49 protein-coding genes (2 of these 49 running past the window's edge) are annotated in these 57,671 nt (G+C 69.6%); 18 read left to right on the top strand and 31 right to left on the bottom strand.

Going from position 1 to position 57,671, the window contains the following annotated elements:
• The 5 genes from FVE25_RS31625 to sppA form a co-directional block, all read left to right on the top strand.
• On the top strand, positions 1 to 129 hold the 3' portion of the coding sequence (locus FVE25_RS31625; protein WP_157250776.1) for a hypothetical protein. 525 nt of this gene lie to the left of the window's left edge; the window shows 129 of its 654 coding nt (coding positions 526–654); its start codon lies off the left edge, out of view; its stop codon occupies positions 127 to 129.
• 1 nt (position 130) lies between these two features.
• Complete coding sequence (locus FVE25_RS31620; RefSeq protein ID WP_157250775.1) at positions 131 to 1,282, top strand: copper amine oxidase; 1,152 nt, start codon at positions 131 to 133, stop codon at positions 1,280 to 1,282.
• Positions 1,283 to 1,356: 74 nt separating this feature from the next.
• Positions 1,357 to 3,516 carry a 1,4-alpha-glucan branching protein GlgB gene (glgB, locus tag FVE25_RS31615; RefSeq protein ID WP_157250774.1) on the top strand — a complete coding sequence of 720 codons (2,160 nt, stop codon included), beginning with the start codon at positions 1,357 to 1,359 and terminating at the stop codon, positions 3,514 to 3,516.
• 174 nt (positions 3,517 to 3,690) lie between these two features.
• On the top strand, positions 3,691 to 5,502 hold the full coding sequence (locus FVE25_RS31610) for a S8 family peptidase (protein WP_157250773.1): 1,812 nt from the start codon (positions 3,691 to 3,693) through the stop codon (positions 5,500 to 5,502).
• A 38-nt stretch (positions 5,503 to 5,540) separates the two neighbouring features.
• A complete protein-coding gene (sppA, locus tag FVE25_RS31605; RefSeq protein ID WP_157250772.1) occupies positions 5,541 to 7,241 on the top strand; it encodes a signal peptide peptidase SppA in 1,701 nt (566 codons plus the stop codon).
• Positions 7,242 to 7,273: 32 nt separating this feature from the next.
• Here sppA and FVE25_RS31600 read toward each other — a convergent pair whose 3' ends face one another.
• The 6 genes from FVE25_RS31600 to FVE25_RS31575 form a co-directional block, all read right to left on the bottom strand.
• Complete coding sequence (locus FVE25_RS31600) at positions 7,274 to 8,629, bottom strand: sensor histidine kinase (RefSeq protein WP_157250771.1); 1,356 nt, start codon at positions 8,627 to 8,629, stop codon at positions 7,274 to 7,276.
• A gap of 191 nt (positions 8,630 to 8,820) precedes the next feature.
• Positions 8,821 to 9,297 (bottom strand): flavin reductase family protein, encoded by a 477-nt coding sequence (locus FVE25_RS31595; protein ID WP_246267716.1) that lies wholly within the window; start codon positions 9,295 to 9,297, stop codon positions 8,821 to 8,823.
• Between the two features lie 2 nt (positions 9,298 to 9,299).
• Positions 9,300 to 10,232 carry an ABC transporter substrate-binding protein gene (locus FVE25_RS31590; protein WP_157250770.1) on the bottom strand — a complete coding sequence of 311 codons (933 nt, stop codon included), beginning with the start codon at positions 10,230 to 10,232 and terminating at the stop codon, positions 9,300 to 9,302.
• 37 nt (positions 10,233 to 10,269) lie between these two features.
• Positions 10,270 to 10,941: an ABC transporter permease gene (locus FVE25_RS31585; RefSeq protein WP_157250769.1), complete on the bottom strand. Its 672-nt coding sequence runs from the start codon at positions 10,939 to 10,941 to the stop codon at positions 10,270 to 10,272.
• The gene (locus tag FVE25_RS31580; RefSeq protein WP_157250768.1) at positions 10,938 to 11,612 is read right to left on the bottom strand and encodes an ABC transporter permease; all 675 of its coding nucleotides are present in this window, start codon (positions 11,610 to 11,612) and stop codon (positions 10,938 to 10,940) included. The genes FVE25_RS31585 and FVE25_RS31580 overlap by 4 nt, the downstream gene beginning before the upstream one ends.
• Positions 11,605 to 12,666 carry an ABC transporter ATP-binding protein gene (locus FVE25_RS31575; RefSeq protein WP_157250767.1) on the bottom strand — a complete coding sequence of 354 codons (1,062 nt, stop codon included), beginning with the start codon at positions 12,664 to 12,666 and terminating at the stop codon, positions 11,605 to 11,607. Before FVE25_RS31575 ends, FVE25_RS31580 begins: the two co-directional genes overlap by 8 nt.
• Positions 12,667 to 12,906: 240 nt before the next feature.
• Here FVE25_RS31575 and FVE25_RS31570 point away from each other — a divergent pair, with 240 nt between their 5' ends.
• On the top strand, positions 12,907 to 14,493 hold the full coding sequence (locus tag FVE25_RS31570) for a sigma-70 family RNA polymerase sigma factor (protein WP_157250766.1): 1,587 nt from the start codon (positions 12,907 to 12,909) through the stop codon (positions 14,491 to 14,493).
• Positions 14,494 to 14,518: 25 nt separating this feature from the next.
• Here the strand turns inward: FVE25_RS31570 and FVE25_RS31565 are convergent, their stop codons facing one another.
• The 6 genes from FVE25_RS31565 to FVE25_RS31540 form a co-directional block, all read right to left on the bottom strand.
• Positions 14,519 to 15,676: a lipid-transfer protein gene (locus FVE25_RS31565; protein ID WP_157250765.1), complete on the bottom strand. Its 1,158-nt coding sequence runs from the start codon at positions 15,674 to 15,676 to the stop codon at positions 14,519 to 14,521.
• A gap of 198 nt (positions 15,677 to 15,874) precedes the next feature.
• The gene (locus FVE25_RS31560; protein WP_246267714.1) at positions 15,875 to 16,285 is read right to left on the bottom strand and encodes a MaoC/PaaZ C-terminal domain-containing protein; all 411 of its coding nucleotides are present in this window, start codon (positions 16,283 to 16,285) and stop codon (positions 15,875 to 15,877) included.
• Positions 16,282 to 17,316, bottom strand: coding sequence for a bifunctional MaoC family dehydratase N-terminal/OB-fold nucleic acid binding domain-containing protein (locus tag FVE25_RS31555; protein ID WP_157250764.1), 1,035 nt, complete (start codon positions 17,314 to 17,316; stop codon positions 16,282 to 16,284). The genes FVE25_RS31560 and FVE25_RS31555 overlap by 4 nt, the downstream gene beginning before the upstream one ends.
• Positions 17,313 to 18,467, bottom strand: coding sequence for an acyl-CoA dehydrogenase family protein (locus tag FVE25_RS31550; protein WP_157250763.1), 1,155 nt, complete (start codon positions 18,465 to 18,467; stop codon positions 17,313 to 17,315). Before FVE25_RS31550 ends, FVE25_RS31555 begins: the two co-directional genes overlap by 4 nt.
• Positions 18,467 to 19,435 carry an acyl-CoA dehydrogenase family protein gene (locus tag FVE25_RS31545; protein ID WP_157250762.1) on the bottom strand — a complete coding sequence of 323 codons (969 nt, stop codon included), beginning with the start codon at positions 19,433 to 19,435 and terminating at the stop codon, positions 18,467 to 18,469. Before FVE25_RS31545 ends, FVE25_RS31550 begins: the two co-directional genes overlap by 1 nt.
• Positions 19,435 to 21,045 carry an AMP-binding protein gene (locus tag FVE25_RS31540; protein ID WP_157250761.1) on the bottom strand — a complete coding sequence of 537 codons (1,611 nt, stop codon included), beginning with the start codon at positions 21,043 to 21,045 and terminating at the stop codon, positions 19,435 to 19,437. Before FVE25_RS31540 ends, FVE25_RS31545 begins: the two co-directional genes overlap by 1 nt.
• A gap of 244 nt (positions 21,046 to 21,289) precedes the next feature.
• Here FVE25_RS31540 and FVE25_RS31535 point away from each other — a divergent pair, with 244 nt between their 5' ends.
• From FVE25_RS31535 to FVE25_RS31500, 8 genes are all read left to right on the top strand, one after another.
• On the top strand, positions 21,290 to 21,886 hold the full coding sequence (locus FVE25_RS31535) for a TetR family transcriptional regulator (RefSeq protein WP_157250760.1): 597 nt from the start codon (positions 21,290 to 21,292) through the stop codon (positions 21,884 to 21,886).
• A gap of 402 nt (positions 21,887 to 22,288) precedes the next feature.
• Positions 22,289 to 22,813, top strand: coding sequence for a TetR/AcrR family transcriptional regulator (locus FVE25_RS31530; protein WP_157250759.1), 525 nt, complete (start codon positions 22,289 to 22,291; stop codon positions 22,811 to 22,813).
• The gene (locus FVE25_RS31525) at positions 22,813 to 23,745 is read left to right on the top strand and encodes an NADP-dependent oxidoreductase (RefSeq protein WP_157250981.1); all 933 of its coding nucleotides are present in this window, start codon (positions 22,813 to 22,815) and stop codon (positions 23,743 to 23,745) included. Before FVE25_RS31530 ends, FVE25_RS31525 begins: the two co-directional genes overlap by 1 nt.
• A 103-nt stretch (positions 23,746 to 23,848) precedes the next feature.
• Positions 23,849 to 24,820, top strand: a complete 972-nt coding sequence (locus FVE25_RS31520; protein WP_157250758.1) for a sigma-70 family RNA polymerase sigma factor — start codon at positions 23,849 to 23,851, stop codon at positions 24,818 to 24,820.
• 47 nt (positions 24,821 to 24,867) lie between these two features.
• Entirely contained in the window at positions 24,868 to 25,983 is a 1,116-nt protein-coding gene (locus tag FVE25_RS31515) for a steroid 3-ketoacyl-CoA thiolase (protein ID WP_157250757.1), read from the top strand.
• 37 nt (positions 25,984 to 26,020) lie between these two features.
• Positions 26,021 to 27,025 carry an MBL fold metallo-hydrolase gene (locus FVE25_RS31510; RefSeq protein WP_157250756.1) on the top strand — a complete coding sequence of 335 codons (1,005 nt, stop codon included), beginning with the start codon at positions 26,021 to 26,023 and terminating at the stop codon, positions 27,023 to 27,025.
• A gap of 25 nt (positions 27,026 to 27,050) precedes the next feature.
• Positions 27,051 to 27,725 carry a FadR/GntR family transcriptional regulator gene (locus FVE25_RS31505; RefSeq protein WP_157250755.1) on the top strand — a complete coding sequence of 225 codons (675 nt, stop codon included), beginning with the start codon at positions 27,051 to 27,053 and terminating at the stop codon, positions 27,723 to 27,725.
• Between the two features lie 17 nt (positions 27,726 to 27,742).
• The gene (locus tag FVE25_RS31500) at positions 27,743 to 28,717 is read left to right on the top strand and encodes a DNA polymerase ligase N-terminal domain-containing protein (RefSeq protein ID WP_157250754.1); all 975 of its coding nucleotides are present in this window, start codon (positions 27,743 to 27,745) and stop codon (positions 28,715 to 28,717) included.
• Here the strand turns inward: FVE25_RS31500 and FVE25_RS31495 are convergent.
• Together FVE25_RS31495 and gad are read right to left on the bottom strand one after the other, a co-directional pair.
• On the bottom strand, positions 28,672 to 30,165 hold the full coding sequence (locus FVE25_RS31495) for an amino acid permease (protein ID WP_157250753.1): 1,494 nt from the start codon (positions 30,163 to 30,165) through the stop codon (positions 28,672 to 28,674). The genes FVE25_RS31500 and FVE25_RS31495 overlap by 46 nt on opposite strands.
• The gene (gad, locus tag FVE25_RS31490) at positions 30,162 to 31,532 is read right to left on the bottom strand and encodes a glutamate decarboxylase (protein WP_157250752.1); all 1,371 of its coding nucleotides are present in this window, start codon (positions 31,530 to 31,532) and stop codon (positions 30,162 to 30,164) included. Before gad ends, FVE25_RS31495 begins: the two co-directional genes overlap by 4 nt.
• Before the next feature lie 66 nt (positions 31,533 to 31,598).
• Here gad and FVE25_RS31485 point away from each other — a divergent pair, with 66 nt between their 5' ends.
• Positions 31,599 to 32,036, top strand: a complete 438-nt coding sequence (locus FVE25_RS31485; RefSeq protein ID WP_219825722.1) for a GNAT family N-acetyltransferase — start codon at positions 31,599 to 31,601, stop codon at positions 32,034 to 32,036.
• Here FVE25_RS31485 and FVE25_RS31480 read toward each other — a convergent pair.
• From FVE25_RS31480 to FVE25_RS31435, 10 genes are all read right to left on the bottom strand, one after another.
• On the bottom strand, positions 32,019 to 32,924 hold the full coding sequence (locus FVE25_RS31480; RefSeq protein WP_219825721.1) for an aldo/keto reductase: 906 nt from the start codon (positions 32,922 to 32,924) through the stop codon (positions 32,019 to 32,021). The two genes, FVE25_RS31485 and FVE25_RS31480, sit on opposite strands and share 18 nt — an antisense overlap.
• Positions 32,921 to 33,226, bottom strand: a complete 306-nt coding sequence (locus FVE25_RS31475) for an L-rhamnose mutarotase (RefSeq protein WP_157250750.1) — start codon at positions 33,224 to 33,226, stop codon at positions 32,921 to 32,923. Before FVE25_RS31475 ends, FVE25_RS31480 begins: the two co-directional genes overlap by 4 nt.
• On the bottom strand, positions 33,226 to 34,206 hold the full coding sequence (locus FVE25_RS31470) for an ABC transporter permease (RefSeq protein ID WP_157250749.1): 981 nt from the start codon (positions 34,204 to 34,206) through the stop codon (positions 33,226 to 33,228). The genes FVE25_RS31475 and FVE25_RS31470 overlap by 1 nt, the downstream gene beginning before the upstream one ends.
• A 5-nt stretch (positions 34,207 to 34,211) precedes the next feature.
• Positions 34,212 to 35,684 carry a sugar ABC transporter ATP-binding protein gene (locus FVE25_RS31465; RefSeq protein WP_157250748.1) on the bottom strand — a complete coding sequence of 491 codons (1,473 nt, stop codon included), beginning with the start codon at positions 35,682 to 35,684 and terminating at the stop codon, positions 34,212 to 34,214.
• The gene (locus tag FVE25_RS31460) at positions 35,684 to 36,703 is read right to left on the bottom strand and encodes a sugar ABC transporter substrate-binding protein (protein WP_157250747.1); all 1,020 of its coding nucleotides are present in this window, start codon (positions 36,701 to 36,703) and stop codon (positions 35,684 to 35,686) included. Before FVE25_RS31460 ends, FVE25_RS31465 begins: the two co-directional genes overlap by 1 nt.
• 108 nt (positions 36,704 to 36,811) lie before the next feature.
• The gene (locus FVE25_RS31455) at positions 36,812 to 37,546 is read right to left on the bottom strand and encodes an SDR family NAD(P)-dependent oxidoreductase (RefSeq protein WP_246267707.1); all 735 of its coding nucleotides are present in this window, start codon (positions 37,544 to 37,546) and stop codon (positions 36,812 to 36,814) included.
• A complete protein-coding gene (locus tag FVE25_RS31450; RefSeq protein WP_246267706.1) occupies positions 37,543 to 38,751 on the bottom strand; it encodes an enolase C-terminal domain-like protein in 1,209 nt (402 codons plus the stop codon). The genes FVE25_RS31455 and FVE25_RS31450 overlap by 4 nt, the downstream gene beginning before the upstream one ends.
• 83 nt (positions 38,752 to 38,834) lie before the next feature.
• Positions 38,835 to 39,632 (bottom strand): fumarylacetoacetate hydrolase family protein, encoded by a 798-nt coding sequence (locus FVE25_RS31445; protein WP_281367934.1) that lies wholly within the window; start codon positions 39,630 to 39,632, stop codon positions 38,835 to 38,837.
• A 469-nt stretch (positions 39,633 to 40,101) separates the two neighbouring features.
• Complete coding sequence (locus FVE25_RS31440) at positions 40,102 to 40,545, bottom strand: hypothetical protein (protein ID WP_157250743.1); 444 nt, start codon at positions 40,543 to 40,545, stop codon at positions 40,102 to 40,104.
• A 114-nt stretch (positions 40,546 to 40,659) separates the two neighbouring features.
• A complete protein-coding gene (locus FVE25_RS31435; RefSeq protein ID WP_157250742.1) occupies positions 40,660 to 47,901 on the bottom strand; it encodes a LamG-like jellyroll fold domain-containing protein in 7,242 nt (2,413 codons plus the stop codon).
• A 539-nt stretch (positions 47,902 to 48,440) separates the two neighbouring features.
• On the opposite strand from FVE25_RS31435, the gene FVE25_RS31430 reads away from it, so the two are divergent.
• On the top strand, positions 48,441 to 49,625 hold the full coding sequence (locus tag FVE25_RS31430; protein WP_157250741.1) for a cytochrome P450: 1,185 nt from the start codon (positions 48,441 to 48,443) through the stop codon (positions 49,623 to 49,625).
• 139 nt (positions 49,626 to 49,764) lie between these two features.
• Here FVE25_RS31430 and FVE25_RS31425 read toward each other — a convergent pair whose 3' ends face one another.
• On the bottom strand, positions 49,765 to 50,580 hold the full coding sequence (locus tag FVE25_RS31425) for an SDR family NAD(P)-dependent oxidoreductase (protein ID WP_157250740.1): 816 nt from the start codon (positions 50,578 to 50,580) through the stop codon (positions 49,765 to 49,767).
• Positions 50,581 to 50,587: 7 nt separating this feature from the next.
• Complete coding sequence (locus FVE25_RS31420; protein WP_157250739.1) at positions 50,588 to 51,973, bottom strand: MFS transporter; 1,386 nt, start codon at positions 51,971 to 51,973, stop codon at positions 50,588 to 50,590.
• 285 nt (positions 51,974 to 52,258) lie between these two features.
• Between FVE25_RS31420 and FVE25_RS31410 the strand changes: the two genes are divergently transcribed.
• Positions 52,259 to 53,242, top strand: a complete 984-nt coding sequence (locus tag FVE25_RS31410) for a LysR family transcriptional regulator (RefSeq protein ID WP_219825720.1) — start codon at positions 52,259 to 52,261, stop codon at positions 53,240 to 53,242.
• Here the strand turns inward: FVE25_RS31410 and FVE25_RS31405 are convergent.
• Positions 53,203 to 53,883, bottom strand: coding sequence for an SDR family NAD(P)-dependent oxidoreductase (locus FVE25_RS31405; RefSeq protein WP_157250737.1), 681 nt, complete (start codon positions 53,881 to 53,883; stop codon positions 53,203 to 53,205). The genes FVE25_RS31410 and FVE25_RS31405 overlap by 40 nt on opposite strands.
• A gap of 163 nt (positions 53,884 to 54,046) precedes the next feature.
• Between FVE25_RS31405 and FVE25_RS31400 the strand changes: the two genes are divergently transcribed.
• Positions 54,047 to 54,880 carry a DUF559 domain-containing protein gene (locus FVE25_RS31400; protein ID WP_157250736.1) on the top strand — a complete coding sequence of 278 codons (834 nt, stop codon included), beginning with the start codon at positions 54,047 to 54,049 and terminating at the stop codon, positions 54,878 to 54,880.
• Positions 54,881 to 55,585: 705 nt separating this feature from the next.
• Here FVE25_RS31400 and FVE25_RS31395 read toward each other — a convergent pair.
• The 4 genes from FVE25_RS31395 to FVE25_RS31380 all read right to left on the bottom strand — a co-directional run.
• Complete coding sequence (locus FVE25_RS31395) at positions 55,586 to 55,996, bottom strand: cupin domain-containing protein (protein ID WP_157250735.1); 411 nt, start codon at positions 55,994 to 55,996, stop codon at positions 55,586 to 55,588.
• A 24-nt stretch (positions 55,997 to 56,020) separates the two neighbouring features.
• Positions 56,021 to 56,776, bottom strand: a complete 756-nt coding sequence (locus FVE25_RS31390; protein ID WP_157250734.1) for an SDR family oxidoreductase — start codon at positions 56,774 to 56,776, stop codon at positions 56,021 to 56,023.
• Positions 56,777 to 56,851: 75 nt separating this feature from the next.
• Positions 56,852 to 57,343 (bottom strand): Ohr family peroxiredoxin, encoded by a 492-nt coding sequence (locus FVE25_RS31385; protein WP_157250733.1) that lies wholly within the window; start codon positions 57,341 to 57,343, stop codon positions 56,852 to 56,854.
• Positions 57,344 to 57,358: 15 nt separating this feature from the next.
• Positions 57,359 to 57,671 carry the end of a sigma factor gene (locus FVE25_RS31380; protein ID WP_157250732.1) on the bottom strand. It continues 404 nt past the right edge of the window, so the window shows 313 of its 717 coding nt (coding positions 405–717); the start codon falls outside the window, past its right edge; the stop codon is at positions 57,359 to 57,361.

The raw sequence follows: 57,671 nt of genomic DNA, 5'->3' as shown, positions 1-57,671 counted from the left end.
CCGGGCGGGCCGTGCGCGACCCACCGCTGCGTGCGGCTGTTCGTGCGGCTGCCCGACGGCAAGCACCTCGACACCAGCCGCATCGTCATCGACCTGTCCGCCAAGAAGGTTCACACCCTGGAGTGGTGACTTGTTCCTGCAACTCGCTCTGGCGGCCTTCGTGGCCGCGGCCGGTTCCGTCACACCCCTTTCAGCCGGTACGGCTCCCGCGGAGCGGCCCTGCGGCGCGCCGTACCTGATCGAGGAGACGTTGCCCAACGGCGCGCGCTGGCAGCTGTGCTGGGAGATGCGCACGATCGAGGGGCTGACCCTCAACCGGGTCGCGTACACGCCCAAGGGCTCCTCCCCGGTCAGCGTGTTGCGGAGCGCGGCGCTGGCGCAGATTCACGTGCCCTACGACTCGGGCGAGCCGCGCTATCACGACATCGGCTCGCTGGGCGAGGCGGCGATCCCGCTGACCGACGCCGACTGCCCGGACGGCGAGCGGCGCAAGGAGGTGGTCTGCGTGATGACCCGGCCGCGCGGGCACGCCTACCTCAAGGACGGCTTCGGCGATCCCCAGCAGCGCAGGTCCAAGCAGGGGCGGGAGCTGGTGGTGCTCTCGGCCTACCAGGTGGGCTGGTACACCTACCTCGCCGAGTTCGTCTTCGGTGACGACGGCTCGATCACGCCGCGGGTGGGCGCGACGGGCTCGCTGGCGGGCGTGACGACCGCGCCCCAGCACGGCTGGCCGATCGGCGTGGGCAACGCGCACTTCGAGGAGTCGCACAGCCACAACGTGTTCTGGCGGATGGACTTCGACATCCAGGGTGCCTCCCGGGATGTCGTGGAACAGTACGACTTCGCCGGCAACAGGACGAAGAAGCGCTCACTGGTGCGCACCGCGCTGACCCGTGAGACCAAGGCGGTCAACGAGCGGATGCGCTGGTGGCGGGTGGTGGATCCGCAGGTGCGCAACGCCGATCGGCACCCGGTGAGCTGGGAGATCAACAACTCCGACAGCTCGGAGTACCGAGGCCCGCAGGACGAGGCGTTCACCCGGGCCGACCTGTACGTGACGCAGTACCGCGCCTGCGAGCGGCTGGCGACCTACAACGTGGCGCCCGGGTGCAAGCAGTCGGTGGACCAGTACGCGGGCGACGAGCAGGTGAAGGACCCGGTCGTCTGGGTGAACGTGGGCTTCCACCACGTGGCCAGGGACGAGGACGCCGATCCGATGCCGGTCCACTGGCAGGGTTTCCGGGTCATTCCACGGGATGTCACGGCGGCCAACCCCAACTGAAGGTGATTGGCGTGGTGAAATCGGGCAGGGGCTGAGGCAGACGGCCGATGTAGGGCACTGTGGGGAGCATGCCGATGAGGACAGAGCTCGACCGCCTCGCGGGTGGGGCACACCACGATCCGCATTCGATTCTGGGCGCGCATCCCGGAGGTGGTGGCGTCGCCTTCCGCACGTTGCGGCCCCTGGCCGAGCGGGTGGAGGTGGTCCTCGACGACGGCTCCGCCCACGCCATGGCGCACGTGGCGCACGGGGTGTTCGAGGTCGTGCTCCCCGGGCTGGACAAGGTGCCCTCGTACACCCTGCGCATCCGGTACGGCGGGGCCGTGCCGTACGAGGTGAAGGACCCGTACCGGCACTGGCCGACGCTGGGCGAGATCGACCTGCACCTGATCGGCGAGGGCCGCCACGAGCGGCTGTGGGAGGCGCTCGGCGCGCGGGTGCTGACCCACGAGGACGTCGAGGGGACCGCGTTCGCCGTCTGGGCGCCCAACGCGCGGGGCATCCGGGTGGCCGGCGACTTCAACCACTGGGACGGCGCCGCCTATCCGATGCGCTCGCTGGGGCGGTCCGGGGTCTGGGAGTTGTTCATTCCGGGAGTCGGCGCGGGTGAACGGTACAAGTTCCAGATCCTGGGCGCCGACGGGGTGTGGCGCGACAAGGCGGATCCGATGGCCAGGCGCACCGAGACGCCGCCGCAGACCGCCTCGGTGGTGGAGCAGTCGGCCTACACCTGGGGCGACGACGACTGGCTGGCGGCCCGGCGGGAGTCACCGGCGCAGCAGCGGCCGATGAGCATCTACGAGGTGCATCTGGGCTCGTGGCGGCCGGGGCTGGGGTATCGGGAGCTGGCCGAGCAGCTCACGGACTATGTCAGCGAGATGGGCTTCACCCACGTGGAGTTCATGCCGGTGGCCGAGCATCCCTTCGGCGGTTCCTGGGGCTACCAGGTGACCTCCTACTACGCGCCGACGGCGCGGTTCGGGCGGCCGGACGACTTCCGGCATCTCGTGGACCGGCTGCACCAGGCGGGCATCGGGGTGCTGCTGGACTGGGTGCCGGCGCACTTCCCGATGGACGACTGGGCGCTGGCCCGCTTCGACGGCACCCCGCTCTACGAGCACGCCGACCCGGCCCGTGGCGAGCATCCCGACTGGGGCACCTACGTCTTCGACTTCGGCCGCTCGGAGGTGCGCAACTTCCTGGTGGCCAACGCGACCTACTGGCTCAAGGAGTTCCACATCGACGGCCTGCGCGTGGACGCGGTGGCCTCGATGCTCTACCTGGACTACTCCCGGCGCGAGGGCGAGTGGACGCCCAACGTGTACGGCGGGCGGGAGAACCTCGACGCGGTGGAGTTCCTGAAGGAGATGAACGCGGTCGCCTACCGGGAGGCGCCGGGCATCTCCACGGTGGCCGAGGAGTCGACCGCCTGGCCGGGGGTCTCGCGGCCGGTGCACCTGGGCGGGCTGGGGTTCGGCTTCAAGTGGAACATGGGCTGGATGCACGACACCCTCGCCTATCTCCGGCATGAGCCGATTTTCCGGCAGTACCACCACCATCAGATGACCTTCTCCCTCATGTACGCCTACAGCGAGAACTTCGTGCTGCCGCTGTCCCATGACGAGGTCGTGCACGGCAAGGGGTCGCTGCTGGGCAAGATGCCGGGCGACGAATGGCAGCGCTTCGCGCAGTTGCGGGCACTGCTGGCGTTCATGTGGGCGCATCCGGGCAAGCAACTGCTGTTCATGGGCGGGGAGTTCGGGCAGGGCTCGGAGTGGTCGGAGGAGCGCGGGCTCGACTGGTGGGTGCTGGAGTTCGACGGGCACCAGGGCGTGCAGCGGCTGGTGCGCGATCTGAACCGCGTCTACCGGGAGACTCCGGCGCTGTGGGAGCAGGACTGCACGCCCGAGGGCTTCCGGTGGATCGACGCCGACGACGCCCCGGGCAACACGTTCTCGTTCGTGCGCTACGCGGCCGACGGGTCGGCGCTGGCGTGCGTGGTCAACTTCAGCGGGGCGCCGCACGAGGAGTACCAGCTCGGCCTGCCGTACGGCGGGGCATGGGAGGAGATCGTCAACACCGACGCCTACGACTACGCGGGCAGCGGCGTCGGCAACCTGGGCGAGGTGGAGGCGACGGAGGAGTCGTGGCACGGGCTGCCGTTCTCGGCGGTGTTGCGGGTGCCGCCGCTGGGCGCGGTGTGGCTCCTTAAGAGAAGTTCAAGCGAGGCTTAAATGGATCATCCGGGCATTGCCCTCGTGAGGCGATGATCCTTACGCTTCCCCCCAGCAATCTGAGGCCCCCTCAGCCCCCTGCCAGGCTAGGGGGCCTCAGATTGCGTCAGCCTCTGTGCTTGAGCGGCAAATCACCATAAAATCCGCTCCGAGATCATCCCTCTCGGAGGACGAGTGCGACTTCGACGACTGATCGCGGCCGCGGCCGCGGCCGCGATCGCCGCCATGCTCCCGGCCACCCCCGCCTTCGCCGACGACCCACCGGCCGTGGACAAGCTCGAAGAGGGGTTATCCGCGGGCGCCGGCGCCGTGCGCGCCATCGTCGAACTCGCCGACCCGGCCCAGAACGCCCCCATCGCCGGGGCCGCCGTCGCGCAGGACATGCAGGTGATGCTTCAGCCGACGACCCAGCCGTTCGTCGTCGTCAACGGCACTCCGGAGGAACTGGCCGAGCTGGCGGCCGACCCGCGGGTCACCTCCGTGCGCCGTGACCGCGCCTACCCGCCCACGCTGGCCTCCAGCCTCAAGCAGATCGGCGCCGACCAGGCCCACGCCCAGGGCTTCACCGGCAAGGGTCAGGCGGTCGCCGTTCTGGACACCGGCGTCGACATCGACCACCCGTTCCTGCAGAACCGGGTCGTGGCCGAAGCCTGCTTCTCCGCCGTGGACGCCGGGGTGGAGTCGCTCTGCCCCAACGGCCAGCCCGCCCAGATCGGCACCGGCAGCGCCGACGCCGAGGGCCCCAAGTGCCTGGCGGACGGCGTCAACCTCTGCGACCACGGTACCCACGTGGCCGGCATCGCCGCGGGCAGCGGCGGCGTGGCGCCGGGCGCCGGGATCATCGCGGTGCAGGTGTTCAGCCGGGTCAACGACCCCGAGACGTGCGGCGACATCACCTCGTCCTGCCTGCTGGCCTACGAGTCGTCGCTCCTGCTGGCCATGGAGCACGTCGCGAACCTGACCTCCGCCCACTCCATCGCCGCCGTCAACCTGAGCCTCGGCGGCTGGCCGAACGTCAGCGCCTGCGACGACAGCGAGGAAGGTCTCGCCTTCAAGCCCAGGGTGGACGCGCTGCTGGCCAAGGGCGTGGCGACCGTGGTGGCCGCGGGCAACGAGTCCTATGACGGCGCCTCCTACCCGGCCTGCGTCAGCACGACGGTGGCCGTCGGCGCCAACGACGACGGCGATCGCATCGCGGACTTCTCCAACCGGGGCTCGATGGTGGACCTGTTCGCGCCGGGGGTGGACATCGAGTCCTCGGTGCCGGACGACCAGACGGCCACGCACTCCGGGACCTCCATGGCCGCGCCGCATGTCGCCGGGGCGCTGGCCGTACTGAAGGCGCAGTCGCCGCAGACGCCGATGCCCGAGCTGATCGAGAAGCTCAGGACCTCCGGCCGCCCCTACTCCTACGACGGGATCACCACGCCCCGCCTCGACCTGCTCGGGGCGCTGACCGGCGCGGCGCCCGGCGGCCCGATCGAGCAGAACCCGGGCGGCGGCGACCCCGATCCCGGCGACGGCGGTGACGACGGCGAGGGCGGCGGTCCCGACCCGGGTCCGAGCGGTCCCACCCCGGCGCCGCAGCCCGAGCAGCCCAACCCGACGCCGCGCCCGCTGCCGACGGTCACCGTGACGGTGACGGTCACGGCCAAGGTGCCCGCCCCCGTCTGCAAGCGTGGTACGGCAGGCGCCAAGCTGTCCGCCAAGCAGTGGGCGGTGGAGATTCACCGGGGCAGCGGCACGATGCCCGACGCCACGCTCATCTGCTACCTGCAGATGGTCGGCAAGGCCAGCAAGGTCTTCCCCGAGGTGACCAGGGCCTCGACGCTGGGCACCGCCTACCGGGTGCTCAGGGACACCTCGAGCGCACGGGCCAAGAAGGACTCCGCGCTGCTGCGCGCCTGGCTGAACTGGGCGAACGGCTCGCGGACGCTGGCGGTGACACTGGCGGCGGAGAAAGCGCGGCTGCGTGTCAAGAAGTGACCGCACTGGGAAGCGATATGTCACTTAGGGTGTGATTTATGGACCCAGGCAAGGCTATCTTCGAGACCGTTGACAAGCTTCGCCAGCGCCGCACCGCCCCGCTGGTGCTGGAACTGGACCTCACCGAAGGGCTCACCGAGGGCCCGCCGGCGGATCCGCTCTCGGCCGTGCTGTCCATGCGCAAGCCTCGCCTGGCCGACATCCTGGCCGGGCTCAAGCGCGCCAGGCAGGACTCCCGGGTCAAGGCGCTCGTCGTCAAGATCGGCGGCCAGCCGCTCGGGCTCGGCATGGTGCAGGAGCTGCGCCAGGCCGTCATCCACTTCCGCACCTCCGGGAAGCTGACCGTCGCCTTCTCCGAGACGTTCGGCGAGTTCGGCAACGGCACCGTCCCCTACTACCTCGCCTCCGCCTTCGAGCGGGTCTACCTGCAGCCCAGCGGCGACGTCGGGCTCACCGGAATCGCCCTGGAGCAGCGCTTCATCAAGAACGCCCTGGGCAAGGCGGGCATCGCCTACGAAGGCGGGCAGCGGCACGAGTACAAGACCGCGGCCAACATGTTCACCCAGGACCACATGACCGAGCCGCACCGCGAGTCGCTCACCCGCATCGCCGAGTCGGTCGTCGAGCAGGTCGTCGCCGGCATCGCCGACGGGCGGCGGCTCGACACCGAGAAGGTGCGCGAGCTGCTCGACCGGGGGCCGTTCATCGGGGCCGAAGCGGTCGAGGCCGGGCTCGTGGACCGGCTCGCCTACCGCGACGAGGTCTACGACGAGGTCAAGAAGGCCGCCGGTGGCGAGTCGATCCTGTTGTTCGTCTCCCGGTATGCCAGGACGTCGGCCGTACGGAAGCTGCCGCAGCCCGGGGCCGACACGGTCGCGCTCGTGCACGGCAGCGGGCCCATCAGGATGGGCCGCAGCGGACGCAGCCCGCTCGGCGGTGGCGGCGGCGCCATGGGCTCGGACACGATCGCCGCGTCCCTGCGCGCGGCGCGCAGGGACGAGCACGTCAAGGCCGTGGTGTTCCGCGTGGACAGCCCCGGCGGCTCCTACGTGGCCTCCGACACGATCTGGCGCGAGGTCGCGCTGACCCGCAAGACCAAGCCGGTGATCGTCTCGATGGGGGACGTGGCCGCGTCCGGCGGCTACTTCGTCGCGATGGGCGCCGACGTCATCGTCGCCCAGCCCGGGACGCTGACGGGCTCGATCGGCGTCTTCGGCGGCAAGCCCGTGCTGGCGGAACTGCTGGAGAAGATCGGGGTCACCTCCGAGCAGATCGCCGAGGGAGCCAACGCCGGGATGTTCTCGACCAGCCGCGCCTTCTCCCCGGGCCAGTGGGACCGGGTCAACGCCTGGCTGGACCGGATCTACGATGACTTCGTGGGCAAGGTCGCCGAAGGGCGCAACCTCACCCGCGAACGGGCCCACGAGCTCGCCCGCGGCCGCGTCTGGACCGGCGCCGACGCCCGCGAGAGCGGGCTGGTCGACGAGCTCGGCGGGCTGGAGGACGCGCTGACGCTGGCCCGCAGGCGCGCCGGGCTGGCCGCCGACGCGCCCGTGCGCACCTACCCGCGGCTCAACCCGCTGGAGCGCCTGCGCGGGCCCGACTCCAGCGAAGATCGGGCGGCGGCGCTGGCCAGGGTACGCCTGGAAGCCTGGGGCCCGCTGGCCCGGCTGTCCGCCGAGCTCGGCCTCCCGCTCCAGGGGCCGCTGGCACTGCCCGCCTGGTATCAGATCCGCTGACGTACGGCGGGCCGCCTTCACTGGAGGCGGCGTCAGGCGGTCAGGCGGGGTTGCACCTCGTGCCGGCTCGCGGTCATCGCCGAGCGGGTCATGAGCGGCAGCCGGAGGACGAAGGTGGCACGGTCCTCGACCAGGAGCGTGCCGCCGTGCCGCCGGGCGATCTCGCGGGCGATCGGCAGCCCGAGGCCGCTGCCGCCCGGGTCTCTGACCCGGCCTTCGGCGAGGCGGGTGAAGCGCTGGAAGACCCGCTCTCTGTCCTCGGGGGCCAGGCCGGCGCCGTCGTCGGTGACCGCCAGCACGGCCTGCTCGCCGTCGGCCCCGACCCGCACGCTGACAGCGCTGTCGGCATGCCTGAGCGCGTTGTCCAGCAGGTTGACCAGGACGCGGGCGAGCTGCAGCCGGTCGCCTTCCACGACGACGCCGGCGGCCAGCTCGGTCAGCACGGTCTTGGCCGGGTGGCGGCGGGTGAGTTCGTCGGTGACCAGCGCGGCCAGGTCAACGGGCTCCGGGCGGGGTTCCATGCCGGCGTCGAGCCTGGCGACGGCCAGCAGGTCCTCGACCAGGAGTTGCAGCCGGTCGGCGGCACGGTCCACGGCTTCGAGCGCGGCGTGGGCGGCGCCGTCGGTCTCCATCAGCGCCAGGTCCACCTCGGCGCGCAGGCCCGTGATGGGGTTGCGCAGTTCGTGGGAGGCGTCGGCGACGAAGCTGCGCTGCTGGCTGAGGGCGCCGTCCAGGCGGTCGAGCGTCTGGTTCACCGTGGTCACCAGGGCGGCGATCTCGTCCTGCCGGCCGGTTTCCGGGACCCGGCGGTGCGGGTCGGTGGCGGTGATCTCGCTGAGCTCGGCTCTGATCGCCTCGACCGGCTTGAGCGCCCGCGACACCAGGACCCAGGTGAGGATCAGCACGGCGGCGACGCCCACCAGCGCGGCGGCGCTCAGCGCGAGCAGGCCGGGCACGTCGTGGAAGAACCCGGGTTTGGGCGTGGCCACGTAGACGGTGGCCGACGTGCCCTTGATGTCGGTGAACGTGAAGCCCACGGTGAGAAGCTCCTGACCGTCGTGCCGGACGACGCCGTCCCATCGGACGTCGCCCGCCGGTGGCCGCTGCCGGGTGATGGGGCCTTGCCCGGCCAGGTCGGGGGTGGACGCGAGGACCCGCCCGTCGTCGGCGACGATCTGGACGCACTGGCCGTTCACCTTGGGAATCGGGTTGGGCAGGACTCCCTCGACGGCCAGCAGGGCCATGCGGCGGGAGGCGGTGGCCAGTTGTGCGTTGAGTCCTTCGAGGTCGGTGCGATATCCCTGGGCAGCCAGACCGACACACAGCACCAGTCCGAGAAATGCGGAAACCAGCCCTGCGAGGACGCAACTGCGCGCGCGTAGGCTCACGCGTTTTCCCCCTTCGTGGCGTACACGAATGGAACGCCCGACACGGGGTAAAACTTCCGGATATTTCGTCGTTTAGGCAGGTCAGCGGGTACGGCGGAGCATCAAAGGCCCCACGGAAGCGTGCAATCCGCACGCGGGTAAAACCTCTTGGGAACGGCCATTCTTGAAATTCCTGTGACCAGAGTGAAAACTCAGACCGGCCGGTAGCGCCCGCGCAGCCGTACCAGAGGATCGAGGGCGGCCGTGACGTAATCCACGGCCAGCACGCTCGCCACGAACAACGTGTGGTCTCCCGCCGGCACCACCTGGGCGGTCTCCAGCTCCAGCGCCGCCACTCCCCCGCCCACGATCAGCGCCGAGGTGCGCGGCCCGCGGTGGTGGGGCACGCCGGCCACCAGGTGGCGGGCCGAGGGCCGCCCGGCGGCGGCGAAGCGGCTGGCGACGGCGGACTGGCCGGCGGAGAGCAGGGAGGCGGCCCAGAGGTCCTGGCGCAGCAGCACCTCGGCCAGGTAGCCGCGGCTGGCCAGGGAGACGAGGATCTGCGGGGGGTGCGCCGAGACGGACATCAGCGCGGACACCGTGGCCCCGAGGTCGTCGCGGTCGTCACGCACGGTGACGACCGCGACGCCGGCGGCCAGTTGGGCCATCGCCTCGGTGAACTCGCTCAACCTCAGCCGAGCCCGTTGGCGGTCAGCCACTCCTTGGCCACGACCGCGGGCTCATCCTTGTTGACCGAGATCTTCGTCATCATCTCCACCAGCGACTGCGTGGTGAGCTTGGCGGAGACGGCGTCGAGGGTGGTCTTGATGGTGTCGTTCGCGCCCGCCTTGAACAGCAGCGGGGTGACGTTCTGGGCGGGGAAGATGTTCTTCGGGTCCGCCAGCGGCACGAGCTTGTTGGCGATGATCTTCGGGTCGGTGGTGAAGACGTTGCCGGCCTGGATGGTGCCGTCCTTGATGGCGTCCGCGGTGGTGGGGCCGGTGGGCTTCCACTCCTTGAACTCCAGGCCGTACACCTCCTTGAAGCGGGCCTCCCAGCGCTTCTTGAACTCCGGCGGGCCGCCCACGACGAAGGTCTTGGACACCTTGGCCAGGTCCTCGATGGACTTCAGGGAGTCCTTCGTGGCGTTCGCCTCGCTCACCGACAGGCTGTCCTTGTCCTCGGCGGGCGAGGAGGTGAGGATCTCCAGGGTGTCGGGGAGCTTCTCCTTCAGCGCCGCGTCCACGTCCGCCGTGGTGGTGGCGGTGGTCTTCGGGTCGATGAAGGCCAGCAGGTTGCCGTTGTACTCGGGCACGATCGTCAGGCCACCGCTCTTGACCTGGTCGTAGACGACCTCGCGGCTGCCGATGCGGGGCTTCTCCTCAACCTGGACGCCCTTGGCCTCCAGCGCCTGGGCGTAAATGGAGCCGAGCAGCACGCTCTCGTCGAAGTCGAACGAGCCGATGACGGCCTTGCCGCCGCCGGCGCCACCCGTGGTCGCGGCACCGCTGGGCTGCGCGCTCGCGGTGTTCAGCGGGTTGCCTCCGGAGCCGGAGGATCCGCAAGCGGCCAGCGCCAGGCTGGCCGTCAGCAGCACCGCGGCGGTGCCGAACATGCGTTTCATCAGTATTTCCCTTCTTAGCGGGAGGTTAGGTAGGAGACTAGCGAACTCGAACTCGCTGACTAACCCCCGGAGAGACGCTCACCCGCTGGATGAAGGTGAACGCCAGCTGCACCACTAGGGCGAACAGCACAATCAATACGGAACCACCGACCACGCTCGCGTAATCCTTGGTGGCGAACCCGTCGATGACGAAGCGGCCCAGGCCGCCCAGGCCGACGTAGGCGGCGACGGTCGTGGTGGCCACCACCTGGATGGCCGACAGCCGCAGGCCCAGCAGGATCAGCGGCAGCGCCACCGGCACCAGCACGCGCCCGAGCACCTGCCCGCCGCGCAGTCCCATGCCGTAGGCGGCGTCGCGGAGCTCGGGATCGACGCCTCTGACCCCTTCGAAGGTGTTGACCAGGATCGGCGGGATGGCCAGCAACACCAGCGGGATGATCACCGGCAGGATCGAGGCGGTGCCCAGCAGCAGCACGAACAGCACGAGCATGCCCAGCGTCGGCAGCGCCCTGGCCAGGTTGGCCGAGATCACCACGACCACGCCGCCCCGGCCGGTGTGCCCGATCAGCAGGCCCAGCGGGATGGCGATGACGATCGCGAGCACCAGGGCCAGCAGGGAGTACTCCAGATGCTCCAGCAGCCGCATCGGGATGCCGCCCGGCCCGCTCCAGTTGGCCGGGTCGCCGAAGAAGTCCGTCAGCCAGTTCACGAGGCCCTCCTCGCCCGCACCCACGGCGTGAGCAGGCGCTGCGCCAGCACCAGCAGCCCGTCGGCGACCAGCGCCAGCAGCACGATGCCCACGATGCCCACGATGACCGGCGGCAGGAACGGGTTCTGGTAGGCCCGGGTGAACAACATGCCGAGCCCGCCCTGGCCGATCAGCGCGCCCACGCTGACCAGCGAGATGCTGGACACGGCGACGACCCGCAGCCCGGCCAGCACGACCGGGGTGGCGATGGGCAGTTCGACCTGCACCAGCCGCCGCACCGGCGTGAATCCCATCGCGACGGCCGACTGCCGCACGTGATCGGGAACGGCGGCCAGCCCGTCCACCACCGAGGGGATCAGCACGGCCATGGCGTAGAAGGTCAGCGGGATGATCACCGTGGTCTGCGACAGCCCGGTCACCGAGATCAGCAGCATGAACAGCGGCAGGGACGGCAGCGCGTAGATGACGTTCATCAACCCGGACGTCGGCTGATACAGCCACCGATACCGCACGCAGGCCAGCCCCAGCGGCAACGACAACGCCAGCGCCACCACGATCGGCACCAGCGACATCACCAGGTGGTCGCCGAGCAGGTTGCTGATGCTGCCCACGCGCCCGGTGTCCCAGTTGCGGGCGAACCACTCCCAGAGTGTCGGGGGCCCGTCAGACATCGGCGACCTCCGCGAGCGCCTCGTCCATCGCCTCCCGCGTGGCGACGCCGACCACCTTCCCGTCCTCGTCCACGGCCACCGCGCACCCGGAGGGCGACAGCAGGGCCGCGTCGAGCGCCGAGCGCATCGAGGCCGTGCCGTACGCGAAGGTTCCGTACGGCTCCCGCTCCTCCGGCCGCCGGGGCGTGACCCAGGCCACGGGCCGGTTGTCCGGCGTGACGATCAGCAGCCACGGCTCCTCGGACCCGGCCACCGGCCGGCCTTCCTGGATCGTGAGGTCGTTGCGCAGCCGCAGCCCCGCCGCCGGGATGAACTGCAGCCGCCGGATCCCCCGGTCGTGCCCCAGGAACTCGCGGACGAAGTCGTCGGCAGGCTCCGACAGCAGCGTCTTGGGATCGGCCAGCTGCGCCAGCCGTCCGCCCACCCGCAGGACGGCGACGCGGTCGCCGAGCTTGATCGCCTCGTCGATGTCGTGGGTGACGAACACGATGGTCTTGTTCAGCTCCGACTGGAGCTTGAGCAGCTCGTCCTGCAGGCTCGTGCGCACGATCGGGTCGACGGCGCTGAACGGCTCGTCCATGAGCAGCACGGGCGGATCGGCGGCCAAGGCCCTGGCCACGCCGACGCGCTGCTGCTGCCCGCCCGAGAGCTGGAACGGGTACCGCTGGGCCATCGACTCATCGAGGCCCACGACGTCCAGCAGCTCCATGGCGCGGTCGCGGGCCTTGTTCTTGTCCCAGCCGAGCAGGAAGGGGACCGTGGCGATGTTGTCCACGATCTTCCGGTGCGGGAAGAGCCCGGCCTGCTGGATGACGTACCCGATGCCGCGCCGCAACGTGGGCGGGTCGATCGTCTGTACGGCGGTGCCGTCCAGCAGGATCTGCCCCTCGGTCGCGTCGATCATGCGATTGATCATCCGCAGCGAGGTGGTCTTGCCGCACCCCGACGGCCCGACGAACACCGTGATCTGACCCGTCGGCGCCTCGAGGCTGAGGTCGTCCACGGCGACGGTTCCGTCTGGATAGCGCTTGGTGACTGAGTCGAACGTGATCACGCGTGACCTTCCGTTCGTGGCAGGACCGCAGCCCCCCTGCCACGTCCGCCGCATGATCTCTTGCGACCCTCACACTACGGCGATGGGACCGGTTCTGTCCCATCGGGCTCGGCTTAAACGGTTCACCTACCAGGGAGAATTCATATCAAATGCCGATCTAATAGTGCGCGGCACTGGTAAAACTTGGCATGATTGCCAACACGTCCTCCCTCCCGCATGTCCACCAGAGGATCCGGCCCAGTGACCCAGCCGCTCACCGATCAGCGCGCTCGCACCACCCTGATCGCCGAGCTCTACGACCGTCACGCCACCGGGCTGTTCGCGTACTGCGCGGACCAGCTCGGCGACCCAGGCGCCGCCGGGTACACGCTCGTCGCGGTGCTCTCCAGCGTGCCCGCGCAGCCGCCACCCCGCGCCGCCCTCTACGCCTTCGCCCGGCGCGAGATCCAGCGGCGCGACGTCGTGTACTCCCCGCCGCTCGTCGACCCGCTTACCGACCCCGCCTCCGCGCTGGTCGAGCGCGCCCTGCGCGAACTCCGCCCCCACCAGCGCGAGGTCCTCCTGCTGGTCGAGGTCTGCGGCCTCACTCGGGCCGAGCTGGCCTGGGTCCTGGAAGTCGCGCAGGACACCGCAGAAGAACTGGCCATGAGCGCCGCCCACTGCTTCCGCCGGTCGCTCTCCACCGCCCTGGCCTCGGTGGGCTCCCGCCTGCCCGCGCCTGTCGCCGACGTCTGCGGCGCCCTGGCGGTCGCACCGCTGCGCGACATCCTGTGCCGCCTCCCGTGGCCCGCGCCGCCCGCCTCGCTGCGGGTGCACGTCGCCGGCTCCCGTACGGCTACCGCCGCGCCGCTGTTCGTCAAGCCCCTCTGGCCGGCGCCGCCCCGGTGGCCGCAGCCCCTGGCCGACACGGACCCTCGCACGGCCACCGGCATCTTCCCCACCGACCTCCTGACCCCACCGTCAGGCCGGGCTCCCCACGACGCGACCACGGCCCCCATGCCCCGCCTCCGCGACGGCGCCCTGCCCACCTTCCCCGCGTTCCCGCCCCCCGGCCCCGCGTCCTCCGTCGCCTCCGAGGGCGCCGACTTCTCCGTCGGGGAAGAGGGCCTGCCTCCCCGGCCCAGGGTGCGGGACGGGCTGCCGCCCAGGAGCGGCTCCATGTTGTCGGCCCCGACGCCCGCCGACGTGCTGGACGACCCGCCCACCGACGTGCTGCCGCCCCTCGATCTGCCCGCGCCCGGCGACGTGCTGGTCCACAGCTCCCGGCAGGACCAGCCACCCGCATCCGGGCCGGGCGCGGCGCGACCCGGGCAGGACGAGCCCTTCTCCGCCTTCCTGCCCTACACCAGGCCGCCCCGCAAGCCCGCCGACGAGCCCGTCTACCGGCTGCCCATGCCCGCCGACATCCTGGCCGCCGGCGACCCCGACCTCGACCCGGCCGAACCGGACCACCCAGACCCGGACACCTGGGACGCCGGCGCCGCCTACCACGAACTGACCCGCCCCGCATCCGCGCCCGTCCAGCCCTCCGCACCCGGCCATGCCCACCCCGCACCCGGCCTGCCCGCCTCCGCACCCGGCCGGTTCCCTTCCGCCACCGGCCTGACCGGCGCCGCGCCGGAAACCCCCGCCGAAGACGCCCTCAAGGCCCCGGCCAAGCGGACGCCTGCAGGATCCCGGCAGACGGCTCGCGCCACGAAGAAGCGCCCCAGGAAGCGCAAGCAACGCAAACCCCGCGACTGGGTGTGGGAGCTGGCCGGGTTCGTCATCTGCGTGCTCATCGCCATGCTGGTCTTCTTCGCGGTCCCCGGCATCGGTTCCCCCTGACCTCTGCCAAAGGGGGGCGAGCGGGTCAGCCCGCCGACAGGATGAGGCCGCTCGTGGGCACCCCGGTGCCTGCGGTGACCAGGACGTTCGCGACGTCCTTCACCTGGTTGACCGAGGTCCCCCTGACCTGCCGGACCGCCTCGGCGATGCCGTTCATCCCGTGGATGTACGCCTCCCCGAGCTGCCCTCCATGCGGGTTCACCGGCAACCGACCATCCAGCTCGATCCCGGCGTCCCGCACGAACCCGGCCGCCTCCCCCCGTCCGCAGAACCCCAGCTCCTCCAGCTGCGTCAGCACGAACGGCGTGAAGTGGTCATACAGAATGGCCGTCTGAACATCCCCCGGCCTCAGCCCGGACCGCTCCCACAGCCGCCGCCCGACCACCCCCATCTCCGGCAACCCGGTCATGTCATCCCGGTAGTAGCTGGTCATCATCATCTGCCCGGCCCCCGACCCCTGGGCCGCCGCCGCGATCACCGCCGGCGAGCGCCGCAGGTCCCGCGCCCGCTCCTCGGACGTCACCACCAGCGCCACCGCCCCGTCGCTCTCCTGGCAGCAGTCCAGCAAGTGCAGCGGCTCCACGATCCACTTGGACGCCTGATGGTCGGCCAGCGTGATCGGCCGCCCGTGGAACCAGGCGGCCGGGTTGGTGGCCGCGTGCCGCCGCATCGCGACGGCGACCCTGCCGAAGTCCTCGGAGGTGGCGCCGTAGACGTGCATGTACCGGCGGGCGAACATGGCAACCCACGCCGCCGGCGTCATCAGTCCGTACGGCACGTGCCAGCTCATCTCCAGCCCCTGCGAGGACGGCTCCCCGCCCAGCCGGGCGTCCGGCTGCCCGAAGCGCCGGCCGGAGCGTTCGTTGAAGGCCCGGTAGCAGACGACCGTCCGCGCCATCCCCGTGGCCACGGCCATGGCGGCGTGCATGACCGTGCCGCAGGCCGCGCCGCCGCCGTAGTGGACCCGGGAGAAGAAGTCCAGGTCGCCGATCCCCACCTCGCGGGCGACGGCGATCTCCTGGTTGCTGTCCTGGGTGTAGGTCACCATGCCGTCCACGTCGGCCGGGGAGAGGCCGGCGTCGTCCAGGGCGGCGAACACGGCCTCAGCGGCCAGCCGCAGCTCCGACCGGCCCGATTCCTTGCTGAATTCGGTGGCGCCGATCCCGGCGATGGCAGCGTTCACGACAGACCCCTTAGGTGGTGAAGGCGGGCCGTGGCGGCGGGCACCACGTCCGACGTGAGAAGCGATCCCCCCGACCGGCGCCCGCCCGCGTCGGCGGGTGGTGGTGGGGCGGCTCCGCCGTAATCGTGGGGCCGGGAGGGATACGCACGGCGAGAGGACCGTGCGGGAGGTTCAGCAGGACGGTCGGACCAGAGGCCGTCAGGTGGGGAGGGTGATGGTTACGGCGCCGGTTGCGTGGTTGCCCAGGGAGACCTGGCCGCGGACGTCCACCGTGAACGTGTCGTCCTCGCGGGCGATCACCGAGCCGGACAGCGTGAGCAGGTCGCCCGCGTAGGCCGGAACCCCCAGCTTCACGTTGATCTTGCGGACCAGCGCCTCGGGGCCGGCCCAGTCGGTGACGAAGCGTTCGACCAGGCCCATGGTGGTCAGGATGTTGAGGAAGATGTCCTGGGATCCCTGGGCGCGGGCGAGTTCGACGTCGTGGTGGACGGGGGTGAAGTCCATGGTGGCGATCGCGCTCGAGATCACCAGGGTAGGGGTGAGGCTGATGGCCAGTTCGGGCAGGGATGTCCCGACCTTGATCTCCTCACCGGTCAACGTCCGCATCATGACTCCCGTGGCGTCCACATCGGAAGGGTCAGTTCGTCATCCATTGCGCGATACGTTGTCCGCACCGTCATACCGATACCCACCGATTCAACCGGACAGTCCACAATGTTACCCACAATTCGCACACCTTCCCGGAGTTCCACGACGGCTACGACATATGGTGTGTCGCGTCCTGGAACCGGAGGATTGTGGTGGACGACGTAGCTGTAAACGGTTCCGTCGCCGCTGACGACCGCGTAGCTCCTGTTCGTGGAACGGCAGGCGGGGCAGACCGGGCCCGGGGGGTGGCGGAGTTCGCCGCAGTCGGCGCAGCTTTGGATGCGCAATTCACGCTGGTGGACGCCATCCCAAAAGAACTGGGTGTCCCGGTTGATGGCCGGTTTCAGGGGATAGGACTTCTTCGGTGCTTTCTTGGGTGCTGGGCGAAATTTCAGGATCCGGAAGAGCATCTCTGCCACCGGCTCATCGAACTGGTCGTACCACGTGACATTCCATGTGGCGAAATATCCTTCGCCGAGCGCGGTTTTCTTGGGCCCCGCCAGACTCGTGAACCGCGTGGCCGGGGTCAGCAGGTCGCCCAGGCGGGCATAGCGGTGATACGTCTGCTCGCAGTTGGTCGCCACCACGCCCGTGAACCCCTGGGAGTCCAGCTCGGCCAGCACCTCGTCCACCGGCGACCGATCCCGCCCGTCCCTCCTGACGCCGCCCATCGTCCACACCTGCGCCATGGCCGGAGGTGCCACCCCTTTGTCGAGATAAAGCGGGTTCCGATCACCCATGGCGTCCAGCCAGTGCCGGATCATCGCCTCGTTGACCGGATCGGCGGCAGGCAGCCCACGCAGCTCCCCGGCCGCGATCTGCCGCTCGGCCAACGCCCGAAGACGCTCGCCGGACGCGTCGGGCTCGCCGGGTGCGTGCCGGTCGGGTGCGTGCCGATCGGGCGCGTGCCGGTCGGGTGCGTGCCGATCGGGCGCGTGCCGATCGGGCGCGTGCCGGTCGGGTTGGCCGGGCGTGTGCTGGTCGGGGGTCATCGGGGCGGCCTCGGGAGGCTCAGGCCCAGCATCGCGATCAGTTCCCGCTGCACCTCGTTGACCCCGCCCCCGAACGTCAGCACCACGGCCCCCTTCACCCCATGGTCCAGCCGATCGAGCAGCTCGGCCGTCTCCGGGTCGGCGGGGTCGCCGAAGCGCGCCAGGATGTCGCCGACGATCCGCCCGATCTCCTGCATCCGCTCCGACCCGTAGATCTTGGTGGCGGACGCGTCGGGCGCCCCCAGCCAGCCGAGGTCCATGTTGGCCGCGACCTGCCAGTTCAGCAGCTCGTTCGTCCGGAAATATGCCCACACGCGGCCCAGTGCCCGTCGCACGTCAGGGTGCGTGTCGTTGCCGGTCCTGCGGGCCCAGGCCAGGAACCGGTCATACGTCTGCCCGAGGTTCCCGGCCGGGCCCAGCGTCACGCGCTCGTGGTTGAGCTGGTTGACGATGAGGTCCCAGCCCTTGTCCACCTCGCCCACGACCATGTCCACCGGCACCCGTACGTCCTGGTAATACGTGGCGTTCGTGTGGTGCCGGCCGTCCATGGTGACGATCGGCGTCCACGAGAACCCGGGGTCCTCCGTGGCGGCGATCATCATGGTGATGCCCTTGTGCTTCTTGGCCTGGGGGTTCGTCCGCGCCGCCAGCCAGATGTACTGGGCGTAGTGGGCGCCCGAGGTGAACACCTTCTGCCCGTTGACCACGTAGTGGTCGCCGTCGAGCACCGCCGTGGTCCGCAGCGAGGCCAGGTCCGTGCCCGCCTCCGGCTCGCTGTAGCCGATGGCGAAGTGGCATTCGCCCGCCAGGATGCGCGGCAGGAAGAACTCCTTCTGCGCCGCCGTGCCGTACTGCATCAGCGTGGGACCGACCGTCTGCACGGTGATGATCGGGTACGGCACGCCGGCCCGGGCGATCTCGTTGGCGAAGATCTGCTGTTCGAGGGGTCCGTAGCCGGCGCCACCGTACTCCTTGGGCCAGCCGAGGCCGAGCTTGCCGTCGCGGCCGAGGCGGCGGCAGTGCTCCATGTACGCCTCGCCGAACGGGTCTTCGGCGATCTTCTTGCGGTCGTCGCCGGTGAGACAGGCGTGGAAGTAGGCGCGCAGCTCGTCCCGCAACCGCTTCTGCTCGGGGATGAGGTCGATCAGCATCAGGCGAGCGCTCCGATCAGGTCCAGCTGGGCGTCGGCGCCGCCGAGCAGATGGGACAGGTGCTTGGCGTGCGCGAAGCTCTTGTGCAGGGGGTAGGTGACGTCGAGGCCGAGGCCGCCGTGCAGGTGCTGGCAGGTGAACAACGCCGTGAACGCCTCGCTGACGTGGTAGGCGGCCAGGGCGACGTCCCCGGCGGGGCCCTGGTTGTCCACGCCCCAGGCGGCCGACCACATCGCCACGTCCAGGGCCCGCGAGGCGATGTAGACGTCGGCGATCTGCATCGTGACCGCCTGGAACTCCGCCAGCGACCGGCCGAACTGCTTCCTGGTCTTGATGTAGTCCTTGGTCAGCTCCAGCGCCCCGGCCAGGACGCCACTGGCCTGCGCGGCCACCGCGGTCATGTAGATCAGCAGGGCGCCCTCGGCGTCGTCGGCGACCTTCTCGGCCGGGGTCCGGTCGAACACCAGCGTGGCCAGCGGCTCCCCCGTCGAGGCGAACTCCGGCACCACCTCATCGGGCCTGGCCAGGAACAATCCCTCGGCCGCCGAGACCAGCGCCACGTCCGCCACCGCTCCGTACGGCACGGCGCACTTGCGGCCGGTCAGCGCCCAGCCGCCGGAGTAGAGGGCACGGGTCTCCGGCGGGTCGGCCGGCGCCCGGCCCGGCTCCTTCAGCGCCACGGTGCTCACCCTGGCCTGGCCGAGGCGCGCCTGCTGCTCACGCGTGCCGTACCGGGTGATCGTCAGTGAGGCGGCCAGGACGGGCAGGGCGGGCAGGTCGCGGGCGCCTATCTCGCGCAGCACGACCGCCATTCCGACCGCGCCGAGCCCGGCGCCGCCCACCTCCTCGGGCAGGCAGACGCCGAGCAGGCCCGCCTCCCGGAGCCGGTCCTCACCGGCGTCCCTGGCCAGCAGATCCACGGCGAGTTCGCGCAGCTCTTGCTGCGTGTCGTCCAAGGCGAAATCCATCAGGTCTCCAAGAGGTGCCGCCGCCCGTGCCGGGCGAACTCGGTCTCGATCTCCACGACGTCGTCGCCGGTCAGCGGGCGGTAGCCGGTGGGCGTGCGCAGGTAGAGGGGGTCGGTGGTGGCGTGCCAGGCTTGCCGGGCCAGGAGGCGCTTGATCACCTTGTGAGAAGGCGTGAGGGGAAACTCCCGGCAGACCCGGATATATCGGGGTATGGCTTTTATGCCCAGATCCTGGCGGGACTCCAGGAACGCGCCCAGAGCCGTGACGTCGAACTCCCGACCGGCGGGGATGAGCGCCAGCATCACCTGATCGCCCGCCGCCGAGTCGGGCACCGGATACACCGCCGCCTCCAGCACACCCGGCGCCTCCCGCGCCACGGCCTCGATCGGGGCGACCGCGAGGTTCTCCCCGTCCACGCGTAACCGCTCGGTGCCCCGGCCGGCGAAGAAGACGTATCCCTCTTTATCCGCATAGGCCAGGTCGCCAGACCAGTACGCACCCTCCCGGATCCGCTCGGCATCGGCCTCCGGGTCGTTGTAGTACCCGTCGAACAACCCCAGCCCCCGGACGTTGACGAGCTCCCCGACGGCCTCGCCCGCGTTCACGAGCCGCCCCTCCTCCAGTACGGCCGGCGGACAGCGTTCCCCGGTGACCGGATCCCGGATCTCGACCCCCTCCGGCAACCTCCCCAGGCACCCCGGCGGCCCCGAGGGATCGGGCGTGATGGAGACGGCCGTCTCGGTGGACCCGAACGCGTCGATGACGAAACACCCGAACCGCTCCCCGAACCGCCGGGTGGCCGTGGCGCTGCCTTCGTTGCCGAAGGCCAGTTTGAGCGGGTTGTCGGCGTCGTCACCGAGCTCCGGGGTGGCGAGCACGTAGGAGAGCGCCTTGCCGACGTAGTGCAGATACGTGCACCCATATTTCCGGACATCCGGCAGCAGCCCCGAAGCCGAGAACCGCCTCCGCAGCACCAGCCCCGCCCCAGCCGCCACCGCCGGCGCATAGGCCGCCATGATCGCCCCGGAGTGGAACAACGGCATCGAGCAGTAGGCGACGTCCTCGGGGCCGAGCATGCGCGCCAGCGAGAGCCCGGGAACCGCGAGCTTCCGCTGCGTGACCCGCACCGCCCTGGGCCGCCCCGACGACGTCCCGGAGGTGAACACCAGCATGACCAGGTCACCGGGATCGGCGTCCCCGAGCTCAGACCGAGAGGGCTCCGCAACGGCCCGCCGTACCTCCTCCACAGCCGCCAGCCGGACGCCCAGCGCCGCCCCGATGGCCCGGGCGGCCTCCCCGTAAGGCTCGTCCCACACCACCAGCCCCACGTCGGCGGCCCGAGCGTCGCGAACCAGCTCAACCGGCGACCGCGTGGGATTGAGCGCGACCACCACGGCCCCGCCCAGCGCCGCCCCGCCCACCAGAAAGACCAGCTCAGGCACGTTGTCCAGCAGGACCCCGACATGCCCCGCCGACGCCCCCCAAAGGGCATACCGGTGACTCAGCGCCACATGCTCCCGCCAGGACCAGACCTGCTCTCCGTAGTAGAGCGACACCCGATCGTCATCGGCACGCGCGGCGAGCAGGGCGGCGAACGTGTCCGCGGTCATCCGACCTCCACCAAGCGCTCGGTCACCCATCAGCCGCAAAACTAGAACAGATTCTAATATCTGTCCAGCAACCGCAACCAATCAGAAAAGCTGACATCTCCCTGCAACATGAAAGACATGCACGTATGCGCTTTCTTTGTGACCCGCGAGTAACAAGCCGAGTTACGGAGAAATCAGATAACGTGTTCTTATGCGCACCCCGCCCGCGGCGATCTCAGCGCCCCCCAGCGATCACGAGGCGCCCATGGAGAGCCAGCAAGCCCCGGCCGGGTCGGGTGTCCGCACACGCAGCCAGCACCAGCGCCGCAAGCGCATCGTCCAGGCCGCCGCCGCCCTCGCCTCGAGAGGCGGCGTGGAAGCCATGCAGATGCGCACGGTCGCCGAACGCGCCGGCGTGGCCCTGGGCACCCTCTACCGCTACTTCCCATCCAAGATGGACCTGGTCGTAGCCGTGGTCGGCGAAGAGATCGACCTCCTGGAAAGCAGCATCGACCGCCGCCCGCCCAGCGCCGCCACCCCGGCGGGCCGCGCGGTGGACGTCCTGATGCGCGCCACCCGCGGCCTGATGCGCGAACCCGAACTCGCCGACGCCCTCATCCGCAGCCTGATCATGGCCGAGGTGGAGACCCCGTTCGGCGACCGCATGACCGGCCTCCTCCTGCGCGTCTCCGCCACCGGCCTGACCGCCGACAACGCCACAGAAGAACAACTCGCGCTGGCCGGCTCGCTGTCGAGCGTGTGGGTCCACGAACTCCTCGAAATGCTCCGCGGGCGCCGCACGTACGAGCAGATCCAGCGCCGCATCGAAATCGCCGCCGCCCGGCTCGTGTCCGACCTGTAGTGCTCCTCTCCGCCGTTCAGGATCAGCCTTCTTTACGGCGAAGCCACCTGAGCACCACCCGCCGTCGTGGGCGGGCGCCGATCGTGGGGATCGCTTCTCACGTCGGACGTGGCACTCGCCGCAACGGCGATGCGTAGACCACGGCCGTGCCCCACCCCGGCCACCGCCCCATCGCGCCGATCCCCGCCGCACCACGTCCCACCGCCCGGCGCGAAACCCCTGGCTAGCGCCCACCCGGGACCCTCTCGGATCGGAAGTGCACAGGTGCGGCGGCCAGAAAGGTGTGCCGCCCTGGGCCCCGGCACGGTCCGGAGGGCCGGCCAACCAGGACGCGGGTCGGCCGGGAGGGCCGAGCGGACGAGCGGCCCAAGTGGGCGACCGACCGGGCGGTAGGGTGAGGGCGTGAGCCAGAGTGAGACCAAGGAGCGGATCCTGGAAGCGGCGCTGGAGCAGTTCACCGCCCGCGGCTACCGGACCACCTCCATGCGGGAGATCGCCGAGCAGGTGGGCCTGACCAAGCCGACCCTCTACCATTACTTCCGCTCCAAGTCCGAGATCATCCAGCAGCTCCTGGACCCGCTCCTGGACAGCCTGGACGCCGCGCTCGAGCACCCGGAGACGTTCCTGGAGCGGTGTGTGGACACGATGGTGGGCCGGCGCCGCGTGCTCACGTTGTTGCTGCGGGACACCACCGTCTACGCCGAGGAGGAGCAGCTGGCCACCCGCGTGGTCTCCTGGATGGAGCGGGCCAACGCCCTGCTGGCGGGGCCGGAGGCGAGCTGGCCGGAGCGGATACGGGCGGCGCAGGCGCTGGCGGCCGTGGCGGATCCGCTGGTGTTGTCCATGCCGGTGGGCGATGCCGTACTCAAGGGTGAGTTGCTGCGTGGGGCCCGGCTGCTGCTGGCCGGCGGGCGGGAGGGACGATGATGCGGGCGATCAGTCAGGACGTGCTCGGCGGGCCCGAGGTGCTCAAGGTGGTCGAGGTGGCCAGGCCGGAGCCGGGGCCGACGGAGGTGCTGGTGCGGGTGCGGGCCGCCGGGCTCAATCCGACCGATTGGAAGCATCGGGGCAACGGCGGGCTGCTTGGGCGGCCGCCCTTCGTTCTGGGGTGGGACGTTTCTGGGGTGGTGGAGGCCGTCGGGCTGGGGACCACGCTGTATCGGCCGGGCGAGGAGGTGTTCGGGATGTTGCGCTACCCGCAGGGGCATGGGGCGCACGCCGAGTACGTGACGGCTCCGGCCCGGACGTTCGCCCTCAAGCCGGAGGGCGTCGATCACGTGCAGGCGGGGGCGCTGCCGCTCGCCGCGCTCACCGCCTGGCAGGCGCTCGTGGACACGGCGGGCGTGCGGGGCGGGCAGCGGGTGCTGGTGCACGCGGCGGCGGGCGGGGTGGGGCACCTGGCCGTGCAGATCGCCAAGGCGCGTGGCGCCCATGTGATCGGTACGGCGAGCGCGGCCAAGCACGATCTCCTGCGCGAGCTGGGCGCCGACGAGCTGGTCGACTACCGGAGCGTGGACTTCGCCGAGGCGGTCGGGGACGTGGACGTGGTGCTCGACACCATGGGGGGCGACTACGGCCCGCGCTCCCTGGAGACGTTGCGCGCGGGCGGCACGATCGTCTCCCTGGTGTTGTCGCGGCTCGATCCCGGCCTGGACGCGCTGGCCGCCGAACGGGGCATCAGGTCGGCCGCGATGCTGGTGGAGCCGGATCACGCCGCGATGAAGGCGATCGCCGCACTGGCCGGGGCGGGCCGTCTGCGGGCCCTGGTCGCCGCCGTGCTTCCGCTGGAGGAGGCGGCCAAGGCCCACGAACTGGGCGAGACCGGGCGGACGACCGGCAAGATCGTCCTGACCCCCTGACGACGGCTCGCCCGGAAGGCCCCGCCGTACGTCAAGGGCCGCGCCATCGCCCCGTCCGATGAACGACTCGGTTTTTGTCACACCCGTGCGCTAGACAGAGAACATGACCGTCAGCGACGACTTCGCTCAGCTGACCGACCCTCTGCGGCGGGAGCTGCTCGCACACTGCTATCGCATGCTGGGCTCGGTGCACGATGCCGAGGACACCGTCCAGGAGACCTACGTGCGAGCCTGGCGTGCCTACGACAAGTTCGAGGGGCGCTCGTCCGTGCGCACCTGGCTTTACAAGATCGCGACCACGCGCTGCCTGACCGCGCTCGACAAGCAGGGCAGGCGGCCGTTGCCGACCGGGCTGGGCCAGCCGAGCGCCCGCGGGGAGGGGCCGCTGAGCGAGCCGGCCGAGCTCGACTGGCTGGAGCCCGTGCCCGACGAGGCGGTGGGCGCCGACGGCCGGGATCCGGCCACGGTGGTGACCTCGCGGGAGAGCATCCGCCTGGCCCTGGTGGCGGCGCTGCAGTATCTGCCGCCGCGCCAGCGGGCGGTGCTGATCCTGCGTGACGTGCTGCAGTGGCGGGCCGCCGAGGTGGCCGATCTGCTCGACACCACGACCACCGCGGTCAACAGCATCCTGCAGCGCGCCCGCGCCCAGCTGGCCGAGGTCTCCCCGGCGGAGGACCAGCTCGCCGAGCCCGACGAGCGGTCCCAGCGCGAGCTGCTCGACCGCTACATGCACGCCTTCGAGAGCTATGACATCGACGCGATCGTCAAGGTGTTCACCGAGGACGCGGTCTGGGAGATGCCGCCGTTCCCGGGGTGGTATCAGGGCGCGGCCAACATCGGGCGGCTCATCGCCACCCACTGCCCGGCCAAGAAGCCCGGCGACCTGCGCCTGGTGCCCTGCCAGGCCAACGGCCAGGCGGCGTTCGGCATGTATCTGCGGGGCGAGGACGGCGTCTACCGGCCGTTCGCGCTGCCCGTGCTCACGCTGTCGAAGGAAGGGGTCAGCCACGTGTCGCAGTTCTTCGATCTGAAGCTGTTCGACGTGTTCGGGCTCCCGGCCACATTGCCCGAGTAAAGTAGAACGCGTTACATTCGCCTCCAGAGCATCGTTCTGGAGGCGCTGTGGGCACACCGGTCATCGTCGAAGCGGTAAGGACTCCCATCGGCAAGCGCAACGGCTGGCTCGCCGGGCTCAAGCCGCAACAGGTTCTAGCGGCGGCTCTCAACGGCTTGATCGACCGGGCGGGCATCGATCCGGCCATCGTCGAGCAGGTCTTCGCCGGCTGCGTCACCCAGGCGGGCGAGCAGGGCGGGCACGTCGGCCGCTACGCGTGGCTGTATGCGGGCCTGCCGTACCAAACAGGCGTGACCACGATCGACGCCCAGTGCGGCTCCTCGCAGCAGGCGGTGCACCTAGTGGCGGCGATGATCAAGGCGGGCCTCATCGAGGCGGGCGTGGCCTGCGGGGTCGAGGTGATGAGCCGGGCGCCGCTGGGCAGCAACGTCATGCCGGCCAAGGCCAAGCCGGACGACTGGTCGATCGACATGCCCAACCAGTTCGACGCGGCCGAGCGGATCGCGCGGCGCCGCGGGCTGACGCGTGAGCGGCTGGACTGGTTCGGGGCGCGCTCGCAGCGCCTGGCGGCGAAGGCGTGGGCCGACGGGCGCTTCGACAAGGAGATCGTCGGCGTCTGCGGGGTCACGAAGGATCAGGGGTTACGGGAGACCACGATGGAGGGGCTGGCCGGGCTCAAACCGGTGCAGCCGGGCGCGCTGCACACCGCGGGCACGTCCGCGCAGATCTCCGACGGCGCCGCCGCGGTCCTGCTGGTGAGCGAGGAGGCCGCGATCCGGTACGGCCTGCGGCCACGGGCCCGGATCCTGGCTCAGGCGCTGATCGGGGCCGAGCCGTACTTCCATCTCGACGGACCGGTGGACGCGACGGCCAAGGTGCTGGACCGTACGGGAATGGTGATGAGCGACATCGACAGGTTCGAGGTGAACGAGGCGTTCGCGTCGGTCGTGCTGTCGTGGGCGAGCGTGCACGAGCCGGACTTCGACCGGGTCAACGTCAACGGCGGGGCGATCGCGCTGGGTCACCCGGTCGGGGCGACCGGCGCCCGGCTGGTCACGAGCGCGCTGCACGAGCTCGAACGCTCCGATTCCGGCACCGCCCTGGTCAGCATGTGCGCCGGGGGCGCGCTGGCCACGGCCGCCGTCCTGGAGCGCATCGCGTGAAGACGCGCCGCCGGCCGTATACGAAGTTGAGGAGCGAATGCGACGATATGCCAGCCAGAAGCCGCAGGAGCTCGGCGGCGGCGTGTGGAGCGTGCCGGTGCCGATTCCCGGCAATCCGCTTGGCTACACCCTGGTGTACGCGCTCGAGTCGCCGCGCGGGCCGGTGCTGGTCGATGCGGGGTGGAATCATCCAGATGCCTGGGAGGCGCTGCGCGGCGGGCTCGGCATGCTGGGGATCGACGTGGCGGATGTGCACGGCGTCGTGGTCACGCACTTCCATCCGGATCACGCGGGGCTGGCCGGGCAGGTCAGGGAGGTGTCGGGCGCCTGGATCGCGATGCACGAGGCGGACGCGGCGCTGGTCACGCTCATCCACGGGCTGGACGAGGAGGCGCATCGCGACTTCCAGGCGGAGATGTTGCGGCGGGCGGGCGCGGGCGGGGACGACGCGCGGGTTCCGGCTTCGGCGCGGCCGGTGCCGCCCGCGCGGCCGGATCGCACGTTGCGCGACGGCGACCTGGTGGATCTGCCGGGGCGGGAGCTGCGTGCCATCCACACGCCGGGGCACACGCCCGGTCATCTGTGTCTTCAGCTGGGCGATCGGCTGTTCACCGGCGACCACGTGTTGCCGGACATCACCCCGCATGTAGGCATCTATCCCTATGACCGCACCGACGTGGACCCGCTTGGCGACTTCCTGATGTCTCTGGAAAAGGTGACCAGCCTGGGCCCCCTGACCGCGCTTCCTGCCCATGAGTGGATATTTCCGGATGTGGCGGCGCGAGCCGCCGAGATCCGCCACCATCACGAGGAGAGACTCCACACGCTCGCCGCGCAACTGACCGCCCATGGCGAGCCGCTGACCATCTGGGAGATCGCCGCGATGATGACGTGGAACCGAGCATGGGATGATCTGTCCCCTATGCTCCGAGGTATGGCGGCCGGTGAAGCCGCCGCCCACCTGCGTACCCTGGAGGCTCGTGGCGCGATCCGCCGCGTGTCCGGGGTCGATCCGGTGCGCTTTCAGGCTCTAGACTCGTAGACATCCGATGTCTAGGGAGAGAAGCGTGGCGGTCACCGACGCTGCGATCGACAAGATCAAGCAAATGATCCTCTCGGGCGAGCTCGCCCCCGGCGACCGGCTCCCCAAAGAGGCCGATCTCGCCGAGCGGCTGGGTTTGTCCCGCAACTCGCTGCGCGAGGCCGTACGCGCGCTGGCGCTGATCAACGTCCTGGACGTACGGCAGGGCGACGGCACCTACGTCACCAGCCTGGAGCCCCGGCTCCTGCTGGACACCATGTCGTTCGTGCTCGACCTGCACCGCGACGACACCGTCATCCAGTTCTTCGAGGTGCGCCGCATCCTGGAGCCCGCGGCCACGGCCATGGCGGCGGTGCAGATGAGCGAGGCCGACGTCGCCGAACTCGGCGAGATCCTCCACTCGCTGCCGAAGGACCCCACGATCGAGGAACTGGTCGACAACGACCTCACCTTCCACCAGCGCATCGCCCGCGGGTCTGGCAACAACGTGCTGTGCTCGTTCATCGAGAGCCTGGCCGGGCCCACCCATCGGGCGCGCATCTGGCGCGGCCTCACCCAGGAGGGCGCGCTGGAGAAGACGATGGAGCAGCACAGCGCCATCTACGACGCCATCGCCGCACGCGAGCCGGATGTGGCACGTTCCTGGGCCACGGTGCACGTGGCCGGGGTGGAGGCATGGCTGCGCAAGGCCCTCGACTGAGGGGGTAGGTACGGGATGTGGCCGACAAACTCGCGAAATATCGCAGTAAACGGGACGCCAGCCGTACCCCCGAGCCCATCCCCCAGCAGGAGCCCGAACCAGGCGACGACCGCGCGTTCGTGATCCAGGAGCACCACGCGCGCTCGCTCCACTGGGACCTGCGGCTGGAGCGCGACGGCGTGCTGGCCTCGTGGGCGGTCCCGAAGGGGCTGCCCACGGACCCGAAGGTCAACCACCTGGCCGTGCGGACCGAGGACCACCCGATGGAGTACCTCGCCTTCCACGGCGAGATCCCGGAGGGCGAGTACGGCGCCGGAACCATGACCGTCTGGGACACCGGCACCTACGACACCGAGAAATGGTCGGAGCGCGAGGTCAAGGTCGTCCTCCACGGCGACCGGGCGCAGGGCCGGTACGTGCTGTTCCGGACGGACGGCAAGAACTGGATGATCCACCGCATGGATCCGCCGGAGGTCGACCCGCTGCCGCCCATGAAGCCGATGCTCCCGGTCAGGCGCGCCAGGCTCCCCCGCGAGCCGGAGAAGTACGCCTTCGAGGTCGCCTGGGGCGGCCGCCGGGTGCTCGTGCACATCGACGGCGGCCGCACCGACCTGGCCCGCGAGGCGCCGTGGCTGCGCCCGCTGGCCGCCTCGTTCGGCAGCCGCAGCGCGGTCCTGGACGGCGAGATCGTCCGCCTGGGCGGCACGGAGATCCTGGTCTGCACCGATCTGCTCTATGACGACGGCCGTTCGCTGGTGGCCAGCCCGTTCACCGAGCGCCGCGCCGCCCTGGACGCGCTCGCCATCGCGGGCGCGCGCTGGCAGACCGCCCCGTCCTGGCCCGGTCAAGCCCAGCCTGTATCGGAGCAAGCTCCTCAACTTCGTATACGGCAGGCGGCCCGCGAGCAAAACCTGCCCGGCATCGTGGGCAAACGCCTGGACTCCGGCTACGAGCCCGGGGAGTCGGCGGCCTGGCTCTTCGTCCCCGTCTGAATCGGATGCAGGCTGGCGTGCTCGCGGCCCTGCTGCCAGGACGGCTTGCGGAACTGGTAGATCAGCAGGGGCAGCCCGGTGAAGACGACGGTCCCGGCCGCCACCAGCGCCACGTACCCGCCGGGAGACCCGATGGGCAGCTGCGACGGCGGCACGAAGCTCACGACCAGCGCGAACGCCACGGCCGCGAACCCGGCCCCGGCCACCAGCCACAGCGCCGGGACCCTGAATCCCCGCGGCAGGTCGGGCCGGGTCTTGCGCAGCCTGATCGCCGCGGCGTACAGGAGCAGGTACATGATGATGTAGAGGCTGATCGTCATCGACGAGATCAGGAAGAACGCGACGCTGACGTTGTCCATGAACAGGTAGATGGCCGAGATCAGCGTCACGATCACGCCCTGGACGACGAGGATGTTGCGCTGGACGCCCCGCGCGTTGGTCTTCTGCAGCACCGGCGGCAGCATGCCGTCGTGCGCGGTGGCCAGCAGGCCCTTGCTGGGACCGCCCAGCCAGGCCAGGGCGCCGCCGAGGGCGCCGTAGCAGATGAGCACGGCCAGCAGGTTGACCGGCCAGCTCACCCCGAGCAGCGCGGTGAAGGCGGCGGTGAGCGTGTCGAAGACCCCGGAGTTCAGGTTGATCTTCGCGTAGGGCAGGATCGCGGCCACGGCCAGCGCGCCCAGCGTGAAGATGACGAACGAGATGGCCGCGGCGATGAAGATGGCGATCGGGTAGTCGCGGCGCGGGTTGCGCATCTCCTTGACGTGCACGGCGGTGGACTCCACGCCGGCGAAGTTGAGCAGGATCGTGCCGAGGAAGGCCAGTGTGCCGAGCGCGGCGACCGGCAGCCAGCGCGGTGAGTGGTGGCCGTGCTCGTCGGTGGCGACCGACGGGTTGGTGACGCTCTCCCAGCCGAGCGGGTGCCCGGTGGCCCACCACCACACGAACAGTCCGATGAGGATCGCGCCGGGCACGACGGTGCCGAGCATGAAGCCGTACTGGGTGACCTTGGTGAGCAGGGTGGTGCCGGAGAAGGCGATGAACGTGGCGATCCAGTAGACGACGATGCAGAACAGGCCGACGTAGACGTTGTTGCCGGCCATGTCGGGCCGCCCGATCGCGAACGCGATGGCCGCGGCGGCGAAGCTCAGGCCGGTGGGATACCAGACGACGTTCTGGATCCACTGCAGCCAGATCGCCAGGAACCCCCACCGGGAGCCGAACGCCTCGCCCACCCAGGTGTAGACGCCGCCGGTGCGGTCGGCGAACGCGCCGCCCAGCTCGGCGGCGACCAGCCCGGCCGGGATGAGGAAGAGCAGGGTGGAGAAGCCGATGTACAGGAACATCGTCAGCTCTTCCTGCGCCATCGACGGCAGCCCGCGCAGGCTGGTGACCACGGTGGCCGCGGTCATCAGCCCGAGCGCGGTGGCGGAGATCGAGGACCTGGTCATGAGTGGTGGAATGCCTTCCGCTCCGCACCGGAGGGAGTTCCGTTGCGCAGCCGTTCGATCGAACGCTCGATGTCGTCGGCCAGCAGGGCGATCTCGTCGCGGCCGATGCCGTGCCGTACCAGCACGCGCTGGATGACGGTCTCCTGGCGGCGGGGCGGCAGCGGGTAGGCCGGGACCTGCCAGCCGCGCACGCGCAGGATCTCGGTCAGGTCGTAGAGCGTGAAGCCCTGGGCGGCGTCCTTGAGCGTGTAGGAGATGGCGGGCAGGGCGGCCGTGCCGTCGTAGAGCAGCTCGAACGGGCCCATGTCGGCGATCCGGCCGGCCAGGTACCGGGCGGTGTCCATGCACGCCTGCTGGACCTTGCGGTAGCCCTCGCGGCCGAGGCGCAGGAAGTTGTAGTACTGCGCGATGATCTCCCCGCCGGGCCGGGAGAAGTTGAGGGCGAAGGTGGGCATGTTCCCGCCGAGGTAGTCGACCTTGAAGATCAGCTCCTCGGGCAGCGCGCCCGCGTCCCGCCAGACGACCCAGCCCACGCCCAGCGGCGACAGGCCGTACTTGTGCCCGGAGGCGTTGACGGAGGCCACGCGGTCGATGCGGAAGTCCCAGACCAGGTCGGGCTGGACGAAGGGGGCGATGAAACCGCCGCTGGCCGCGTCCACGTGGATCGGGATGTCCAGCCCGGTGTCGGCCTGGATCGCGTCCAGCTCGCGGGCGATCTCGGCGACGGGCTCGTAGTCGCAGGTGAAGGTGACGCCGAGGATGGCCACGACGCCGATGGTGTTCTCGTCCACGTACGCGCGGAGCTGGTGGGCGCGCAGGCCCGTCGCGCCCTCCTCCAGCGGCACCTGCCGCAGCTCGACGTCGAAGTAGCGGGCGAACTTCTCCCAGCACACCTGGACCGGACCGGCCACGATGTTGGGCCGATCCGTGGGTTTGCCCTCCTTCTGCCGCCGCTGCCGCCAGCGCCATTTGAGCGCCAGGCCGCCGAGCATCGCCGCCTCGCTGGAGCCGGTCGTCGAGCAGCCCATGGTCGTGCGCTCGGACGGGGAGTTCCACAGGTCGGCCAGGATGTGCACGCATCGGGACTCGATCTCGGCCGTCTGCGGGTACTCGTCCTTGTCGATCATGTTCTTGTCGAGGTTCTCGTCCATCAGCCTGTGGACTTCCTCGTCCGACCAGGTCGTGCAGAAGGTGGCGAGGTTCTGCGCGGAATTGCCGTCGAGCTTGAGCTCGGAATGGATCATGGCGTAGACGGCTCGCGGGTCCGAGGTGCCGACGGGCATCCGGTATTTGGGCAGCTCCTCCTCGCTGAGCGGCAGGGTGTAGACGTCGTCGATGCTCTTGGCGGAGACAGCATGTAGGGCCATGTCCGGAAATGTGCCCCTATCAGCGCATATGCAGGGCCAAGGTTCGCACAAGCCATAATCAGTGGCGTGCACATCACGGACATCACGCCCGACCAGCGCCTCCTCGACCTCCAGCACGCCTCGTACGCCATCGAGGCCCAGATCATCGGCGACGATCGCATCCCGCCGCTGCACGAAGATCTGGCCGCGCTGAAAGCCGAGCCTCTGCTCTGGCTGGGCGCCCGCGACGACGCCGGGAACCTGGTCGGCGCGATCGCCTGGGAGGAGACGCCCGGCCTGGTCGACATCAACCGGCTCGTCGTGGACCCGGGCGCGCTGCGCCAGGGCATCGGCCGCACCCTGGTCAAGGAGGTGCTGGCGCGGGCCGGCGGGCGCAAGGTCGTCGTCTCCACCGGCCGCGGCAACACGCCCGCGCGCACGCTCTACGAACGCCTCGGGTTCACCCACGTCGAGGACGTCGAGGTGATCCCGGGGCTGTGGGTCACCTCATACGAGCTCGTCTAGCTCCGCCCACAACTCCTCCGGCACCGGCCTGGCCCACAGCTCGGCGTTGCGCCGTACCTCCTCCGCCGAGCGCGCGCCGAGCACGACCGTCACGACGGCCGGGTGCCGGGCGGGGAAGGCCATCGCGGCCTGCGGGAGCGTGACGCCGTGCCGCCGGCATGCCGCCGCGATCGCCCGCGCCCGCTCCAGCAGTACGGCGGAGGCCGGCTGGTAGTCGAAGGTGCCGGTGGGCTCGTCGGTGGCCAGCAGGCCGCTGTTGAACACGCCGGCGGCCAGCACCTTCACGCCCCTGGCCGCGCAGGCGTCCAGCAGCGGCAGGCCCGAGCGGTCGAGCAGGGTGTAGCGCCCGGCCAGCATGACCACGTCGAGGTCGGTCTCGGCGACGAAGCGGGCCGGAACCTGCCACTGGTTCATGCCGAGGCCAATGGCCTTGACCACGCCCTCGGCGCGCAGCTCGGCCAGGGCCGGGTACGCCTCGGACAACGCCTGCTCCACGTGGTCGTCGGGGTCGTGGATGAGCGCCACGTCCACGCTGTCCAGGCCCAGCCGTACCAGCGACTCCTCCAGCGATCGGCGCACGCCGTCGCGCGAGAAGTCCCACACCCGGCGCTCGGCCGCGACGACGTCGAAGCCCTCGTCGTCGGGGGCGGGCGCGGCCGGGACCAGGCGGCGGCCGACCTTGGTGGACAGCACGTAGCCCTCGCGACCGGCCAGGGCGGCGCCGAGGCGGCGTTCCGACAGGCCCAGGCCGTAGTGCGGCGCGGTGTCGAACAGGCGCACGCCCGCCTCCCAGGCGGCGTCCACGCCGGCGCGGGCCTGCTCGTCGGAGACCGCGGCGAACAGGTTGCCGATCGGCGCCCCACCGAACCCCAGGTCCGGAAATTTCATGTCATCTCCCATACCAGGCGCAGCCCACCGGCGTCCTTGTCGAAGTCGCCGTCGAGCAGGCGGTTCATCCGAGCCTGCCAGGCCAGGTCGGCCGGATGGTCCTTCATGGCCGCCTGGAACGCGGCGTAGTCCTCGACCTCCACCACGTGGAACAGGTCCAGGCCGTCACGCCAGATCCGCCACGAGCGCACGCCGTGCTCACGCATCGCCGCCTCCAGCTCGGCCGGGATGCTCGCGTGCTCCCGGTCGTAGGTCTGCTCGGCGCCGGGCTTGAGCCGTGAGCGCAGGGCCAGCCGTACCATCAGTCCTGGGCCTTTCCGCCGGCGACGCGGCTGATCATGAGGGCGACGAGGATGATGCCGCCGTAGACGACCGGCTGCCAGAAGCCGGAGACGCCTCTCAGCGTGAGGATGTTCTGCACCAGGCCGATCACCAGCACGCCGGTGAGCGCGCCCAGGATCGTCCCCTTGCCGCCGTCCATGCTGACGCCGCCGATGACCGCCGCGGCGAAGACCATGAAGATCCAGCCGACGCCCATGTTGCTGCCGATGGCGCCCAGGCGGCCGGTCTCCAGGATCCCGGCGAGCGCGGCCAGCATGCCGCCGGTGACGAAGACGCCGAACAGCACCCGGTGCACCCGGATCCCGGCAGCGCGGGCGGCGTCGGCGTTGCCCCCGATCGCGTACAACGAGCGGCCCACGCGGGTGTAGCCGAGGGTGACGATGCCGATCGCGAACAACAGGCCGGCGATCCACACGGACGCCGGCAGGCCGGCCCAGGTCGTGCTGCCCAGGTAGATGATCGACTCGGGGAGCTGGAACAACGTCTTGCCCTCGGTCGGCCCCAGCAGCAGGCCGTGCACGATGATCAGCATGGCCAGCGTGACGATGAACGCCGACAGCTGGAACCTGATGATCAGGAACCCGTTGACCGCGCCGATGACCGCGCCGGCCAGGATCGCCAGCGGGATCACCAGCGCGCCGGGCACGCCCAGCCCGAAGCCGCCCGCCGCCGCGGGGATGGCCAGCATGACCGCCATCGCCGGCGCGGTGCCGACCGTGGACTCCAGCGACAGGTCGAACTTCCCGGAGATCAGGATCATCGCCTCGGCCAGCACCAGCAGCGAGATCGACGCCTGCTGCTGCAGGATGTTGCTGATGTTCCCGCCGGTCAGGAAGATCGGGTCGGTGAACGCGCCCACGACGAGCAGGAGCAGGATCACCGGAACGAGGGTCAGGTCGCGGAAGCGGGCCAGCCGTACCTTCGGCGCCCCTGCGGTCATGACGGTCACTCTTGGATGCCTTCCATCACGGCCACGAGCTCGTGGTCGGTCCAGCCACGCGGCACGTCCTTGACGACCCGGCCGTGGAACATCACCAGCACCCGGTCGCAGATGCGCAGGTCGTCCAGCTCGTCGGAGACCAGCACCACCCCGGCGCCACGCTCGGCCGCGTCCTCGACGGCGCCCAGGAGCGCCTGCTTGGACTTCACGTCGACGCCGGCGGTCGGGTTCATCACGACGAGCGCGGACGGGTCGTCGACCAGCGCCCGGGCGAAGACGACCTTCTGCGCGTTGCCGCCCGACAGGTCCCCGACCGGCTGCTCGGGCCCGTCGGTCTTGATGTCGAGCTCCGTGATCAGCTTCTCGGCTCTGGTACGGCGCCGCCCGGGCGAGACCAGGCCGTACCTGCCCAGCTTGCGCATGATGGGCATGGTGCCGTTCTCCCCCACCGACAGGAAGGGGACGAAACCCTCGTGGTGCCGGTCCTCGGGCACGAAGCCGAGCCCGGCGGCCATGAACGCGGGCACGTCACCCTGCCGCGGGCGTCGCCCGTTGACCGTGACCGTGCCGGAGTCCGCCTTGCGCAGCCCGGCCAGCGTCTCGGCCAGGCCGATCTTGCCGCTGCTTGCCGAGCCCGCCAGGCCGACGACCTCGCCCTCGCGCACGGCCAGGTTGACGTCCTCGTAGCGGCCGCGCAGCGACAACCCGCCGGCCTGGAGCACCACCCGCTCGCCGGTCACGTGCTGCTTGGACTGGTAGGCGGCGGTGGCCTCGCCGGTCATCGCGGCCACCAGTTCGTCGTGCGGGAGACCGTACACCTGCCTGGTCGTGACGTGCCGGGCGTCGCGGAGGACGGTGACGCGCTGGCAGATCTCGTAGACCTCGTCGAGGTGGTGGGAGATGTACAACATCGTCACGCCCTGCTCGCGCAGCGCCCGCATGCGGGTGAACAGGCGCTCGATGGCCGGGCCGTCCAGGCGGGCGGTGGGCTCGTCGAGGATGATGAACGTGGCGCCGAACGACAGCGCGCGGGCGATCTCGACGAGCTGGCGCTGCTCGACGCCGAGATCGCCGGCCAGCGCCTCGGCGTCCACGTCCACCTCGTAGGTGGTCAGCAGGTCGCGGGCCCTGGCGCGCAGCTCACGCCATTTGACGAAGCGGCCCTGACGGTTCAGGAAGAGGTTCTCGGCGACCGTCAGGGCGGGGATGATCGTGGACTTCTGGTAGACGCAGGCGACCCGGCGCCGCCAGGCGTCGCGATCGGCGAGAGAGGGGGCGCGCTCGCCCGCGAACGTCACCTCGCCGGCGTCGGGGCGCTGGAGGCCGGTCAAGATGGACACGAGCGTGGACTTGCCCGCGCCGTTCCTGCCGACGAGCGCGTGGGTCTCACCCGCGGCGATCTGGATGCCCGCGTGGTGGAGCGCCGTGGTGGGTCCGAAGCGCTTCACGATATTTCTGGCTTCGACGTGAAATTTCATTACTTGACCTGGTTGCCCCAGAGCTTCTGGTCGTCCACGTTGTCCTTGGTCACCAGTGGGGCCGGGAGCTGGTCCTCCAGGCCGTTGGGCAGCTCGATGATCGTGCTGTCGTGGTCGGTCGGGCCCGGCTTGAACGTCTTGCCGTCCATCGCCGCCTTGGCGTAGAAGAGCGCGTACTTGGCATACAGGTCGGCCGGCTGCGAGACCGTCGCGTCGATGTCACCCTTGCGGATCGCCTCGAACTCCTGCGGGATGCCGTCGTTGGAGACCACGAAGACGTGCTTGGGATCGGCCGGCGGCACCAGCAGCCCCTTGGTCTTCAGCACCTGCAGCGTCGGCGCCAGATGCACCCCGCCCGCGTGCAGGTAGACACCCTTGATGTCCGGGTTCTGCTCCAGACGCGTCTGCAGCATCGAGGCGGCCTTGCTGCCCTCCCACTCGGTCGGCTCGCTGAAGACCGTGATCCCGGGGAACTTGCTCTTCATGCACTCCAGGAACGCCTCGGAGCGGTCGCGGCCGTTGATCGAGCCCAGCGCGCCCTGGAGCTGCACGACCTTGCCCTTGCCCCCCAGCTTCTCGCCCAGGAACTCGCACGCCTTGGTGCCGTAGGCGCGGTTGTCGGCCCGCACCACCATGAACACCTTGCCCGTGTCCGGGCGGGTGTCCACCGAGACGACCGGGATCTTCTTGTTCTCCAGTTGCTGGAGCGTGGTGGCGATGGCGCCGGTGTCCTGCGGGGCCATGACGATCGCCCCGGCGCCCTGGCCGATCAGCGTCTGAACGTTGCTGACCAGCTTGGAGACGTCGTTCTGGGAGTTGGTCGGGTTCAGCTTGGCGACCTTGAGCTCGGTGGCCATCTGGTCGGCGTACTTGATGTAGGAGTTCCAGAAGTCGGAGTCGGCCCGGGGGTGGTCGATGCCGACCTTCCCACCGGCCGCGCCGCCGCCGCTGTTCGTCGATCCGCAGGCCGTCACGATCGCGAGAAGGGCCGCTGAGGCGACCACGGGTCCGAGCTTCATGTGCCAGGTGTCCTTCTTCAGGGGGTGTGAGCGGGTCGGCCACTTCAGGGAGTGTGAGCGGATCGGCCGCTTCAGGGGATGTGAGCGGCCGGCCGCTTCAGGGGTGTGTCATCGGGTCGGCCGCAACCTCAGCCCGTGCATTCCGCCGTCGACCGCGAGCACGGTGCCCGTGGTCGCGCTGGACTCCGGCCCGGCCAGGTAGGCGATGGCCGCGGCGACCTCTTCGGCGCTGACCAGGCGGCCCATCGGCTGCCTGGCGTTGAGCGCGGCACGCTCGGCCTCGGGGTCGCCGGCGGCGTCGAGGAGCCGGGCCACCCAGGGGGTGTCCGCGGTTCCGGGGTTGACGCAGTTGACGCGGATGCCCTCACGCACGTGGTCGGCGGCCATCGCCAGCGTGAGCGACATGACCGCGCCTTTGGTGGCGCTGTAGAGCGCGCGCTGGGGCAGGCCGGCGGTGGCCGCGATCGAGCACGTGTTGACGATCGCGGCGTGCTCGCTCCTTCTGAGGTACGGCAGGGCGGCCCTGGCCACCCGGACCATGCCGAAGACGTTGACCTCGAAGACCTTCCGCCATTCGTCGTCCGGGTTGTCCTCGATGGTGCCCTGAGCGCCGATGCCCGCGTTGTTGACCAGGACGTCGATGCCGCCGAGCCGTTCGGCCGCCTCGGTGACGGCGGCACGGACTTGGGCGTCATCCACCACATCCACTTTTATGCCGATAAAAGGCTCGCCGGGCGGATTGACGTCCAAACAGGCGACAGTCATCCCCTTGCCGGCAAGCGCGTGCGCGGTGGCCAGCCCGATGCCGGAACCGCCGCCGGTGACGATGGCCTTGAGACTCACTGATCCCTCCACACGTCACCGCCCGGATAGGCGTGGGCGGCGATCGACTCGGACCGCATCTGCGCGCTGAACCCGGGCAGCGACGGCGCCACGTAGGTGCCGTTCTCGATCACGACCGGGTCGAGGAAGTGCTCGTGCAGGTGGTCCACGTACTCGATGACCCGGCCCTCCAGCGAGCCGCTGACCGCGACGTAGTCGAACATCGCCAGATGCTGCACCAGCTCGCACAGCCCGACCCCGCCCGCGTGCGGGCAGACCGGCACCCCGAACTTGGCCGCCAGCAGCAGGATCGCGATGTTCTCGTTCACCCCGCCGACCCTGGCCGAGTCGAGCTGCAGGTAGGAGATGGCCCCGGCCTGCAGGAGCTGCTTGAAGACGATGCGGTTCTGCACGTGCTCGCCGGTGGCGACCGGAATCGGGCGGATGCCCGCGGCGATCGCCGCGTGTCCGAGCACGTCGTCCGGGCTGGTCGGCTCCTCGACCCAGTGGGGACTGAACCGCCGGAGGGCGTTCACCCACTCGATGGCCGAGGCCACGTCCCAGCGCTGGTTGGCGTCGATGGCGATGGGGAAGTCGGGGCCGCACACCTCGCGGGCGGTGGTGAAGCGGCGGATGTCATCCTGAAGATCGGCGCCGACCTTCAGCTTGATCTGCTTGAACCCCTGGTCCAGAGCCTCCTTGCAGAGGCGCCGGAGCTTGTCGTCGTCATAACCGAGCCACCCGGGCGAGGTGGTGTAGGCCGGATACCCCTGCTCACGCAGCCGCGCCACGCGCTCCTGCCGCCCGGGCTCGGCGGCGCGGAGAATGGCCAGCGCGTCGTCCGGCGTGAGGGCGTCGCTCAGGTACCTGAAGTCCACCAGGTCCACGATCTCCTCGGGTGACATCTCGGCCAGCAGCAGCCACAGCGGCTTGCCGTACCTCTTGGCCCTGAGGTCCCACAGCGCGTTGACGACGGCGGAGATCGCCATGTGCATGACGCCCTTCTCAGGCCCCAGCCACCGCAACTGCGAATCGTTGACCATCTCCTTGTAGAGCGTCCCGAGATCCTCGGCATCCCGTCCGATCACGTACGGCTCGAGCGCGCCGATGGCCGCGGTCTGCACGTCGTTGCCACGCCCGATCGTGAACGCGAACCCGTGCCCCTCGTGCCCGTCGTCAGTCCTGAGCACGACATACGCCGCGGAGTAGTCCGGATCCGGATTCATAGCATCAGAACCATCCAGATCCCGCGAAGTCGGGAACCGAATGTCGTGGGTCTCCATCCCCACGATCCGGTACGGCGCCGCCGTCATGCCTGCCCCACCGTCTGCCGCTGCCGCCCGAGCCCCTGGATCTCCAGCTCCATGACGTCACCCGCCCTGAGGTACGGCTGGCCGGGCAACCCGAGCGCCACGCCGGCAGGGGTCCCCGTGTTGATCACGTCCCCCGGCTCCAAAACCATGAACTGGCTCAGATACCGGACGATCTCCGCCACATCGAAGATCATGTTCTTGCTGTGACCGTCCTGCCGCAGCTCACCGTTGACCCAGAGCCGCATGGTCAGATCCTGCGGATCGCCGACCTCGTCGGCGGTAACCAGCCAGGGCCCGAGCGGATTGAACGTCTCACACGACTTGCCCTTGTCCCACTGACCGCCGCGCTCGAGCTGGAACTCCCGCTCGGAGACGTCGTTCGAGATCGCATACCCCGCGATGACACCGAGAGCCGCCTCCCGATCGGCCAGGTATCGCGCGGTAGCGCCGATGACGACCGCGAGCTCGACCTCCCAGTCGGTCTTGACGCTCCCCCGCGGCACCAGCACCTCGTCCTCGGGCCCCACCACGGTGTTGGCCGCCTTCATAAAGACAACCGGCTCCTCCGGCACCGCCGCGCCCGACTCGACGGCGTGGTCGCGGTAGTTGAGCCCGATGCACACGACCTTGCCCGGCCGGGCAACCGGCGCCCCGACCCGCAGCCCCCGGCCCTCGACCAGGGGCAGCCTGCCAGCATCCAGCGCGTCACGAACCCGCGCCACTCCCCCGGAGGCGAAGAAGGCCCCGTCGATCTCGGGCTCCCCTATGTCGCGCAGGTCACCGGCAGCGTCCATCACCACCGGCCGCTCCTGGCCAACGGGTCCTACTCGCAGCAGCTTCACACCGCATCCCTAGGTCATACATCGGATGTCTCGACCCTTGATGCTCGTCTTGACGATGGGTTGTGTCAAGTCTCGAACCGTGGAGACATCCGATCCGTGACCTCGGGGTTTCGAAGGTTGGGGTGCAACCGGTTGCACTCGGGCGTAGCTAGCGTCATCTCCTGCACATGTGGCACAGATGTCGCTGGAAACATCGGAGGAGACCTTGCACAGAACCGGGATGGGCGGGAGAAGAGGGCTCCCGATAGACCTCCTACCTTGTGCGCTGCCGATTTCTGCGCCGATCTAGACGGCGGAGGTAATCAGTGCCGAGGCCGGCCCCTGCCGCTCGTCGGGCAGGCCCATCGGGACGATCCCCAGCCCGGCGGCCGGCGCGGGTAGAGAGGTCGTGGCCGTACTTTGACGCCGTCCAGGTTTCCGGCTACGGACGTACACGCGTCACTACCACGAGCACGTATATTCCTGGTCCTGAAGTGAGCCTGACCTTCTCCGCCACGCTATCGGGCAGTTCGAGCCCGTATTCGTTACCGGTCTTGAACGGCTGGATGGTCAGGCTCGTGTCCTTCCAGCGCTTCGACTTCATCAAAGCTCCTCGCGCATCCTTGGAAACGGGCGACCATCCGCGTTCCGCCAGCCGACCGCTTGCTATGTCTACTCCTTCTGCGAAGGATGACGCGCCGACGTCCATGACCAGAATGTCGTCGATCTGAATGACATCGCCGAAAATCGGGTCTTCGGTGGTCTGCGCGATAGCGCGCCCGATGTCGAGCACTTGCCTGACGGCACCGGCATCGGCTCTGACCGTTTCCCGGCCCCATAGGCCGCATCCTGTGACCAAGACCAGCGCGCAGAGAGTGAGCGCCATATGCCTGACGATGGCACCCACTCCCTTCACCGCGCGGTGGCGTTCATCTACGGCCACGAGTTTCCGCCGTCCTGTTCCAGAGCGTCGTCATCCGTGGGAGCGTACATGGTGGGATCAGCCCCAGAACTCGTAGGCCGCCTGAATCGCCCAGCCGCTTCGCATGGCGATCATGCGCTTGCGCGCCTCTTCACCGGCCGAGGTAGCCGGCCGGTCGGTTCCGTAATAGATCCAATCCTGGAACTTCTTAACCGTCCACGTATTGTTGCTCTTGTTCCGGGTTACACCGGAACATCCGCAATAGGCGACGGCCGTCTCAGCCCACGTCATGCGCCGCCAGGTGCCGTTCTTGTTCTGCACGCGCACCGTATCGCGCAGGTACCGCATGTACATGGCGGCGGACCCGTAGGGATCCTTTCGCAGCATGCGAAGGGCCTGCTTCGCAGTGATGTCCTTCTTGAAGTAATGCTTGTGCGCGAGCTGAATCTTGTAGGGCTCCAGCTGCGCCAACCCGTACGAACCGTCCCAGCCCTTCCACATGAAGGTGACTATGCTGGTGATGTTCCCGTGCCGCCGATAGAGCTCCGTCTCGATGCGGTTCATCTCGTAGATGAGGACGGCGGTGAGATAGACCTTGTCCACCTTGTAATAACTCGCCGCCCTGGCGATCTTGTCCCGGTCCTTCAGAAGATTCTTATAGGTCTCGTAGTAGGACGGCTTTTTCCGCGTGGACGGTTTCATCCGCATGGAACCCGGCGCATTGCTCGCCAGGGCCGTCCCCGTGCCGAGCAGTTTTTCTTCGGTGATCGACGGGTTGAGGAAGTTCATCCATGAGGCGAACGCCGTGAACTCGGCGCGCTCCTCCGCGTTCATCTCCCAGAAGCCCGGGGGCGCGGGCATGCCGTTCGGCATCGCGCCGGCGCGCTTGGCCTCCTCGTCACTGATATTGGGCAGTGTGGGTACTACGAAGTTCTCGTAGTACCACTTGGGGTCGAGTTCAGCGGCGCTGCTGAAGTCTCCGGCTCCGCATATGTCCAGGCCGGGTCCGCTGCAGGCGATCACACCTTCACCTCCACCACTCGGACTGCTCACGCCGCAGCGCTGGAGCCCTGAGCCGATTGCGCACACGTCGCCGGTGTACCCACCGCCTCCTCCGTATTCGAGGCCGGTGGAAGCGGTGGCGTGGCCGGTGGGGTCGATGCCGGTCAGGGGTGAGGCGTTGGCGTAGGTGTAGCGGTTGGCCTGGACTGAGGGCATCGGGGTGAGGGTGGCGGTGTCGCGGCTGGTGAAGGTGCCGGTGCCGGGCTGGTACCAGCGGGCATGCATGTTGGTCTTGCCGGTGTCGGGGTCGGTGTATCCGCTCTGGTAGCCGAGACTGATCTTGGCGCCGGTCTGGGCGGTGACGGCGCCGAAGGGGTCGTAGGCGGTGCTGGTGGCCAGAGCGGTGGTGGTGAAGGTGGCGACCAGGTCCCTGTGCAGGTCGGTGAAGGCGCCTGCCGCCGGGGCCGTGCCTTCCTGCAGGCCGAGCAGGCCGCCGAAGGGGTCACGGCCGTACTTGTCGCCGCTGACTGCGGCCAGGTCGTTGCCGAGGCCGGAGTAGGAGAAGCTCTGCTGGGCGGTGCCGCGGGTGCGGGTGGTGAGGCGGTCGAGGGCGTCGTAGCGGTAGAGGCTGTCGCCGTCGGCGATGAGGCGGTCGAAGGCGTCGAAAGTCAGGTTCGTGCTCTGGCCGTTCTTGGTTTCGGTGGCCAGGGTGCCGCGCGGGGTGTAGGCGTAGGTGGCGCCGTCCCCGCTGGTGAGGCGGTTGCGCTCGTCGTAGGTGAAGGTCTTGTCGCCGGCCTTGGTGCGGTTGCCGGAGGCGTCCCAGCCGTAGTCGGTCTTGGCGCCGCCGGGGGCGGTCCAGGAGGTCAGCCGGCCGGCGTGGTCGTAGGTGTAGGTGCTGGTTCCGGCGCCTGCCGTACCGGCGGTGGTTTTGGTGGTGAGGTTGTCGTCCCTGTCCCACCCGTAGGTGATCTTCGCCAGCTGAGCGCCCGTACCGTTCTTCAACGTCTGCGATTCGAGCCGGTTGACGGCGTCGTAGGTGAAGGTCTGGGAGTCGCTCGCGGCCCCGGCGCTGGTCTTGCCGGTCATGGAGGTCAGGCGATTGGCCTTGTCGTAGTCGTAGGTCAGGGTGCGGCCGGTGACCGGCTCGAGCGCGGTGCGCAGCCGACCGGCGGCGTCCCAGGTGAAGGCGGCTGTGCCGGCGGCATCGGTCCGCTGGCTGGGGGCGCCGAGCTCGTTGTAGGCATAGCCGGTCTGCTGGACGGTGCCCTTCTTCACCGACAGCGGCAGGCCGCGGTCGTTGTAATCGACGTTCAGGTCGCCGATGGCGGTGGCCCGGCCGGCCTGGTCGTAGCCGAGGATGCGCTCAGCGCCGGCTGCGCCGCCGCCCGAGCCCGCCTCACGCGTCAGCCGGTCCAGCGGGTCGAAGCTGCGATCGATGCGCACCCCGCCGGGCAGCAGCGAGGCCACCGGGTTGCCAGCGGCGTCGTAGATGCTGGTCCAGGTGCGGTCGGCCAGGTTCGGGTGCGCCGCGGTGGAGGGTTCGGTGACGGTTTCGGCCAGGCCGAGGCTGTTGTAGGTGGTCCAGGTGGCGTTGCCGCGGCCGTCCGTCAACCGGGTCCGGGCGCCGGCGGCGTCGTAGCCGAACGACGTGGTGATCGACTCACCGGCGGAGACCGGCTCGATCAGCGAGGTCACCCGGTTCAGCGCGTCGTAGGTCTGCCGGGTCACATGCCCCTCGGGCGAAGTGGCCGAGATCGGGTTGCCCGCCAGGTCGTAGCCGGCGCTGGACGAGCGCACCACCCCGCCGGAGGCGTTCAGGTCCTTGACCCCGACCCGGCGACCAGCCAGGTCGTACTCGCTCACGCTCGCGTTGCCCTCGCCGTCGGTCGTCTTGACGACACGTCCGGCCAGATCGTAGTCAAACAGCGTCTTGTTCGACGCCGGGTCGGTCTGCGTGGTGACCTCACCGGCCGCATTCACCACAAACCCGGTCGTGCGGTTTCCGGGCGCGATCTGCCTGGTCAGCACCCCGGCGTCGTTGTACTCCAGCCTGGTGGTGTAGGCCGCGGCCGACGGCTTACGCTCCACCACCGTCGACGTGATCAACCGGCCCAGATCATCATAGGTCGCCTCGGCCCGCGCCCCGGTCGCATCCACGCCCGCCAACTGCTGCCCGGCCAGGTCGTACTCGATCACCGAACGGCCACCGGGTGCCGGGTCCGTGATCCTTACCTGACGGCCGAGCTGGTCGTACTCGAACGACGTCGCGTTGCCCCGCGGGTCCGTGGTCTTGATCAGCTGACCAGCCTCGTCGTAGACATTCGACGTGGTCGGCGTGATCGCCGCACCGCCAGACGGGGTGTACGAGGGCGAAACAAGGCTGGTCAGACGGCCCGCCTTGTCGAAGACCGACGTGATCGTCCGCCCCTCGGCATCGGTCTTGTGCGTCTGACCGCCGAAGGTGTCGTAGCCGATCTTAGCGGTCGGCTTGGCGTTCGCGCTGGCACCGTTCTTGTCCACGGCCACCTGCGGCCCGGCCGCCTCCACCAGCCGGCCCAGCGCGTCATAGCGCATCGTGGTGGTGAAGTCCGCCGCCGAAGCACCCGCCGCATTCCCACGCGGGTCGGTCAGCCCCGTGACCAGACCCCGATCGTCATAGGTAAGCGTGGAGACCAGATCCTGATCACCGTTCTCCACCGTCTCCCGCGTCACCTGGTTCACCTTGTTGTAGGCGAACTCCTTCACCTCGGCCCGCGCACCGATACCGGTCGAGGTCGCCTTCAGGGCGTTGCCGTTGGCGTCATAGGTGAAGGCGGTCTTCCGCTTGAGCGCGGCAGGGTCGAGGGTCTGCGAGGTGATACGACTCGCCGCGTCGAAGACGAACTCGGCCGTGGCGATACCGCCACCGGTCACCAGCTTCACTCGGTTACCCGCACCGTCGTAGCTGTACTCCTCCAGCACCACATCTCGCGCAGTGGTGGAGCCGTTCAGCTTCGCGTCGTCGGCGATCTTCTTCGACAGCAGGTCGCTGCCGAGGTACAGATACGAGGTCTTGCGCCCCATCGCATCGACCTGGCCGGCGAGGCGTCCGCCGGGGTCGAAGGAGAACGACTCCAGGAGCACGTCGCGGGCCGGCTGCGGGTTGACCGGGCTGCCGGTCCAGCCCTTCAGCGTGCGCGTGGTCAGCTCACCGCGCTTGCTGTAGCCGTTCTCGATCACGGTCCCGCGGGCGTCGGTCACCCGGCCGAGCTGGCCGAGGGTGTTCCACGCCTGCCGTACCACACCGCCTTCGGGACCTGTGATCGTCTCCACCCGGCCCTGGGTGTCATAGGTGTAGACCGATGATCTGGTCACGTCGCCGCCGGTCACGTCCGCGATCGTCTCGCTGAGCTGGTTGCTGTCGGCGTCATAGGCGAACGTCGTCTTCTTGGTGTGCGTGATGCCCGAGACCTCGTTCTTCACCCCGGGTTCGGTCCGCGTCTCCACCCGCCCGGCCGCGTCATAGGTGAACGTCGTCTTCACCCCGCCGGGGAACGCCGCCGACACCTGAGAAGACGCTTTCACCCGTCCGACCACGTCGTACTCGAGCTTGGTGACCAGCCCCTCAGGCGAGGTCTGCTCGGCCAGATCCCCCGCCGCGGTGTACCGATAGGTCCAGGCGTTGTTCCGTGCGTCGGTCCTGGACTTGGGCAGACCGGCCGGCGTGGTGCCGCCGCCGACCGCGGGTTCGCTGCCGTCGGTGTAGTCGACGCTCGTCGAACGGCCCTGCGGGAAGTCGAGGGTGGCCGGGGTGGTCTCCTTGACCTGCTCGCCGAAAGCGTTGTACTCGTGCTTGGTCGCGTACGTGTTGTCCGTGGTCGTCACCGAACGCCCGTCGCGGGCCACCGTACGCCGGTCGTTGCGCGGGTCGAACTCGTTGTCCTTGTTGACGAAGTAGTCGTAGGACTCCCGCGACACCGCCCCGGGCTCGGTTTCGCCCAGCCGGTAGCACTTCATCAGACTGGTCGAGAAGCCCGCGATCGGCTCGACCGCGGGCTGGCACCGCGCTCGGGCCAGCAGGTTGCCCCGCTTGTCGAAGAGCAGGTCCGTGATCACCCCGTTGGGGTCGGCCACCTGCCGCGGATAACCCGCTTCGTCATACGCGGTGGTGGTCTTGTACGTGAGCTGGTCCGTCTGGGAGACCACGCGGTTGCCGCGCCAGGCGTCGTGCTCGAGAGTGATCTTCTCGTTGGCCGGGTCGGTGATCGTGACGGTCGAGCGGCCGGTTTCGACGTCGACCGGGGTGGGCTTGGCCAGTTGCCACGTGCCGCCGTTGTTGTCGGTGTGGGTCTTGAGCCGGTCGGCGGCCGCGTCGTAGGTGTTGGCCGCCCAGACCCGTCCGGACGGCAGCGTCATCTTGTTGAGCAGGTGCGGCGTCTGCACGCGGGCGGCGTAGTGTTCGGCGACCTCGGCGGCGCTCAGCGGCCGGTCGTAGACGGCGGCCTCGTCCAGGCTGCCGTTGAGGCCGTGTGTGGCGCCGGTCGATCCGGACGGCCAGCCGGACGTGCTGCCGTTGCCCAGCGCGGCGTACGGCAGCCAATTGTGGTTGACGGCGCCGTTCAGCGAGCCGACCTTGGCCCCGTCGAGGTAGAGATCCTGCGTGTTCCCGGATCCGGTCAGCACCACGTGGTGCCACTGACCGTCCGTAACCACGCCAGAAGTGGTGATCGGGGAGATCGTCCCGGCGGTGAGACGCAGCTGACCGCGCAACTTCCCGTCCGCGCCCACGTACAGCATCGGCTGGCCGGCGTTACGGCCACCCATCGGCTCGTACGGCCCGGCGTACGCGAGCACCCCCGACCCGGCGGTCTTGAACCAGAGCTCCACCGACACCTGGTCGTTCAGCCGGGCGATGACCTTGTCCGGCAGTTTCACCTTGGCGGTACCGGTCAGTGTGACCGCGGTGTCGGTGGAGCCTGCGAGCGCCCCCGGCTGCTGCAGGGTGACGGCGTCATAGGTGGCGTTCCCCGCGCCCCAGCCCCGGCTCTCCGCCTGCGGCAGCGGGTCGCCGGCCGCCGCGACGGCAGGCGGCGTGGGCCGTGGCCCCTGATCCGCCGACTCCCCCAGCCGCCAATAGCCGACCGGCTCGTCGTCCTCGACGATCCCCCGGTACTGCGACCCGCTCGTGTATCCGTAGACGGTGCAGGTGGGCGCGGCCCCCGGGTTGCAGGCACGGGCCAGCGTGTCGCCGTTGTAGAAGTAGGACCAGGTGAGAGGCGTACCGTCCACCGGGTCCGTGGACACCGTGGCCACGTGGTCGCCGCTCCAGGTGAAGGTGAGCGACCGTCCGCCGGCGCCCACCGCCTTGGTCAGCTTGCCGTCCGTGCCGTACTGAAGTTCCTGGGTACGGCCGCGCCCGTCGACGATCTTCGTCAGCCGGCCCTGGGCGTTGAAATGGTAGACGGTGGACGTCTTGTCCATGAGCTTCCAGCCGCCGCCGGACACCTGCCCCAATGTGGCGTGCATGCCGGGCGGAGCCTGGAAGCTGCCGTTCCCCTTGGGCGCGAACCGGTACCGCCGCCCGTCCGGGTAGGTCATCAGCAGCGCGCCACTCGCCTCGGGCTCGGCCTTCATGTCGAAGCGGGTCGACCATCCGGCGCCGAACAGACCGTCGCGGCGCGCGTCGAGGCTGTTGTAGGAGCGCACCACCGACAGCGGCGGCCCGGCCGCGGCCACGGCCACGTCCTCCACCGTCGTGGTGTAGTTGCCCATCAGCGCCTGGAACTCCTGCCCCACCGCGCCCTGTGAGAGCTGCGAGCCGATCGTGGGCTGCCGCGCTCCCGTCACCAGCGTCCGCATCGGCGACTCGTTCGTCACCCCGGTGGCGTCGCTGGCCGTGACCCTCCACCGGTAGGACTTGCCCCAGGTCAGCTCTCCCGCCGGGATCTTCCAGGAGTTGACGCCGGCCGCCAGTTGACCGGAGCTCACCCAGCCGCGCCCGGCGGCCTTGGCGAACGGGTCCGGCTGGCACGGGTCCGGCGCGGTGGGGTCGAGATCGTCGGGCAGTTCGCAGACCGAGAAGGTGTACCGGTAGGGGTCGAGGCCGCCGGAGGCGTGGGCCACGAGGGTGGGAGTGACGGTCCCGACCTGGGCTCCGTCCAGGGGCCACATGTCGTCGACGGCGCTGGCCGCGGCGCTCTCGGCCGCCTCCGCTCGGGCGGTCCCGGAACTCTTGATGCCTGAGGCCGTCCGCAGGCCCTGCCGCCTTTGCGCCGTGTCGGGGCCTGAGGCCCCCTTCGGCAGGTTGGCGCCGGCCTTGCCCGAGCCTCGCGGCCGCACGGAAGTGACGGACGCCGGCACGGAGGGCGGCAGAATGCCGAATTCTCCCCTTTGTTGTTCTGGCGTTTCACCCATGAAGGTGTTTCCGGCCGCCTGCGAGGCAGCCGCCTGCGCCGTCACCGGCAATATCGCGATTTGCGCGAGCCCGGGAAATAAGAGAAGGAGAGAGACTCTGGTTAGGGCACGCCAAAGCACGCGACATCACACTCCGCGTCAGCAAGGGGAAAGACAGGCAGATCGTAACCGCACGTCAAACAACGAACAAGATCCACTTATGACATGCCTCGACTACGGAAAGTGACATCCCGATCTGGGGCCCAAGAGGTTATCCGAGGTGTCTACATTTCATCTAGACGGCAAATTCCAAACCTCGCGATCGTGTGAAATAAAGCACACATAAGTATCGCGGATGGCGCCGGCATTGGGTTGCCCGGTAGGCGCCTCGTTCTACGGCACGGGTTGACGAAGAGGTTCGTTTCGTCGTAGAACACGTTTCAGTGCGGTGCTTCACCAAGCGCTAGATCAGAGGAGTGGATCGGGTGCTCATCGACCTCGTCGACCAGGACCGATACGCGACCACAGGACCGCCGCACGAGCAGCTGCGCTGGCTACGCGAGCACGATCCGGTCCATTGGCACCCCGGCGAGCCCGGGTTCTGGGCCGTCACCCGCTACGACGACGTCGTGCACGTCTCGCGGCACTCGGAGTTGTTCTCCTCCTCCCGCCGGCTCGCGTTGTTCAACGAGGTCTCGGAGGAGCAGCGCGCCATGCAGCGCCTCATGATGCTCAACCAGGACCCGCCCGAGCACACGCGGCGCCGCTCCCTGGTCAACCGGGGTTTCACCCCTCGCACCATCAACGCCCTCGAACCCCACATCCGCGGCATCTGCGACGACCTCCTCGACAAGTGCAGCGGCGAAGTGGACTTCGTCACCGAGATCGCCGCCCCGCTCCCCCTCTATGTGATCTGCGAGCTGCTGGGGGCGCCCGTCGAGGACCGGGACAAGCTGTTCACCTGGTCCAACCGGATGATCGGCGCCCAGGATCCCGACTACGCCGCCTCACCCGACGAGGGCGGCGCCGCCGCCATGGAGGTCTACGCGTACGCCAACCAGCTCGCCGCGCAACGCCGTACCGCCCCCCGCAACGACATCGTCACCAAGCTCATCCAGGCCGACGAGAACGGCGAGACGCTCGACGAGAACGAGTTCGACCTGTTCGTGCTACTGCTCGTCGTGGCCGGAAACGAAACCACCCGCAACGCCGCCTCCGGTGGCATGCTCGCGCTCTTCGACCACCCCGACCAGTGGGCTCGCCTCGTGGCCGACCCCGAGCTCGCACACGCGGCCGCCGACGAGATCGTGCGCTGGGTCTCGCCCGTGAACCTTTTCCGCCGCACCGCCACCACCGACGTGCTCTTGTCCGGGCGGCAGATCAAGGAGAACGACAAGGTCGTGGTGTTCTACTCCTCGGCCAATCGCGACACCGCCGTGTTCAGTCAGCCTTATACGTTCGACATCGGGCGGGACCCGAATCCGCACATCGGGTTCGGGGGCGGCGGGGCACACTTCTGCCTGGGAAACCATCTGGCCAAACTCGAGCTTCGCATCCTGTTCGAGCAGCTCGCCGTACGCTTTCCGCGGCTACGGCAGACGGGGGCGGCGCGACGGCTGCGCTCGAACTTCATCAACGGCATCAAGTCACTGCCCGTCCGCCTGGGCTGACCCCTCCGGTACAGCCTGACTCACTAGAGCCCGATCCGTAGAGCCCGATTCAGTCCAGCCCGATCCGATAGAGCCCGATCCAGTCCAGCCCGATCCAGTCCAGCCCGATCCGATAGAGCCCGATCCGATAGAGCCCGATTCAGTACAGCCTGATGAGCTGGCCGGTGACGCATCGGGCCTGCTCGGAGGCGAGGAACGTGATCACGTCCGCCACGTCCTCCGGCTGCCCGATGTGGCGCAGCGGGCTGCCGGCGCGCATCCTCTCCACGCTCTCCTCCTTGATCCAGCCGGTGTCGGTGACCGCCGGGTAGACCATGTTCGCGGTGATGCCGTAGGTGCCCAATTCGTGAGCGGCCGACATGGTGTAACTCTCCTGGGCTGACTTCGCCGCGCCGTACGAGACCTCCGTGGGGAAGCCATCGCGGCCGCCCGATGTCAGCCCGATGATCCGCCCCCAGCTCGCGCCCCGCGCGATGTGGCGACGGGCGAACTCGGCGATCAGCAGGGCCACGGCCCGCACGTCCACCGCGAACTGACGGTCGTGGCTCTCCGCGTCGACCATGCGCAGGGGGCGACCGAAGTCGTCGGCGGCGCGGGGCTCGAAGGTGTCGCCGAGCCAGCCCGAAGCGTTGTTGACCAGGATCTCCACCGGGCCCAGCGTCTTCTCTGCCAGTTCGAAGAGCTCGCTGGGCGCCTGCGGATCGGCCAGGTCCGCCTCGGCCGACTCGGCCACACCGCCCGCCCGCCGGATCCGGTCGACCACCTCGTCGGCGGTCGCGCTCCGCAGGGCGTCGTAGGCGCTGGGGAAGGCTGGGTGACGGGTCGGTTCCAGGCGTTTGTAGGTCAGGAAGACCGCCACGCCCTGCTCGGCCAGGGCGACGGCTGTCGCGGCCCCGATCCCCTGATTGGCGCCCGTCACGAGGGCGACCCTTCCCCCCAGCCCTGTGTCGATCATCTTCCCATCATGGACTCAGGGGGCCAACGGTGCGCGCGGGAGTCTCCCCACGCTGGTACTCCTCGTCGTGTTGGTACTCCTTGGTGCGGTGATGCTTCTTGTCGCCGTGGTGCTCTGCGTCTCGGCGACCCTCCTCATCACCGTGGTGCTCTGCGTCTCGGTGACGCTTCTCATCACCGTGGACCTTCTCAGCACCGTGGTGCTTCCTGCCGCGGCGGTGTTCCTCGTCGCGGTGGTGCCTCTTGCCGCGGCCGCTACGGTCGAGGGCGCCGGACAGGAGCGCCAGCGCCAGCCCCAGGGCGGCGAGGATGGCGCCGATCCAGTTGGGGGCGGTGAAACCGGCGCCCGCGTCGATGGCGAGCCCGCCGAGCCAGGCGGCGAGTGCGTTGCCCGCGTTGAAGGCGCCGATGTTGGCGGCCGAGGCCAGCGCGGCGCCGCCTTCGGCCTTGTTCATCACCCGCATCTGGATGGTCGGCACCAGGGAGAAGCCGACGGCGCCGAAGACCGCCAGGGTGATCGCTGCCGGAATCTGGAAGTGCGCGGTCAAGGTGAAGATCGCCATGACCACCGTGATGCCGGCGAGCGAGCCGTACAACGCTGGCATGAGCCCACGGTCGGCCGCCTTGCCACCGAGCAGGTTGCCGACGAACAGCCCGACCCCCATCAGCACCAGCAACCACGGCACCGTCCCCGAGGTGAACCCGGCGACCTCCGTCATCATCGGCTCGATGTAGGTCACGGTGCCGAAGACGGCGCCGAAGCCCAGCGCGGTGATCGCGAGCGCCAGCCAGACCTGCACCCGGCCGAAGACCTTCAGCTCGTCACGCAGGCCGCCGGTGGCCTCTATGGGCTGTCGTGGGAGCAGCGCCATGATGCCCATCATGCCGACCACCCCGATCGCGGTCACAGCCCAGAAGGTAGAGCGCCAGCCGAACTGCTGGCCGAGCGCGGTGCCCAGCGGTACGCCCGCCACGTGGGCGGAGGTCAGACCGGCGAACATCAACGCCACGGCGGACGCCCTCTTCTCCGGGGCGACCAGCCTGGCGGCCACCACCGAGCCGATCCCGAAGAACGTGCCGTGGGTGAGCGCCGCCACCACGCGGCCGGTCATGAGGACGCCATAGGTGGGCGCGAGCGCCGAGATCAGGTTGCCCGCGATGAAGAGCGCCATCAGCCCGATCAACATGGCCTTGCGGGGTATGCGTGAACTGGCGGCGGTCAATAACGGGGCCCCGATCGTGACGCTCAGCGCGTACCCGGAAACCAGGAGGCCGGCGGTGGGGATCGATACGCCCAGGTCGCTGGAGATATCGGACATCAGGCCAACGATGACGAACTCGGTGAGACCGACGCCGAAGGCGCCGATCGCCAGGGCCAGCAGTGCGAGAGGCATGGGATTGAGCTCCTTGTCGATGCTCGGCCAGGCGAAATGAGGGCCTGGGTAGGCGAGCGGAGATGGGGCCTTGGCAGGTCCCGGGTCTGCCAAGCGGTCCCGGGTGACCAGGCGGTCCCGGGTGACCAGGCGGTCCCGGATGGCCAGGCGGTCCCGGATGGCCAGGCGGTCCCGGATGGCCAGGCGGTCCCGGATGGGTCATAGGTGGTCCTGGGAGGGGCCGTCCGACCCATGTTCCTGAACCGGGCACGATCGAACGAGAGTCGTCTGCTCTACGATCGATGCGTGGGCCTCACCAATCAGGCCAGCACGAGACTGGAGCGTCACGAACTCGAGGCATTCTTGGCCGTGGCCGAGGAGCTGCACTTCAGGCACGCCACAGAGCGGCTCGGGCTGGCGCAGGGGCGGATCAGCCACATCATCAAGACTCTTGAACACCGCTTCGGCGTCGTGCTGTTCGAGCGCACCAGCCGCCGCGTCACGTTGACCCCCGCAGGGCAGCGGCTCTACGACGGGCTGGCGCCTGCCCATCGGCAGATCCAGGAGGCGATCGCGCAGGCGGTCACCGTCGGCAAGGGCATCACCGGGACGTTGCGGGTCGGGTTCTCCGCACAATGGGCGAGCGACATCGTTCTCAAAACCGCCAAAGCGTTCCGCCGTACTTATCCGGACTGCGCTGTCGAACTTCAGGAAGTGCAGCTCGGCGACACGTTCGGGCCGTTGCGGTCGGGGGTGTTGGATCTTCAGCTCACCGAGTTCCCCGTGGGCGAGCCCGATCTGGTGGCCGGACCGGTGATCTTCTCCGAACCGCGCGCTCTCCTGGTGCCCGCGGGCCATCCGTTCGCCCGGCGGGCGTCGGTCTGTGCAGAGGACCTGGCTCGGGCTCCGCTGATCGTCATGGCTGGCGAGAGTCCGCAGTACTGGCTGGACAACATCTATCCCCGGGCGACACCGGAGGGACGGCCGATCGCGCATGCTGCGGCCGCGGTCTACTGGGCGGAGGTGTTGTCGATGGTCGCCTCCGGGTTGGGGGTGTCACCTGCTTCGTTGCGCGCCGCTGAATACCACTCCCGTCCTGGCATCGTGTTCGTGCCGTTCAGCGATGCGCCGCCGCTGGAGTACGGGCTGATGTGGCGGCGGGATGGGTACACGGCGCGGGTGCGGGCCTTTGTCGAAACCCTCTGCGGGATCGCGTCCATACCCGCGCCTCCGCACGGCCGTCCTGCGGGTCAGCGGGGGGACGGCAGGACGGAGAGCTCGCAGACGTAGGCGTCGCGGGGCGCGTTCAGGACCCAGCAGATCATCTCGGCGAGCGTTTCCGGCTGGATGCAGAGGTCGGGGTCGTACGGTCGCCCGAACGTGTTCCTGACCTCACGGAGAAGCTCCGTCGCCGTGCCACCCGGGTAGACGGTCGTGACGCGCACGCCATGCGGCGCCTCCTCGTCACGCAGCGAGTCGGCCAGCTCCCGGAGGGCCGCCTTGCTGGCGACATACCCCGACCAGCGGACCACCCCGGTCATGCCGGGTGCCGCGTTGACGACGACCACATGGCCGCGGGAGCGCCGTAACGCCGGCAACGCCTGCCGTACCAGCTCTGCGGCGGACGCGACGTTCACCGCCAAGATCCGCTGCCAGGTGGCGGGGTCGGTGTCGGCGACGGCCGCGATGGGAGCGATCGCCGCGCAGTACACCAGCGCGTCCACCTCCGCCATCGCCATCGCGGCATCCGGCGTCTCCGCTGCGGCGGCGGCCAGCGACTCGGGCTGGGCGAGGTCCACCTCGATCCCCGGCACGTCCAGCCGGCCCATGTCACGTCCGACGGCGGTCACTCGATGCCCGGCCTCGACCAGGGCATTGACCAGCGCCTTCCCTATCCCGCCGGTGGCGCCGCTGACCAGCACGTGTCCCATGACACTCCTCATCTCTCGGCCGTCCGCGACGGCGACCACCGAACGATGACACAGGGAATCGGACCGTGCCCTGCTCGAACCCCGTTCTGTGGACACGACGAGTTATCCACAGAATCCAGTTCGCCACCTCCCCGCCCGACCCCGCCAAGCCACCCTGGACCGCGTGACCGACACCCTCACAAGGGGCCCACTGCTGGACCGGGCCCGCCTCATGACCCGGCTCGTCCAGGGCGCGGTGGCCTGCCGCCGTACGGCCGCGCATGTCTGGGGCCTGCAGGCGATGCCCGACGGCACCCCATCGACCACCTGGCCGGTCGAGCTGGCCATCCCCATCCACATGGACATCCCCGGCTCCGACACCCACGAACTCGCCATCCCCCCGAAGGACACCACGACCCACCGGGGCGTCCGCCTCACCACCCCCGCACGCACCGCCCTCGACTGCGCCCGAGCCCTGCCCAGGATCGACGCCGTGACCATCATCGACCAGTTCCTCCGCAGAGGGGTACGGCTCGCCGACCTGCGGGCCGACGCCTGTGCCTTCGACCACCTCCTGAAAACCCTGAGCATGGCCGACGGCGGCGCCGCCTCCCCACGGGAAAGCCGCCTACGCGTCACCTTCCTCGAAGCCGGTCTCCCCCGCCCCGTCACCCAGATCCGCGTGACCCTCCCCGCCTCCCGCCACGCCTACCTGGACCTGGGCTGGCCCGACTATCTCCTGGCCGTGGAGTACGACGGCCAGAACCACCACTCCACCCCCGACGCCCGGGCCCACGACGCGGCCCGCCGTACCCTCCTGGAGTCACTCGGCTGGCGCGTCATCCCGGTCCGCCGGGACGTCGTCCCCGCCCGCATGGGCGACCTCCTGGAGCAGGTGGCCAACACCCTGATCCAACGCGGCTGGCACCCACACCCGGAGGTCACCACCCGCATCCTGTCCCGCATCCGAGCCGCCCGCCGCCGCCCCGGCTACCGCCCACCCCGCCGCCGCACCTGACCCACACCTCCGCACCTGACCCACATCTCCGTGCCTGACCCACATCTCCGTGCCTGACCCACATCTCCGCGCGATCCGTGGCCGGTGGTTCTGTACTCGCCTGGGTTCCGTGTGCCTCGGACTTGGGACTGCGCTGGTGGAGGAGCTGGCCGGCAAGGGGTTCGTGGTGGTGACCGTTGACCACACCTATGAGGCGCCGGGTGTGGAATTCCCTGATGGGCGTGTGGAGACGATGGGCGTGTGGAGACGATCAGGCCCATGGATCTGCGGACTAGCCTTGAGAGCTGGCGGGAGGACGTCCGGTTCGTCTGGACGAGCTGGCTGCGCTGAGGGACCGGCACATGGATCTGTCGCGGGTGGGCGTGTTCGGGCACTCGTTCGGTGGGGACGCCGCGGCCGAGGTGATGAGTGTGGACCGGCGTGGTGACGCGGGCGCGGACCTGGGCGGCTGGCTGGCCTACGACTTCGACGCCTCGGGGAGGTTCATTCCGCCTCACCTATCTCACCTATCGGCGTGGCTCGCGGGGGACGTATGCGGAGGTTGGGCCGGCTGTGGTGGCGTCGCCATCGGGCAGCCTCCGCAGCACGAGCTGGCAGACCGTACGGCAGGCCAGGTCACTGCCCACCGCACGGCGTTCAGAAGGGTCGCGGGTCGCAGCGCTCAGCAAGCCACCACCCAGGGGCTGCCGCTCAGCAAGCTGCCGCTCAGGAGGGCCGTGGGGCGCGGCGGTGCTTGCGCTGGGCTAGTTCGTCCTCCTCCACCGGCACGAACATCGGCCGTCCCGGCTCGCACAACATCGTGACCGTGAACCGCAACGGACCATCCTCGCGGTTGTTCCCGTCCTGGTAATGGATGACATCCCCACCCGGCTCCCAGAACGCCTCCCCGGCCCGGATCACCCGCTCCGGCTCCCCCTCCAGTTCCATCAGCATCTCGCCCTCCAGCACGAACCCGAACGCGGGCCCGGGATGCCGATGGGGCGGTGCGCCCGGGTCGCCGGGCGGGTATTCGACGACCACGGTCATCGCGTGCGCGTCCTTCGGGATGAAGGGAGGCTGCGCCTCCTGCAGCACGGTCACCGCCGTCTGCCATGCGGTGGATCTCGGCTCGGCCATGGGTTTCCCTTTCCGTAAGGTGCTCTACTTCGCGGTGGCGTTCTGACCGAGCCAGTCGCGGTAGTGGATCGTACCGAGGGTGGCGCCGTCGTCCGGCACCAGCGACCTCTCGGTCAGCTCGCTGCCGAAGTAGCGCGCGTGCGGATCGGTGACCACCTCGCGCGGGTCGCCCCACGCGGTCAGTGCCTGGCGGAAGAAGTCATCCATGCGGTACTCCTCGGGCCCGGCCACCTCGACGCGGCCGTTGAGCGGCGTCCCCACGGCGGTCCTGCCGACCGCCCGGGCCACGTCGTCGCCGGCGATCGGCTGGAACAGTACGGGCGCCACGTGCACCTTGCCGTCCGCCGTGGCCCCGTCGGCGATGCTGCGGGCGAACTCGTAGAACTGCGTCGAGTGCACCAGCGAGAACGGGATCCCGGACTTCTCGATCAGCTGCTCCTGTGCGATCTTCGCCGCGAAGTAGGCGTTGTCCGGCATCCGCTCGGTCCCGACGACGGACACCGCGACGTGGTGCCGGACTCCGGCCGCCGCCTCTGCGGCGAGCAGGTTCCGTGTGGAGGTCTGGAAGAACTCCATCACCGCCGTGCGCTCGAACGACGGCGAGTTCGACACGTCGACGACCACCTGGGCGCCGGTCAGCGCCTCGGCGAGTCCTTCGCCGGTGAGCGTGTTGACGCCGGTGTTCGGCGCGGCTGCCAGCGCCTCGTGACCGTACTCCCCGAGCTTGGTGACGAGCTTCGATCCGATCAGCCCGGTACCACCGATGACCACGATCTTCATGGCGAACCCCCTCCTGTGTCCGCCGGGGGCACCTCGTGTGCCGCCCGGTTCTCAGCTAAGACAAGGCAGCGCTTCCTATTGTGACAACGCGAGGCCGATAGTGGCGGGGATGCCCTGGCGGGTCATCTTGGCGTAGGGGCTCAGGGCGCTCGCTTGGGCGAGCAGCGGGCCGGCCGTGTCGTCATCGACTCCGGGCCAGCTCACGACGAGGTCGGCGCGGAGCTGGTAGCCGCCGTCCGCGGGATCGCGACCCAAGGCGACGGTCGCCTCCACCGTGATCGGTTCGGGGTCGAGCAGGTGCCGCCGCGCCAGCAGGCTGAGAGCGCCATGGAAGCAGGCGGCGTACCCGGCGGCGAACAGCTGTTCCGGGTTGGGGCCCGGGTTGCCGCCGCCCAGTTCCTCGGGCATCCGCAGTTCGAGGGAGAGGGCGCCGTCGGACGAGCGGGCCCGGCCGGTGGCGCGGCCGTGGGCGGAGCCGCCGCCGGTGACGGCGACGCGGGTGGTGTAGAGCGGCTTGAACGCCGGGCCGCTGTAGTCGTGGTCGGTGGACAGGAGCGGGTCGTTCATCAGCACACCTTTCGGTCACGGGCGGTGCCAGTGCTGGAGTTTGTCGGGGTTGAGGATGATCCACACGGCAGTGACCTCGGCTCCGGCGACGCTCACGCTGACCACCGCCACGGCCTGCCCGGCCCGGCGCAGCACGAGACCGGTCCGGCCGTTCACCGAGCCCGCGGTGACCTCGGTGCCTTCCTGGCCGATCAGCAGCGTCGTGACGAACCGGGCGACCGCGTCCGCACCGTGGGTCGGGCGTACGGCGGCGCGTACCTTGCCACCACCGTCGCTGACGACGATCGCGTCCTCGGCCAGGACGGCCCGCAGCGCCGTCGTGTCCCCG

It is taken from the genome of Nonomuraea typhae (assembly GCF_009760925.1).
GTDB lineage: Bacteria > Actinomycetota > Actinomycetes > Streptosporangiales > Streptosporangiaceae > Nonomuraea > Nonomuraea typhae.
Note: the sequence above shows the minus strand (reverse complement) of the source record. Positions and strands in the feature narration are given on the sequence as shown.

Coding starts and splice junctions, on each gene's coding strand:
- glgB (WP_157250774.1), top strand. CDS start 1,357: ATGAGGACAGAGCTCGACCGCCTCGCGGGTGGGGCACACCACGATCCG.
- sppA (WP_157250772.1), top strand. CDS start 5,541: ATGGACCCAGGCAAGGCTATCTTCGAGACCGTTGACAAGCTTCGCCAG.
- FVE25_RS31590 (WP_157250770.1), bottom strand. CDS start 10,232: ATGAAACGCATGTTCGGCACCGCCGCGGTGCTGCTGACGGCCAGCCTG.
- FVE25_RS31580 (WP_157250768.1), bottom strand. CDS start 11,612: ATGTCTGACGGGCCCCCGACACTCTGGGAGTGGTTCGCCCGCAACTGG.
- FVE25_RS31560 (WP_246267714.1), bottom strand. CDS start 16,285: ATGATGCGGACGTTGACCGGTGAGGAGATCAAGGTCGGGACATCCCTG.
- FVE25_RS31555 (WP_157250764.1), bottom strand. CDS start 17,316: ATGACCCCCGACCAGCACACGCCCGGCCAACCCGACCGGCACGCGCCC.
- FVE25_RS31550 (WP_157250763.1), bottom strand. CDS start 18,467: ATGCTGATCGACCTCATCCCCGAGCAGAAGCGGTTGCGGGACGAGCTG.
- FVE25_RS31545 (WP_157250762.1), bottom strand. CDS start 19,435: ATGGATTTCGCCTTGGACGACACGCAGCAAGAGCTGCGCGAACTCGCC.
- FVE25_RS31540 (WP_157250761.1), bottom strand. CDS start 21,045: ATGACCGCGGACACGTTCGCCGCCCTGCTCGCCGCGCGTGCCGATGAC.
- FVE25_RS31535 (WP_157250760.1), top strand. CDS start 21,290: ATGGAGAGCCAGCAAGCCCCGGCCGGGTCGGGTGTCCGCACACGCAGC.
- FVE25_RS31525 (WP_157250981.1), top strand. CDS start 22,813: ATGCGGGCGATCAGTCAGGACGTGCTCGGCGGGCCCGAGGTGCTCAAG.
- FVE25_RS31520 (WP_157250758.1), top strand. CDS start 23,849: ATGACCGTCAGCGACGACTTCGCTCAGCTGACCGACCCTCTGCGGCGG.
- FVE25_RS31510 (WP_157250756.1), top strand. CDS start 26,021: ATGCGACGATATGCCAGCCAGAAGCCGCAGGAGCTCGGCGGCGGCGTG.
- FVE25_RS31495 (WP_157250753.1), bottom strand. CDS start 30,165: ATGACCAGGTCCTCGATCTCCGCCACCGCGCTCGGGCTGATGACCGCG.
- gad (WP_157250752.1), bottom strand. CDS start 31,532: ATGGCCCTACATGCTGTCTCCGCCAAGAGCATCGACGACGTCTACACC.
- FVE25_RS31480 (WP_219825721.1), bottom strand. CDS start 32,924: ATGAAATTTCCGGACCTGGGGTTCGGTGGGGCGCCGATCGGCAACCTG.
- FVE25_RS31475 (WP_157250750.1), bottom strand. CDS start 33,226: ATGGTACGGCTGGCCCTGCGCTCACGGCTCAAGCCCGGCGCCGAGCAG.
- FVE25_RS31470 (WP_157250749.1), bottom strand. CDS start 34,206: ATGACCGCAGGGGCGCCGAAGGTACGGCTGGCCCGCTTCCGCGACCTG.
- FVE25_RS31465 (WP_157250748.1), bottom strand. CDS start 35,684: ATGAAATTTCACGTCGAAGCCAGAAATATCGTGAAGCGCTTCGGACCC.
- FVE25_RS31460 (WP_157250747.1), bottom strand. CDS start 36,703: ATGAAGCTCGGACCCGTGGTCGCCTCAGCGGCCCTTCTCGCGATCGTG.
- FVE25_RS31450 (WP_246267706.1), bottom strand. CDS start 38,751: ATGAATCCGGATCCGGACTACTCCGCGGCGTATGTCGTGCTCAGGACT.
- FVE25_RS31445 (WP_281367934.1), bottom strand. CDS start 39,632: ATGGACGCTGCCGGTGACCTGCGCGACATAGGGGAGCCCGAGATCGAC.
- FVE25_RS31440 (WP_157250743.1), bottom strand. CDS start 40,545: ATGGCGCTCACTCTCTGCGCGCTGGTCTTGGTCACAGGATGCGGCCTA.
- FVE25_RS31425 (WP_157250740.1), bottom strand. CDS start 50,580: ATGATCGACACAGGGCTGGGGGGAAGGGTCGCCCTCGTGACGGGCGCC.
- FVE25_RS31420 (WP_157250739.1), bottom strand. CDS start 51,973: ATGCCTCTCGCACTGCTGGCCCTGGCGATCGGCGCCTTCGGCGTCGGT.
- FVE25_RS31405 (WP_157250737.1), bottom strand. CDS start 53,883: ATGGGACACGTGCTGGTCAGCGGCGCCACCGGCGGGATAGGGAAGGCG.
- FVE25_RS31395 (WP_157250735.1), bottom strand. CDS start 55,996: ATGGCCGAGCCGAGATCCACCGCATGGCAGACGGCGGTGACCGTGCTG.
- FVE25_RS31390 (WP_157250734.1), bottom strand. CDS start 56,776: ATGAAGATCGTGGTCATCGGTGGTACCGGGCTGATCGGATCGAAGCTC.
- FVE25_RS31385 (WP_157250733.1), bottom strand. CDS start 57,343: ATGAACGACCCGCTCCTGTCCACCGACCACGACTACAGCGGCCCGGCG.